Source organism: Pseudomonas sp. SYWMCR5, assembly GCF_057197165.1.
Genome location: NZ_JBXUNH010000002.1, coordinates 903565 through 961235, shown reverse-complemented (window position 1 = coordinate 961235; position 57671 = coordinate 903565). Strand labels below are relative to the sequence as shown.

Annotated in this window: 41 protein-coding genes, 2 pseudogenes and 1 riboswitch (2 of these 44 only partly in view); of the genes and pseudogenes, 20 read left to right on the top strand and 23 right to left on the bottom strand. The window is 64.8% G+C overall.

Annotated features, from left to right (window positions below):
- The 5 genes from AC2CGW_RS10130 to AC2CGW_RS10110 form a co-directional block, all read left to right on the top strand.
- Window positions 1-102, top strand: partial view of an amino acid adenylation domain-containing protein gene (locus AC2CGW_RS10130; RefSeq protein ID WP_484573984.1) — the final stretch only. 9096 nt of this gene lie to the left of the window's left edge; 102 of the gene's 9198 nt are visible here — the last part of the coding sequence; the start codon falls outside the window, past its left edge; it ends in the stop codon at window positions 100-102.
- A gap of 66 nt (window positions 103-168) precedes the next feature.
- Window positions 169-1221, top strand: a complete 1053-nt coding sequence (locus AC2CGW_RS10125; RefSeq protein WP_484573983.1) for a TauD/TfdA family dioxygenase — start codon at window positions 169-171, stop codon at window positions 1219-1221.
- A gap of 12 nt (window positions 1222-1233) precedes the next feature.
- On the top strand, window positions 1234-4230 hold the full coding sequence (locus AC2CGW_RS10120; RefSeq protein ID WP_484573982.1) for a non-ribosomal peptide synthetase: 2997 nt from the start codon (window positions 1234-1236) through the stop codon (window positions 4228-4230).
- The gene (locus AC2CGW_RS10115) at window positions 4227-15941 is read left to right on the top strand and encodes an amino acid adenylation domain-containing protein (protein WP_484573981.1); all 11715 of its coding nucleotides are present in this window, start codon (window positions 4227-4229) and stop codon (window positions 15939-15941) included. Before AC2CGW_RS10120 ends, AC2CGW_RS10115 begins: the two co-directional genes overlap by 4 nt.
- 113 nt (window positions 15942-16054) lie before the next feature.
- Window positions 16055-17020, top strand: coding sequence for an alpha/beta hydrolase (locus AC2CGW_RS10110; protein WP_484573980.1), 966 nt, complete (start codon window positions 16055-16057; stop codon window positions 17018-17020).
- A gap of 165 nt (window positions 17021-17185) precedes the next feature.
- Here the strand turns inward: AC2CGW_RS10110 and AC2CGW_RS10105 are convergent, their stop codons facing one another.
- The 6 genes from AC2CGW_RS10105 to AC2CGW_RS10080 form a co-directional block, all read right to left on the bottom strand.
- Window positions 17186-19579: a TonB-dependent siderophore receptor gene (locus AC2CGW_RS10105; RefSeq protein WP_484573979.1), complete on the bottom strand. Its 2394-nt coding sequence runs from the start codon at window positions 19577-19579 to the stop codon at window positions 17186-17188.
- A gap of 230 nt (window positions 19580-19809) precedes the next feature.
- Window positions 19810-20604, bottom strand: a complete 795-nt coding sequence (locus AC2CGW_RS10100; RefSeq protein WP_484573978.1) for a class II aldolase/adducin family protein — start codon at window positions 20602-20604, stop codon at window positions 19810-19812.
- Window positions 20605-20749: 145 nt separating this feature from the next.
- The gene (locus AC2CGW_RS10095) at window positions 20750-21649 is read right to left on the bottom strand and encodes a LysR family transcriptional regulator (RefSeq protein WP_186665387.1); all 900 of its coding nucleotides are present in this window, start codon (window positions 21647-21649) and stop codon (window positions 20750-20752) included.
- A gap of 121 nt (window positions 21650-21770) precedes the next feature.
- A complete protein-coding gene (locus tag AC2CGW_RS10090) occupies window positions 21771-22670 on the bottom strand; it encodes a hydroxymethylglutaryl-CoA lyase (protein WP_186665386.1) in 900 nt (299 codons plus the stop codon).
- A 20-nt stretch (window positions 22671-22690) separates the two neighbouring features.
- The gene (locus AC2CGW_RS10085) at window positions 22691-23083 is read right to left on the bottom strand and encodes a MerR family transcriptional regulator (RefSeq protein WP_054893249.1); all 393 of its coding nucleotides are present in this window, start codon (window positions 23081-23083) and stop codon (window positions 22691-22693) included.
- 53 nt (window positions 23084-23136) lie between these two features.
- Window positions 23137-24021, bottom strand: a complete 885-nt coding sequence (locus AC2CGW_RS10080) for a helix-turn-helix domain-containing protein (RefSeq protein ID WP_484573977.1) — start codon at window positions 24019-24021, stop codon at window positions 23137-23139.
- A gap of 165 nt (window positions 24022-24186) precedes the next feature.
- Between AC2CGW_RS10080 and pobA the strand changes: the two genes are divergently transcribed.
- A complete protein-coding gene (pobA, locus tag AC2CGW_RS10075; protein ID WP_186710417.1) occupies window positions 24187-25371 on the top strand; it encodes a 4-hydroxybenzoate 3-monooxygenase in 1185 nt (394 codons plus the stop codon).
- 140 nt (window positions 25372-25511) lie between these two features.
- On the opposite strand, the gene AC2CGW_RS10070 is transcribed toward pobA, so the two are convergent.
- The gene (locus AC2CGW_RS10070) at window positions 25512-26159 is read right to left on the bottom strand and encodes an ankyrin repeat domain-containing protein (RefSeq protein ID WP_186665380.1); all 648 of its coding nucleotides are present in this window, start codon (window positions 26157-26159) and stop codon (window positions 25512-25514) included.
- A gap of 163 nt (window positions 26160-26322) precedes the next feature.
- On the opposite strand from AC2CGW_RS10070, the gene AC2CGW_RS10065 reads away from it, so the two are divergent.
- The 5 genes from AC2CGW_RS10065 to AC2CGW_RS10045 all read left to right on the top strand — a co-directional run bounded on the left by AC2CGW_RS10065 (window position 26323) and on the right by AC2CGW_RS10045 (window position 34110).
- On the top strand, window positions 26323-27204 hold the full coding sequence (locus tag AC2CGW_RS10065) for a LysR substrate-binding domain-containing protein (RefSeq protein ID WP_484573976.1): 882 nt from the start codon (window positions 26323-26325) through the stop codon (window positions 27202-27204).
- Between the two features lie 45 nt (window positions 27205-27249).
- A riboswitch (cobalamin riboswitch) is annotated at window positions 27250-27447 on the top strand.
- Window positions 27448-27546: 99 nt separating this feature from the next.
- Window positions 27547-28614, top strand: a complete 1068-nt coding sequence (cobW, locus tag AC2CGW_RS10060; protein ID WP_054893920.1) for a cobalamin biosynthesis protein CobW — start codon at window positions 27547-27549, stop codon at window positions 28612-28614.
- A 3-nt stretch (window positions 28615-28617) separates the two neighbouring features.
- Window positions 28618-32367 carry a cobaltochelatase subunit CobN gene (gene cobN, locus AC2CGW_RS10055; protein WP_484573975.1) on the top strand — a complete coding sequence of 1250 codons (3750 nt, stop codon included), beginning with the start codon at window positions 28618-28620 and terminating at the stop codon, window positions 32365-32367.
- A 1-nt stretch (window position 32368) separates the two neighbouring features.
- Entirely contained in the window at window positions 32369-33367 is a 999-nt protein-coding gene (locus AC2CGW_RS10050) for a magnesium chelatase ATPase subunit I (RefSeq protein ID WP_484573974.1), read from the top strand.
- A gap of 53 nt (window positions 33368-33420) precedes the next feature.
- Window positions 33421-34110, top strand: a complete 690-nt coding sequence (locus AC2CGW_RS10045) for a vWA domain-containing protein (RefSeq protein ID WP_238348371.1) — start codon at window positions 33421-33423, stop codon at window positions 34108-34110.
- A gap of 27 nt (window positions 34111-34137) precedes the next feature.
- Here AC2CGW_RS10045 and AC2CGW_RS10040 read toward each other — a convergent pair.
- Window positions 34138-34481: pseudogene (locus tag AC2CGW_RS10040) on the bottom strand (transposase); the annotation flags it as partial.
- Window positions 34482-34848: 367 nt separating this feature from the next.
- Between AC2CGW_RS10040 and AC2CGW_RS10035 the strand changes: the two are divergent.
- On the top strand, window positions 34849-35847 hold the full coding sequence (locus AC2CGW_RS10035; RefSeq protein WP_186665372.1) for an alpha/beta hydrolase: 999 nt from the start codon (window positions 34849-34851) through the stop codon (window positions 35845-35847).
- Window positions 35848-36206: 359 nt separating this feature from the next.
- On the opposite strand, the gene AC2CGW_RS10030 is transcribed toward AC2CGW_RS10035, so the two are convergent.
- A complete protein-coding gene (locus AC2CGW_RS10030) occupies window positions 36207-36476 on the bottom strand; it encodes a hypothetical protein (RefSeq protein ID WP_054893924.1) in 270 nt (89 codons plus the stop codon).
- A 333-nt stretch (window positions 36477-36809) separates the two neighbouring features.
- On the opposite strand from AC2CGW_RS10030, the gene AC2CGW_RS10025 reads away from it, so the two are divergent.
- Window positions 36810-38135 (top strand): sigma-54 dependent transcriptional regulator, encoded by a 1326-nt coding sequence (locus AC2CGW_RS10025; RefSeq protein WP_186665370.1) that lies wholly within the window; start codon window positions 36810-36812, stop codon window positions 38133-38135.
- 86 nt (window positions 38136-38221) lie between these two features.
- Here the strand turns inward: AC2CGW_RS10025 and AC2CGW_RS10020 are convergent, their stop codons facing one another.
- From AC2CGW_RS10020 to AC2CGW_RS09970, 11 genes and pseudogenes are all read right to left on the bottom strand, one after another.
- A complete protein-coding gene (locus tag AC2CGW_RS10020) occupies window positions 38222-40417 on the bottom strand; it encodes an LTA synthase family protein (protein WP_484574021.1) in 2196 nt (731 codons plus the stop codon).
- A gap of 145 nt (window positions 40418-40562) precedes the next feature.
- Window positions 40563-41840 carry an autotransporter domain-containing protein gene (locus AC2CGW_RS10015; protein WP_186665368.1) on the bottom strand — a complete coding sequence of 426 codons (1278 nt, stop codon included), beginning with the start codon at window positions 41838-41840 and terminating at the stop codon, window positions 40563-40565.
- 46 nt (window positions 41841-41886) lie between these two features.
- On the bottom strand, window positions 41887-42633 hold the full coding sequence (locus AC2CGW_RS10010) for a hypothetical protein (RefSeq protein WP_186665366.1): 747 nt from the start codon (window positions 42631-42633) through the stop codon (window positions 41887-41889).
- Window positions 42634-42668: 35 nt separating this feature from the next.
- The gene (locus AC2CGW_RS10005) at window positions 42669-43349 is read right to left on the bottom strand and encodes a C39 family peptidase (RefSeq protein ID WP_186721796.1); all 681 of its coding nucleotides are present in this window, start codon (window positions 43347-43349) and stop codon (window positions 42669-42671) included.
- A gap of 60 nt (window positions 43350-43409) precedes the next feature.
- Window positions 43410-44375: a heme utilization protein gene (locus AC2CGW_RS10000; protein ID WP_186665364.1), complete on the bottom strand. Its 966-nt coding sequence runs from the start codon at window positions 44373-44375 to the stop codon at window positions 43410-43412.
- Window positions 44376-44426: 51 nt separating this feature from the next.
- A complete protein-coding gene (locus AC2CGW_RS09995) occupies window positions 44427-45008 on the bottom strand; it encodes an adhesin (protein WP_484573973.1) in 582 nt (193 codons plus the stop codon).
- 2 nt (window positions 45009-45010) lie between these two features.
- The gene (locus tag AC2CGW_RS09990; protein WP_484573972.1) at window positions 45011-45463 is read right to left on the bottom strand and encodes a hypothetical protein; all 453 of its coding nucleotides are present in this window, start codon (window positions 45461-45463) and stop codon (window positions 45011-45013) included.
- Between the two features lie 332 nt (window positions 45464-45795).
- Window positions 45796-46317, bottom strand: coding sequence for an AAA family ATPase (locus AC2CGW_RS09985; RefSeq protein ID WP_484573971.1), 522 nt, complete (start codon window positions 46315-46317; stop codon window positions 45796-45798).
- The gene (pnuC, locus tag AC2CGW_RS09980) at window positions 46314-46880 is read right to left on the bottom strand and encodes a nicotinamide riboside transporter PnuC (RefSeq protein ID WP_186665359.1); all 567 of its coding nucleotides are present in this window, start codon (window positions 46878-46880) and stop codon (window positions 46314-46316) included. Before pnuC ends, AC2CGW_RS09985 begins: the two co-directional genes overlap by 4 nt.
- A 97-nt stretch (window positions 46881-46977) precedes the next feature.
- Window positions 46978-47712, bottom strand: coding sequence for a methyl-accepting chemotaxis protein (locus tag AC2CGW_RS09975; protein WP_411384465.1), 735 nt, complete (start codon window positions 47710-47712; stop codon window positions 46978-46980).
- A gap of 138 nt (window positions 47713-47850) precedes the next feature.
- Window positions 47851-48522 (bottom strand): annotated as a pseudogene (locus tag AC2CGW_RS09970) (cache domain-containing protein); the annotation flags it as partial.
- A 399-nt stretch (window positions 48523-48921) separates the two neighbouring features.
- Here AC2CGW_RS09970 and AC2CGW_RS09965 point away from each other — a divergent pair.
- Window positions 48922-49752 carry an undecaprenyl-diphosphate phosphatase gene (locus tag AC2CGW_RS09965; protein ID WP_186665357.1) on the top strand — a complete coding sequence of 277 codons (831 nt, stop codon included), beginning with the start codon at window positions 48922-48924 and terminating at the stop codon, window positions 49750-49752.
- Window positions 49752-50186: a DUF1294 domain-containing protein gene (locus AC2CGW_RS09960; RefSeq protein ID WP_426351918.1), complete on the top strand. Its 435-nt coding sequence runs from the start codon at window positions 49752-49754 to the stop codon at window positions 50184-50186. The genes AC2CGW_RS09965 and AC2CGW_RS09960 overlap by 1 nt, the downstream gene beginning before the upstream one ends.
- A gap of 18 nt (window positions 50187-50204) precedes the next feature.
- Here AC2CGW_RS09960 and AC2CGW_RS09955 read toward each other — a convergent pair whose 3' ends face one another.
- The gene (locus tag AC2CGW_RS09955) at window positions 50205-50567 is read right to left on the bottom strand and encodes an MmcQ/YjbR family DNA-binding protein (protein ID WP_186665354.1); all 363 of its coding nucleotides are present in this window, start codon (window positions 50565-50567) and stop codon (window positions 50205-50207) included.
- Window positions 50560-51462 carry a LysR substrate-binding domain-containing protein gene (locus AC2CGW_RS09950; protein WP_186665353.1) on the bottom strand — a complete coding sequence of 301 codons (903 nt, stop codon included), beginning with the start codon at window positions 51460-51462 and terminating at the stop codon, window positions 50560-50562. Before AC2CGW_RS09950 ends, AC2CGW_RS09955 begins: the two co-directional genes overlap by 8 nt.
- Window positions 51463-51595: 133 nt before the next feature.
- On the opposite strand from AC2CGW_RS09950, the gene AC2CGW_RS09945 reads away from it, so the two are divergent.
- Both AC2CGW_RS09945 and AC2CGW_RS09940 read left to right on the top strand, forming a co-directional pair.
- Window positions 51596-52207, top strand: coding sequence for an FMN-dependent NADH-azoreductase (locus AC2CGW_RS09945; RefSeq protein ID WP_186665352.1), 612 nt, complete (start codon window positions 51596-51598; stop codon window positions 52205-52207).
- A gap of 130 nt (window positions 52208-52337) precedes the next feature.
- Window positions 52338-53393 carry an alpha/beta hydrolase family protein gene (locus tag AC2CGW_RS09940; RefSeq protein ID WP_186665351.1) on the top strand — a complete coding sequence of 352 codons (1056 nt, stop codon included), beginning with the start codon at window positions 52338-52340 and terminating at the stop codon, window positions 53391-53393.
- Here AC2CGW_RS09940 and AC2CGW_RS09935 read toward each other — a convergent pair.
- Window positions 53343-54533 carry an MFS transporter gene (locus AC2CGW_RS09935; RefSeq protein WP_484573970.1) on the bottom strand — a complete coding sequence of 397 codons (1191 nt, stop codon included), beginning with the start codon at window positions 54531-54533 and terminating at the stop codon, window positions 53343-53345. The two genes, AC2CGW_RS09940 and AC2CGW_RS09935, sit on opposite strands and share 51 nt — an antisense overlap.
- A gap of 149 nt (window positions 54534-54682) precedes the next feature.
- On the opposite strand from AC2CGW_RS09935, the gene AC2CGW_RS09930 reads away from it, so the two are divergent.
- The 3 genes from AC2CGW_RS09930 to yiaY form a co-directional block, all read left to right on the top strand.
- Entirely contained in the window at window positions 54683-55117 is a 435-nt protein-coding gene (locus AC2CGW_RS09930) for a PACE efflux transporter (RefSeq protein WP_054893942.1), read from the top strand.
- A 205-nt stretch (window positions 55118-55322) separates the two neighbouring features.
- Complete coding sequence (ilvA, locus tag AC2CGW_RS09925) at window positions 55323-56876, top strand: threonine ammonia-lyase, biosynthetic (protein WP_484574020.1); 1554 nt, start codon at window positions 55323-55325, stop codon at window positions 56874-56876.
- Between the two features lie 135 nt (window positions 56877-57011).
- A protein-coding gene (yiaY, locus tag AC2CGW_RS09920) for an L-threonine dehydrogenase (protein ID WP_484573969.1) crosses the window boundary here: on the top strand, window positions 57012-57671 show its 5' portion. Its footprint extends 489 nt past the window's final position; only the first 660 of its 1149 coding nucleotides appear in the window; it begins with the start codon at window positions 57012-57014; its stop codon lies off the right edge, out of view.

The following is a 57671-nucleotide window of genomic DNA, read 5'->3' as shown; positions in this document are numbered from 1 at the left end:
GAACAGGTCTGGCGCACCCACCAGGAACAGCAAAACAGCCAGCGGGCTGCACACCTCAAGGGGCTGCACCCAATCAAGCGGCGGCGCTCCATCGTCCAATAACACAGCCATTCATCGTTTTTCGCGGCGGCTCGGGTGAGCTGCCGTCACCCAGATCCAGGAGGGGTTATGTCCGCAACTGCAATGCCATCGCGCCCTATGCGTGGTGCCCGAAAAAGCATATCCACCGATGCGTCCAGTCTGGTCAGCTTCAAACCGCTGTTCGAGGACGGCGGCTTCCCGCTGCTGTGCACCCCGAATGTGCCGGGGGTGAACCTGATCGAGTGGGCGGGGCAAAACCGCGAGCTGATCCAACAGCAACTGCACAAGGGCGCCTCGATCCTGTTTCGCGGTTTTGACGTGGCCGATATCGACCAGTTCAACCGCTGCATCGACGCGATCTCCGGTGGCGCCCTGGAGTACCTGTTCCGTGCCTCGCCGCGCACCCAGATCACCGGGCAGTTCAATATCTACAGCTCCACTGACTATCCGTCCGGTGAGCGGATCTTCCCGCACAACGAGCACTCGTACTCGCCGGTGTTCCCGCTACACCTGTACTTCTATTGCGACACCCCGTCGCAGACCGGCGGCGAGACCCCGTTGGGTGACACCCGGCTTATCCTCTCGCGAATCGATCCGGACGTGCGCGAGGAATTCGCCCGCAAGCGCATCCTCTACGTGCGCAACTACGGCGACGGCATGGGACTGCCCTGGCAGACCGTATTCCAGAGCGATGAGCGCAGCGAGGTAGAGGCCTATTGCGCGCAGATCGGTGTGCAAGCCGAATGGAAGTCCGGCAACCGCCTGCGCACCCGCCAACGCGGCCCGGCCATGGTCCGCCACCCGCAGACCGGCGAGCGCATCTGGTTCAACCATGGCACCTTCTTCAATGCCCTGACCCTGCCGGACAGCATCCGCGAAAACCTGCTGCGCGAGTTTGGCCCGTTGGACCTGCCGCAGAACACCTTCTTCGGTGACGGTACGCCGATTGGCGATGACGTCGTGCGTCACCTGCAACAGATCTACCGTGACGTGATGGTCGAGTTCGCTTGGCAGAAGGGGGATGTGGTGCTGCTTGACAACATCCTCACCGTACATGCCCGCAACGCCTTCACCGGCCGCCGGAAAATCCTCACAGCCATGGCGATCGCGCAGAAAAGCGCCGATCTGGCCCTCGATTAAGGACAGCAAGACATGACTACTACCGGTGAAATTTTCCAGACTTCCGCCCAGCAGGCGCTGGCCCTGAGCGTTCCGGGTCAGGCCTGGGTGCTCCTGCGCGTTGCCGCGCTGCCCGATGCTGCGCAGTTGGCTCGCCACCTCGACACCCTGGGCGCCCGCCATGAAGTGCTGCGCACCCTGTACCGCCGCCTGCCGGGTATGACCTGGCCGGTGCAGGAAGTGCTGCCTGCCGCCGCCGTATCCATCGACGCCAGTGACGGCCGCGACCTAAAGCAGGCGCTGGCCTGGGCTACCGCGCAGCTCGGCAGCGAGCGCAGCCTGGCCGTGAGCGCGGTCGAAAGTGACCAGTTGCTGCTGCTGGGCAGCACCGCCAGTTTCGACCGCCGCACCTTGCAAGCCGTGGCCGCCGAACTGCGCAGCCTGTGTGCGGGCGAAACGCTGGCCGACAACGAAGAGGAGCTGCAATATGTCGACTTCGCCGCCTGGCAGCAGGCGCTGCGCGAGGAAGACCTGGGTCGCCAGGGCGCCTCTTTTTGGCAAGCGCGCATGCGCGACTATCAGCAACCTCATAAACTCCCGTTTGAAACCCCAAGCCAACCCGGGTTGAACCGCGACAGAGCCACTGTCGTGGGCAGCCTTGCCGTCGATGAGAGCACCGCAATCGCGCTGTGGGGCGCCTACCTGGCGCGAATCACCCAGCAAGACCGTCTCCTGATCGGCGTCCAGCTCGACGCCCGCAACGAAGAACTCGACAGCGCCTATGGCCGCTTCACCCGTTCCCTCCCGGTCACCTTCGACAACCGCCGCAGCGCTACCCTGAACGAAGTGGCGACCGAGGTCGCCGCCAGCCTCGAACTGTCCCGATCCTGGCTGGACTGCCTGAACGAGTTCGAGCTGGGGCTGTGCCGCTACGGCTTCGCTCGCCTGCACACCTCGCTGGACGACGGCGTACTGGCGTTGAACATTGATGCCCCGGCCGAACTCCTGCGCCTGGAACTCACCGATTCGGAAACCGCCCTGAGCGCCCGCGCCGACGCCTTCGACGAAGCCGCACTGAACGAACTGCTGGCGCAGTTCGTCGAATTCGCTGCCCAGGCTCTGGCAGCCCCAGCACAGGACCTGGGTCAGGCCTCGCTGCTTGGCGCCGGTGGCCGTGAGCGCGTGCTGCAGGGCTTCAACCCCCAGGCTGCGTCGCTGCTCTGCGCGCGCTCCCTGCAATCACTGTTCGTCGAACAGGCCGTGGCAACCCCCCAGGCGATCGCCCTGAGCGTGGCCGGTGAGCGTCTGACCTACGCCGAACTCGATCGTCTCTCCAACCAGGTCGCCAACACCCTGCGCGCCAACGGCACCGGCCCGGACAGGGTGGTCGCGGTGTACGGCCAGCGCAGCCGCGAGCTGGTAGTGGCCCTGCTAGGGATCCTCAAGGCCGGCGGCGCCTACCTGCCGCTGGATCCGAACTACCCGGTCGAACGCCTGGCCTTCATGCTTGCCGACGCCGGTGCCGACCAGGTGTTGGCCTGCCTGCCGCTGCCCGAGGGCTGGGAGCAGGGGGGCTTGCAAGTCACCTCGCTGCAGTCCGGCGCTCCGGTCTGGTCTGCCAGCGATGCCGCACCTGCGCCGACTGGTGATGCCGACCACCTGGCCTACGTGATCTACACCTCCGGCTCCACTGGCAAGCCCAAGGGCGTGATGGTCAGCCATGCCAACGCCGTGGCCTCGACCCTGGCGCGCCAGCGCTTCTACCGCGAGCCGCTACAGAACTTCCTGATGCTCTCGTCGTTCTCCTTCGACAGCTCCGTAGCCGGTACTTTCTGGGCGCTGAGCCTGGGCGCGACGCTGACCCTGCCGGACGAAGAGAGCTACAAAGATCCGCAACAGCTTGCGGCGCTGATCGCTCGCGAAGGCGTGTCGCACTACTTGACGCTGCCGTCGTTCCACGCGCAGATCCTGGAAAACCTCGACGCCCCGACACTGCGCTGCGTGATCGTCGCGGGCGAAGCCTGCGCGTCTGAGGTGCTGCAGCGCCACAGTGCACGCCTGCCTGGTGTAGCGCTGGTCAACGAATACGGCCCGAGCGAGGCCACCGTGTGGTCCACTGGCGCCTACCTGGACTCGGACGACGCGTTGGGCATCGTCATCGGCAAGCCGATCGACGGCCTGCGCGTGCACCTGCTCGATGAACAGTTCGAGCCGGTGGCGCCGGGTGTGGAAGGCGAGCTGCACGTTGCTGGCGACGGCCTGTGCCGCGGCTATCTGAACCGCCCCTCGCTGACCGCCGAACGCTTCCTGCCCGACCCCTTCGCCCGCGAGCCGGGCCAGCGCCTGTACCGCAGTGGCGATCTGGCGCGCTACCGGGTCGACGGCAACATCGACTACCTGGGCCGCCTCGATCACCAGGTCAAGATCCGCGGTTTCCGCATCGAACTGGGCGAGATCGAAAGCGCCCTGCGCGGCGGTCGTGGGGTGGACGATGCGCTGGTGATCGCTCGCGACACACCTTCAGGTAAACAATTGCTGGCCTTCGTCGTTTCTACTCAGGAAGGCCACGAGCAACTTGGCCTGGACCTGCACAGCCACCTGTCCCAGGCGCTGCCCGAGCACATGCTGCCGGCGCGCATTCGGGTTCTGGAACGCTTCCCGCAGACCCCCAACGGCAAACTCGATCGCAATGCGCTTCTGGCCCTGGACAGCCGTCGCAGCCAGTACATCGCCCCACGCACGAAACTGGAACAGACCCTCGCCGGAATCTGGGCCGAGGCCCTGCAGGTGGAGCAGGTCGGTGTGCATGACAGCTTCTTCGAGCTGGGCGGCCACTCGCTACTGGCCACCAGTATCCGGACCAAGATCCAGGAAGCCCTGGGGCTGAGCATTCCGCTGCGGGTGTTCTTCGAGGGCGAAACCCTCGAACGCCTGGCTCAGGAAATCGAAGCCTTGCGCGAGCAAGCCGGCAATCAGCAAAACACAGCGGACTCCCTGGAGGCGCTGTTCGACGAGGTTGAAGCTCTATGAATGCGGTACCGGACAGAATGCTGGCGTTGGCGCAACGTTTTTTGGGGATGTCGGCTGACGCCCGGCATGCCCTGCAAGGCAAAATGCGCGAGCAGGGCCTGACCCTCGAAGCACTGCCGATCCCGCCGCGTGCGACGGGTGTCGACGTGCTGCCGGCGTCGTACGCTCAGCAGCGGCTGTGGTTCATCTGGCAACTCGAACCGCTGGCCCATGCCTACAACCTGTCCGGTGCCTTCCGCCTGCGCGGCCGGCTCGACCGTGCTGCGCTGGAGCAGACCTTGGCAGCACTGCCGGCGCGGCACGAAGTCCTGCGCACCACCTTCCGCCTGGAAGAGGGCCGCGTGCTGCAAGTTATCAACCCGGCCATGACCTGCCCGTTGGCGCAGGTCGAGGCTGACCAAGCCGGGCTACAGACTGCGATCGCCGATGCGGCCCGAGCGCCGTTCGACCTGGAACAGGGCCCACTGCTGCGCGCGTGCCTGATCAGGCTCGACGAACAGGAGCATGTGCTGGTTCTGACGCTGCATCACATTGTCACGGACGGCGCCTCACTGCCGATCCTGATCGAGGAATTTACCCGGCATTACGCCGCATTCGCCAGCGGCCAGGCGCCGCAGCTGGCGGCGTTGCCGATCCAGTACGCTGATTTCTCGCAGTGGCAGCGCCTGTGGCTGGAAGCCGGAGAGGGCGAGCGTCAGTTGCAGTACTGGCGCGAGCAACTGGGCGAACAGCACCCGCTATTGACCCTGCCGCTGGACCGCAAGCGCCCCACGGTGCTCAGCGGGCAAGGCGACAGTGTCGTCCTGCAGGTGTCGGCGGACGTGCTCGACGGCCTGCGCCAGTTGGCCCGGGCCAACGGCTGCACCCTGTTCGTGGTGTTGATGGCTTCGCTGCATGTCTTGCTGCACCGCTACAGCGGTGAAGGCGACATTCGTGTCGGCGTGCCGGTGGCCAACCGCACCCGCCAGGACGTGCAGAACCTGCTCGGTTTCTTCATCAACACCCAGGTGCTGCGCAGCCAGCCGCAGGCCGAACAGTCCTTCGCCAGCTTGCTGGAGGCGCTGAAGGCCGCCGCCGTCGGCGCGCAAAGCCACCAGGACGTGCCATTCGAGCAGGTCGTCGACGCCCTGCAACCCGAGCGCAGCCTGAACCAGAGCCCGCTGTTTCAGGTGATGCTCAACCACCAGCATGCCGCCGCTGAAGACAACGCCCGGTGGGCGCTGCAAGGCCTGGAAGTGGAGGTGCTCGGGGTGAATGAGCGCAGCACCAAGTTCGACCTGATGCTCGACACCGTCGAGCAGCCCGACGGCCTGAGCGCCGCCTTCACCTATGCCACCGATTTGTTCGATGTCCCCACCATCGAGCGCCTGGCCCGGCACTGGCTGAACCTGCTGCAGGCCATCGTGCGTGACCCGCATGCGGCCCTTGGCGACATGCCGATGCTCGGCCACGAAGAAGTCCGCGCGGTCATCGCCGAATGGAACCCGACACCGACGACCTTCGAAGCGCACGGCTGCCTGCATCAGCGTATCGAACGGCAGGCTGCGCTGCGCCCCGACGCCACCGCCGTGACCTGTGAAGGCCAGCGCCTGAGCTACGCCGAGCTGAACCGCCGGGCGAACCAGCTGGCCTGGCGCCTGCGTGAGCAGGGTGTGGGGCCGGACGTGCTGGTGGGTATCGCGCTGCCGCGTTCGCTGGACATGCTGGTCGGCCTGCTGGCCATCCTCAAGGCAGGCGGCGCCTATGTGCCGCTGGACCCGGACACGCCACAGGACCGCCTGGCCTACCTGCTCGAAGACAGCGGCACGCGCCTGCTGGTGAGCCAGCGCGCCACGGTGATCCGCCTGCAATTGCCCGAGGGCGTGCAGTGCCTGCTGGTGGACGAATGCGAGGCATGGTTAAACGAAGCGCCGGGCGACGATCTGCCGAACCTCAACCACGTCGACAACCTGGCCTACGTCATCTACACCTCCGGCTCCACTGGCAAGCCCAAGGGTACCTTGCTGCCGCACCGCAATGTGCTGCGCCTGTTCGACGCTACCCAGCGCTGGTTCCACTTCGACGAAAACGACGTGTGGAGCCTGTTCCATTCCTACGCCTTCGACTTCTCGGTGTGGGAGATCTTCGGCGCGCTGCTCTACGGCGGTACGCTGGTGGTGGTGCCCTATGCGGTCAGCCGCTCGCCACAGGACTTCCATCGTCTGCTGCACGAGGAGGGCGTGACCGTCCTCAACCAGACCCCTTCAGCGTTCCGCCCGCTGCTCGAGGTGGCCTGTGCAGCCAAAGACCAAGGCCTGAAGGCCCTGCGCACGGTGATCTTCGGCGGTGAAGCGCTGGAGGTTGCCGACCTGCGCACTTGGTTCGATGTCTTTGGCGACCGCCAGCCACAACTGGTTAACATGTACGGCATCACCGAAACCACGGTGCACGTGAGCTACCGGCCGCTCAGCCGTGCGGACCTGGACAGTGGCAACAGCAGCCCGCTGGGCGTACCGATCGATGACCTCGACTGGTACCTGCTCGACAGTCGTCTTAACCCGGTGGCCAAGGGCTGCGTGGGCGAGCTATACGTCGGTGGCGCGGGTTCCGCCCGCGGCTACCACCAGCGCCCGGCGCTGACCGCCGAACGCTTCATCGCCGACCCGTTCTCCGGCACCCCGGGCGCGCGCCTGTACCGCACCGGCGACCTGGCGCGCTACAGCGCCGACGGCAGCCTGGAATACTGCGGGCGTATCGACCATCAGGTGAAGATCCGCGGCTTCCGCATCGAGCTGGGCGAGATCCAGCGCAGCCTGCAAAGCCACCCGCAAGTGGCCCAGGCGCTTGTACTGGTGCACGAGGCGAACGGCAGCAAGCAACTGGTCGGCTACCTGGTGGCCAAGGCCGGCGTCGAGGCTGGCAGCAGCACCTTCAAGCAACAGCTGCGTGACCACCTGCGCAACGAACTGCCGGACTACATGGTGCCGGCGCACCTGCTGGTGCTCGACGCCTGGCCGCTGACCGGCAACGGCAAGCTCGACCGCAAGGCCCTGCCTGTGCCGGGCCCCGAACTGTTCCGGGCCACCTGGCTGGCGCCGCAGAATGTGTTGCAGGCTGACCTGGTCAAGCTTTGGGAAGAAGTGCTCAAGCGCGCTCCGATCAGCATCGATGACAACTTCTTCGAACTGGGCGGCGACTCGATCATTTCCATCCAACTGGTCAGCCGCGCGCGGCAGGCCGGTATTCGTTTTACCCCGAAAGACCTGTTCCAGTTCCAGACGGTGCAGAGTCTGGCTCGGGTGGCCGAGCGCTGCGACGAACTGCAGATCAGCCAGGCGCCGGTCGAAGGGCGGGCACCGCTGACGCCGATCCAGCACTGGTTCTTCGAGCAGCCGGTAGCGAAGCGTGCGCACTGGAACCAGTCGCTGCTGCTGAGCCTGCGTAGCCGTATCGATGCGGACACCCTGCGTATCGCGCTGGCCGCCGTATTGCGCCAGCACGACGCCCTGCGCCTGCGCTTCAATGAGCAGAACGGCCAATGGCAACAGGCCCACGCGGCCGATGGCGCAGCGCAAGACGTGCTGCACATCAGCAAAGCCACCAACGCCGATGAACTGCTTGCCTTGTGCAACCAGACCCAGGCCAGCCTCGACCTGAGTCAAGGCCCGCTGCTGCGCGCGCTGCTGGTGGACATGGCCGATGGCAGCCAGCGGCTGTTGCTGGTGGTGCATCACCTGGTGGTGGATGGCGTTTCCTGGCGCGTGCTGCTGGAGGATCTGCAAGCCGCCAGCCAACAACAGGCCCTGCCGGCCCGTACCAGCGCCTACCAGCACTGGGCACAGCGGCTCGAGCAACATGCCCAGAGCCCCGCGTTGCTGGACGAGGCCGAGTACTGGTACGCGCAATATCAGGACGTTGAGCCGGGCCTGCCAAGCACGCCGGTCAGCAACCCTGTGGCCGATGAAATCCGTGCCGTGGAAACCTGCCTGGACGCCGACACCACCCGCCAGCTGCTGCAACAAGCGCCAGCGGCCTACCGCACGCAGATCAATGACCTGCTGCTCACCGCCCTGGCCCAGGTGATCTGCGCCTGGACCGGTCAAGTGTCGACCCTGGTGCAGTTGGAAGGCCACGGCCGCGAGGAGCTGTTCGACGACGTCGACCTGAGCCGCACAGTCGGCTGGTTCACCTCGATCTTCCCGGTCAAGCTGACCCCGGCCGCCGACGCCGGGGCGAGCATCAAGCGCATCAAGGAGCAGTTGCGTGCGGTGCCGCACAAGGGCATTGGCTTCGCTATCCTGCGCTATCTGGCCGATGTTGGCCTGGGCGAACTGTCGCCCCCGGCGGTCACCTTCAACTACATGGGCCAGCTCGATGCCAGCTTCGACGAGCAGGCACCGTGGCAGCCGGCGCCGGAAAGCGGCGGCGATGAACAGGCGCCGGGTTCGACCGTGCTGGACGGACTGAGCATCAACGGCCAGGTGTATGACGGGCGACTGCGCCTGAGCTGGTCGTTCGACCCACGGCGTTTCGCCCCAGCGGTGATCCAGCAACTGGCCGATGCCTATGGCCAGGCACTGCGTGCGCTGGTCGGGCACTGCCTGGCAAGCGACGGCGGCCTCACCCCAGCCGATGTTGCGCTGACGCAGTTGGATCAGGCGCAACTGGACGGGTTGAACATCCCCGCCCGTAGCATCGAGGACATTTACCCGCTGTCGCCGATGCAGCAAGGCATGCTGTTCCACAGCCTCTACGACGATGAGCCGGGCGCCTATGTGCATCAGCTGCGACTGGATGTCGAAGGCGTGCGGGTCGACGCGCTGCGCGCCGCTTGGCAAGGTGCGCTGGACGCCCACGATACATTGCGCGCTGGCTTCCTCTGGGGCGACGGTTTGCGTCAGCCGCTGCAACTGATCCGCCGTCAGGTCGAGCTGCCGTTGCAGGTACTCGACTGTCAGGGCCAGCCGCGTGAAGCGCTCAATGCCTTCGCCGAGGCCGATCGTGCACGGGGCTTCGATCTGTCGACGGCACCGCTGCTGCGGGTCAACGTGCTGGACCTGGGCCATGGCCGACAGCACCTGATCGTCACCCATCACCACATCCTGCTTGATGGCTGGAGCACCTCGCAGCTGCTCGGCGAAGTGATGCAGCGCTACGCCGGCATCGTGCCGCCGGCTGCCACAGGCCGCTACCGCGACTACATGGCGTGGCTGGCGGCGCAGGACGCGCAGCAGGCCCAGGCCTTCTGGAAAACCCAGTTGGCCGAGCTGCAGGAACCGACCCTTTTGGCCAGTTGCACCCTGGGCGATGCGGCCGCCACCGGTTTCGGCGAGCAGTTCCACGTTCTCGACCAGGCCGCCAGCGACCGCCTTGCGCAGTTCGCCCGGCAACACAAGGTCACCCTGAACAGCCTAGTCCAGGCGGCCTGGCTGGTGCTGCTGCAACGCTACAGCGGCCAGCCATGCGTGGCCTTCGGTGCCACCGTGGCTGGCCGCCCGGTGGAGCTGCCGGGCATCGAGCAGCAACTGGGCCTGTTCATCAACACCTTGCCGGTGGTCGCGAGCCCCCACCCGCAGCAGAGCGTGGCGCAGTGGGTGCAGGCCATCCAGGCGCAGAACGTGCACCTGCGCGAGTACGAGCACACGCCGCTGGCTGAAGTGCAGCGGCTGGCCGGGCAGGGTAACCTGTTCGACACCCTGCTGGTGTTCGAAAACTACCCGCTGGCCGAAGCCCTGCAGCAGGGCCCGGACACCGGCCTACGCATCCTCGATGTGGAGGGGCGCGAGCAGACCCATTTCCCGCTGACCTTGTCGGCGGACTTCGGCGCGCGCCTCTCGCTGCGTTACAACTATGTCCGTTCGGCTTTCAGCGAGCGCTTCATCGCGCAGTTGCATAGCCACCTGCAGACCCTACTGCTGGCGATGGCCGACACGCCGCAAGCGCCGCTCGGTAGCCTGGACCTGCTCAATACGCAGGAGCGCGACCAGCAACTGCTGGGTTGGAACGACACCCGCGTCGACTACCCCGCCATGCAGCCGGTGCAACGGCTGTTCGAACGTCAGGCCGAACGTACGCCGGGCGCACCAGCGCTGGTGTTCGGTGATACGAGCCTGTCGTACGCCGAACTGAACCGCCGAGCCAACCGCTTGGCCCATTTGCTGCAGGCGCAGGGTGTGGGCCCGGAAGTGCTGGTCGCCATTTCGGCACACCGTTCTCTGGAGCTGGTGATCGGCCTGCTCGGCATTCTCAAGGCCGGTGGCGCTTATGTGCCGCTGGACCCGGAGTATCCGGCCGAGCGCCTGAGCTACATGATCGCTGACAGCGGTATCCAGTTGCTGCTGACCCAGGCGGACCTGCTTGACAGCCTACCGCTGAATGGTGGGATGCAGGTGCTGTGCCTCGACGAGTTGGAGCTGGCGAACGGCCCCGACGCGAACCTGGTGCTGACGCTGGAGCCGTCTTCGCTGGCCTACATGATCTACACCTCCGGCTCCACCGGGCAGCCCAAGGGCGCCGGCAACCGCCACGATGCGTTGTACAACCGCCTAGCGTGGATGCAGGCGGCGTATCCGATCGGCGCGGGCGACACGGTGCTGCAGAAGACCCCGTTCAGCTTCGACGTGTCGGTGTGGGAGTTCTTCTGGCCGCTGATGGTCGGCGCCCGCCTGGCGGTGGCCGAGCCGGGGGCGCATCGCGACCCGGCGCTGTTGGTGGAACTGATCCGCAAGCACCGCGTCAGCACGCTGCACTTCGTACCGTCGATGCTCCAGGCGTTCGTGCGCGATGAAGGCGTGTCGACCTGCGACAGCCTCCGGCACGTGATCTGCAGCGGCGAAGCGCTGCCGGCGGACCTGGCGCGACACCTGCTGCGCAAGCTACCGCAAGCGGGTCTGTACAACCTGTACGGCCCTACCGAAGCGGCCATCGACGTCACCCACTGGACCTGCCGCGACGACGGCGGGCATAGCGTGCCGATTGGCGAACCGATCGCCAACCTGCACACCTACATCCTCGACAGCAGCCTGCAACTGCAGGCCACCGGCGCCGTCGGCGAGCTGTACCTGGGCGGTATCGGCCTGGCGCGGGGTTACCATCGCCGTCCGGGGCTGACCTCCGAGCGCTTCATCGCCTCGCCGTTCGTGGCCGGCGAGCGCCTGTACCGCACCGGTGACCTGGCGCGCTATCGCGCCGATGGGGTAATCGAGTACGTCGGTCGTATCGATCATCAGGTAAAGATCCGTGGCCTGCGCATCGAGCTGGGTGAAATCGAGGCGGCCTTGCTGGAGCAGCCGGGCGTTGCCGAAGCGGTGGTGCTGGCACTGGACATCGGCAAGAGCAAACAACTGGTGGCCTACCTGGTGCCGCAAGCCGGAGACTTTGCCGTGGACGCGCTGAAAGCCGCGCTGGTGCAGCGCCTGCCGGAACATATGCAGCCGGCGCAACTGATTGAACTGACGGCCATGCCGGTCACCCCCAACGGCAAGCTCGACCGCCGTCGCCTGCCTGCCCCGCAGGCCCGCACCGAGCAGGGCAGCGCGCCGCGCACCGCGCTGGAAGCCCGCTGGCTGGTGATCTGGCAGGCACTGTTCGAGCGGGACGATATCGGTATCAACGATGACTTCTTCGAGCTGGGCGGCGACTCGATCGTGTCGATCCAGGCCGTGAGTCTGGCGCGCAAGGCGGGGCTGGCGATCACCCCCAAAGACCTGTTCAGCCACCCGACCATCGCCGCGCTGGCGCAGGTGACCGGGCAGGCGCAACCGCAGGTTGCGCAGGTGCCGCTGCTGGCTTCGGTCCAGCTAGGCAATGTGCAATTGCAGGCTTTGCGGCTGGCTGCCGAACAGGTGGAAGACGCCTTCCCGCTCTCGCCGATGCAGCAGGGCATGCTGTTCCACTCGGTGCAGGACGGTGACGACGGACTCTACGTCAACCAGATCGAAGTGGGCGTGGTCGGGGTCGACCCGCAGCGCATGCTGGCGGCCTGGCAGGCGGTGGCCGATCGATACGCGATCCTGCGCACAGCTTTCCTCTGGGAAGGCGACAAGGAGCCGCTGCAGGTGGTGCTGCGCGAGGCTCCGGCACTGCTGACGCTGCTCGACTGGCGTGGCCGCGACAACCTGGCCGAGGCCGTACGTGAGCTGGCCGACAGCGAACGCGCCAAGGGCTTTGTGCTCGATCGTGCGCCTTTGCTGCGGGTGCTACTGGTACGCACTGAGGAGCAGCACTACCGGCTGATCTGGACCTACCACCACATCCTGATGGACGGCTGGAGCGTGTCGCAGCTGATCGGCGACGTGCTGCGCCACTACAGTGGCGAGGCACTGCTGCCGGTGGCCGAGTACCGGCACTACATCGGTTGGCTCAAGCAGCAGGATCCGGTCGCCAGCGAAGCCTTCTGGAAACGCCAGCTGGGAGAACTGGACGGCCCGACGCACCTGGCCCGCGCCCTGCCGGTCAAGGCGCCGGGCGAGGGCTACCATGCGCTCTATACCCGCCTGAGCGCTGCGCAGACCGCGCGTCTTTCGCAGTTCGCCCAAGGCCAGCGGGTCACCCTGAATACCCTGGTGCAGGCGGCATGGCTGTTACTGCTGCAGCGCTATACCGGCCAGCGCACCGTCACTTTCGGCGCCACCGTGTCCGGTCGGCCTGAAACCCTGGAAGGTTCGCAGCAGATGCTCGGCCTGTTCATCAACACCCTGCCGGTGGCTATTACCGTGCCGACCGATCAAAGCGTCGGTGACTGGCTGCGTGAAGTGCAGGCCTACAACCTGCAGGTCCGCGACCACCAGCACACCCCGCTCAGCGATATCCAGCGCTGGGCCGGGCAGGGCGGGCAGGCGCTGTTCGACAGCATCATCGTGTTCGAAAACCAGCCGGTGGATCGCACCCTGCGCGAGTGGGACGGCGAGTCGCTGCGTTTCGAGGATGTGTCCGACTTCGGCCTGACCAGTTTCGCCATGGACCTGATGGTCAGTGTCGATGGAGGTGGTCTGAGCATCGAGTATATGCATCAGCGCGACCAGTTCGACCTGGCCACCGTCGAGCAACTGCGCGGGCATATGGAAAGGCTGATGGAGCGGCTATGCGATGATCCGGCGCGGGCGGTGGGGCGTATCGGCCTGTTGGAAGGTGAGCCGAAGCAATTGCAGGAAGCCTTCGAACCGGCGGTGACTACCCCGGTGCATGAGCTGATCGCGCAGCGCGCACTGGCTCAGCCGGATCACCCGGCGCTGGTGCTTGGCGGCGACACGCTCGACTACGCCACCCTGGATCGTCGTGCCACCGCGCTGGCCCAGCAACTGCGTGCCCTGGGCGTCGGTCCGGAAACCGTGGTCGGCGTGTTCATGGAGCGTTCGCTGGAGCTGGTGGTCTCGCTGCTGGGGGTGCTCAAGAGCGGTGGCGCCTACGTGCCGCTGGACCCGGAGTACCCGGCCGAACGCCTGCACTACATGATGGGCGATGCCGGCATGGCGGTGCTGCTGACCCAGCAGCGCCTGCAGGGGCGGGTGGCGGTGGAGGGGGCGGTCACCTGCCTGGCCGTCGATACGCTTGAGCTGGATCGTGTGAGCGACGCGCCATTGCCGGCCGTCGAGGACCTAGGCCTGGCTTACCTGATCTACACCTCCGGTTCCACCGGTAAGCCGAAGAGCGTGGCGGTGGCCCATGGCCCGATCAGCATGCACGTGCAAGCCATCGCCCGGCTGTACGAAATGGACAGCAACAGCCGCGAGCTGCACTTCATGTCGTTCGCCTTCGACGGGGCGCATGAGCGCTGGATCACCACCCTGATCAGCGGCGGTACGTTGGTGATCCGTGACAACAGCCTGTGGACCGCCGACCAGACCCTGCGGGTGCTCAAGGAGCAGCGCATCAACATCGCCTGCTTCCCGCCGGCCTACCTGCTGGAGCTGGCCGAGCAGGCCGAGATTCAGGGCGAAGCGCCGCCGGTGCGTATCTATTGCTTCGGGGGTGATGCGGTGCCGGACGCTTCGTTCGAGCGGGTCAAGCGTGCGCTGGCGCCGCAGTACCTGGTCAACGGCTACGGCCCGACCGAAACCGTGGTCACCCCGCTGCTGTGGAAGACCCCTCTGGCCGGGCGCTGCGAGGCAATGTACGCGCCGATCGGCAAGGCTGTTGGCGCGCGCACGCTGTACGTGCTGGACGGAGATCTCAACCTGCTGCCGCCGGGCTTTGTCGGCGAGCTGTTCATTGGCGGTGAAGGTGTTGCCCGTGGCTACCACCATCATCGCCAGCAGACAGCCGAACGCTTCATCGCCGATCCGTTCGGCGCGGCTGGGGCGCGGCTGTATCGCACTGGCGACCTGGTGCGCATGCGTGCCGATGGCGTGGTGGATTACGTCGGCCGCGTGGACCATCAGGTGAAGGTGCGCGGCTTCCGTATCGAGCTGGGCGAGATCGAGGCACGCTTGCGTGAGCATGAGCGGGTAAAGGACGCACTCGTGGTGGTGCGTGATGGCGACCAGGGTCGGAAACTGATCGGTTATGTGGTCGCGCCGGTCACGCCAGGTCTGGACCGTAAGTTGCTGGCGGCGCTGCGTGAGCGGCTGCCGGACTACATGGTGCCGGCCCAGGTGGTGGTGATGGAGCAGTTCCCGCTGACGCCCAACGGCAAACTGGACCGCAAGGCCTTGCCAGACCCGGATATCGGCGCCCGCGAACACGTCGCCCCGCGCACCCCGTTGCAGGCTGCGCTTGCCCAGGTGTGGCAGCAGGTGCTGGGGATCGAGCAGGTGGGCATCACCGACAACTTCTTCGAGCTGGGGGGCGATTCACTGCGCACCTTGAAGGTGATCTCCCGGGTGCGGGCGATACCGGCGCTGAATTTCGAGCTGAAGTTGCGCGACATGATGGCCAAACCGACCATTGCCGGCCTGACCGCAGGTGAGGCCCAGGCACCGGAGCCGCTGTTGTTGCTGAACCAGCCGTTGGCCGAGCGGGCGCCGCTGTTCTGCCTGCATGCCGGTTTCGGTACGGTGTTCGACTACGAGCCGCTGGCGCGGCGTCTGGAAGGGCGGCGCACGGTGTATGGCGTGCAGTGCCGGATGTTGCTGGACCGTAGCTGGCAGGACACGTCGCTGGAACAGATGGCCATCGACTACACCGCCGCGATCCGCGCGAAGCAGCCGCAGGGGCCGTATCATCTGGCGGGGTGGTCGCTGGGCGGTGCGCTGGCGCTGCTGGTGACTTGCGAGCTGGAAGCCCAGGGGCAGGCGGTGCGCTGGCTGGGGCTGGTGGACAGTTATGTGCCGCTGGACCGCGGGGTACAGGCTGAGGATTGGCGCGATGACCTGCAGGCGTTCCTGTGTGCCACCCTGGGCATGGATCCAGCAGCGGTGAAGCCGGTGTTGGATGCGCAGGCGGAGCTTGCGCCTGAGCAGGTGGCCGGGTTGATCGACAGCGTGATCCAGGGCCAGGCGGACCAGACGGCGGGGTATGCCTTGCTGGGCGCGGATGAGCTGGCGCACACCTTTATCGTCAGCGAGCGGCTCAAGCAGTTGTCGCATGAGATGCCGGCGTTGCCTGTGGTGACGGCGGCGCTGCGTTGCTGGTGGGCCAGTGGCAACCCGACGGGTGAGCGGTCAGCGCTGGAAGCCATGGGGGGGCGGATTGTCGGGACGCAGGTGGTGCGGGCGAGCCATTACGACATTCTGCACAATGCCGATTGCGTGGACAGCTTGCTGGCGACGCTGGAGGGGGAAGTGGTGATCTAGCGTCTTCGCGGGCTTAGCCTTCTCCCACAGGGCGCGCAGTGACAATCAAGGTAAATCCCCACGCTCGACTTACGTTATGTGAGTCGAGCGTAGTTTTTTGTGGAGGCCGAACCATGCCGTTGCACCCCGATATCGAAGGATTCCTCGAACTGGTCGAGTTCGGTCGCCTGACCGGCAAGAACCAGCCCATGCACGAGCTGACCGCCCAGGAAGCCCGGTGCCAGTTCGACGCGGCCTCGTTGCTGCTGGATAGCCCGCCCGCCGGCAACCTGGAAATCACCGAGCTGAGCATTCCCACCCGTGACGGCCAGCAGTTGGCCGCCCGTGCGTACCAGTGTGCCCAGGGTGATGCGCAGGCGCGCCCGGTGTTGCTGTATTTCCACGGTGGCGGCTATGTGGTCGGCAGCTTGGATTCCCATGACACCCTGTGTCGGCGGCTGGCACTGGCCGGAGACTTCGTGGTGCTGTCGGCCGACTATCGGCTGGCACCGGAGCAGAAGTTCCCGACCGCGTTCAACGATGCGCAGGATGTGGCGTTGTGGGTAATCGCCGAAGGCGCTCGCTATGGCCTGGACGCCTCCCGCGTGGCCCTGGCCGGCGACAGCGTGGGCGCAAGCCTGGTGGCGGCGCTGGCGATTCAAGCGGCGTCGGCGCCGGATGAGCTGCCGTTGCAGCCGCGCCTGCAGGTGTTGCTGTACCCGGTGCTGGATGCTGCTGAGGAACGCCCGTCGATCGCGCGCTTTGCCCAAGGCTACTTGCTGGAGCAGGCGTCGCTGCGCTGGTTCTATCGCCAGTATGAGCGTGAGGAGGCAGACCGGCTAGACTGGCGCTTCTCGCCTGTTCGTGCCGAGTTGCCGGAGGCGCTGGCGCCGACGCTGCTGTGGCTGGCGGAGTTCGATCCGCTGCTGGATGAAGGGCTGGAGTATGCGCAGAAAGTGCGCGCGGCGGGGCTTGAGATCGACTGTGAAGTGAAGGCCGGGATGACCCATGACTTCGCCCGGATGGGCGAGGTGGTGGGGGAGGTGCCGGAAATGCTGGTGCAGTTGGCGGGGTTGATCGCAGAGCGTCTGCGTGGCTGATGGCCCTGTCGCCGGCAACGCCGACGGCCACCGTTTCCCGGCTGATCTTGAGAGTGCTGGAGGACCCTGAGGGCACCGGCATTGCCAGTGATGAAGGTCCGAACAGGTGACAAGACAGCCGGAGCAGGGGATACCCGCTCCGGCTTTCTTTTTCCCCGTCTGCACTCAATAGGTTGCGCGCAAGGTCAGGGTCAGGTTACGCGGATCGCCGTAGAAGTTCGAACCCCAGGCACTGTCGACACGATCATAGTACTTGCGGTCGAAGAGGTTGTTGGCAGTCAGCGTGGAGCTCAGGTGCTCGTTGAACTTGTAGCCGACCTGGGCGGTGGAGACGGCATAGCCACCTTGGACGAAGTCAACGTTGTTGCGGGTGTACAGGGTTTCGCTGACTACCCGCGTACCACCGGCCACATGGAAGCCCTTCAGTGCGCCGTCGAGGAACTCATACTTGGTCCACAGGTTGAAGTTGTGTTTCGGGGTAATGGTGCTGAAGGTGTCGCCCGACAGCAGGCCTTTGTTCGGGTCGTCTTCCAGCAACTTGGTCATGGTGAACGCATAACCCGTGACGATACTCCAGTTATCTGTCAGGTTTCCGGTCAGTTCGGCTTCCCAGCCCTGGCTACGCACCTTGCCCTGAGCCTCGCTGGCATTCAGGGTGCTGTTCCATTGCGCACGGTTTTCGTCGTAGATGCGGAACATGGCGATCGATGCATTCAGGCGACCATCGAGCAACTCTTGCTTGAGGCCGATTTCATATTGCTTGCCCTTGTGCGGGCCGATCATGCTTGTGCCCGTGACATCGACTTCCGTTTGCGGCTTGAACACCGTGGTATAGCTGACATAAGCCGACAGATCCGGCGTCAGCTTGTAGGTGATCGCGCCGTAGGGAACGACTTTGGCATTGATCTGGGTGGACGGGTTGCCGAAGTTGTTGAAGAAGGTATTGGCGTTCTTCGCGTCGGCGTCGTACCAGATGGTGCGGGCGCCAAGCATCACGTCCAGTTCGTCGGTGATGTTGAGTTTGGTACGGCCATAGACGCCGTACTGGTTGCTCTTGGAATAGTTGAAGTTGGTGTGCGGCATGTCCCGGCGCGGCAGGTCGTTGGCGCCGCCGATACCGGTTCGAAAGCTGTCGGCGTAGCCGTCACCGTCGAGGTCGACGGTGCCGTAGGTAAAGGCCTTGTCCAGATGCTGGTATTCGCCTCCCAGGGTGAACTCATGGGTACGGCCAGCGAATTCGAACGGCTTGGTGACGAAGCTGTCCAGACCCAGGGTCTTGATGCGGGTGTAGTAGGAGTACATCGATGATTCGGCCTGTTGGGTCGCCGGGTCTACACCCCAGGTCGTCCAGCTGAATTCGCGCTGCGGTGTACGCGCATCACGGTACGTCAGCGAGGTTTTCCACTGGCCGCCGTCATCGAACTGATGATCCAGTTCGGAGAAGGCTTCCCAGGTCTCCTCCTTCATCCGGTTCCATTTGGCGTCGACGTAGGTGTGACGGCTGACATCCAGCAAGGTGCCATCCGCGTACGCTGGCAAGCCGAACGCAGGGGTGGAGTTGTTCTTCTGGTACGCACCACCGAACGCCAGGGTGGTGGCAGGGTCCAGGTCGAACTCCAGGCGTCCGTAGAACATCGGCCGCTGGTTCTGCACGTAGTCGACGAATGACTTGTTGTCTTCGTAGGCCGTCACGGCGCGGCCACGGATGGTCCCGGAATTGTTCAGCGGGCCGGTCACATCGACCATGGTGCGGTAGTGGTCATAGGAACCTACGCCCAGTTCGCCGCTGAGCTGGAACTTGCCCAGTGCACGCTTGCGCACCACGTTGATGGTGCCGGAAGGCTCACCGGCGCCTGAGTACAGGCCGCCTGGGCCACGCAGCACTTCAACGCGGTCGTACATGGCCAGGTCGAAACTGGTAGCCATGTCGCCTTGGCCGGTAACTTGCGAAACCCCGTCGACCTGCACCTGGTCTACGAGAAACCCACGTATGTACACATCGTTCAGGCTCGAGCCAGTGTTGTAGGTCTTGATGGTCGCACCGGTCACCTGGCGCATCGCGTCCTGCAGGTTGTTCATGTTCTGGTCATTCATGCGCTGGCGGGTGACCACGGTCACCGACTGCGGGATGTCCTTCAGGCGCTCGGTGCCCTTGCCGATTGTCACGGCCTGGGCCACATAGGATTGCGTGCCTTCCGAAGCTGCACTGTACGCCTTGCCATCGATCTGGACGCTCCCCAGCTCCAGAGCGTCGCCACTGGCCGGAGCCAGCAGGATGACCTGGGTGCCGTCGATGTTGTAGCGAATATTGGTGCCTTGCAGCATCACGCGCAGGGCCTCACGCGGCTCGTAACGGCCATTGACCGCAGTGGAGCGCTTGCCGCCCAAGGTGTCCGGGCTGAACAGGATCTGCAGGTCAGTCTGCTGACCGAGCGCCCGCAGTGCCGAGTCCAGTGGCTGCGCAGGAATGCTCAGATTGATTTCATGAGCCTGGACGACGGCAGCGCAAGGTAGCATCAGAGCAAGGGCCAGCGGTGACAAGGTGTGGTTGACAGACATTGCGCTTCCTTTGAGTGAACTTGTTCTTGGTGAATGAGATTTGTTCGTATTCAATAGGACGCGTCATCGCTGGAAAACCGGAAAGTTTTTTACGTTTGGCACGAACAACGCGGCGGAGGGCTCAGGCGCGTTAGGTCGAAGGCTGCAAGATCGCGTCGCTGGGTGGCATTGGTGCAGGGGCGCGGAGGTAAGCGCAGCGGGCATGCCCGCTGCCGCAGGAGGGGCTGTGGTCAGCTTTGGTAATCGCGCCCCTCGCGATCCAGTTGCCGGATCAACGCATCCCAATGCCGCTGGATTCCCTCGCCAAGCCCGTCGGAAAAGCGCTTCGACTGCTCATGCACCTTGGCAATCGCTGCCGGGGAGGCGTACTGCAGTTGGTCGTTGCCACCGGCCTGGGCGGCGATCTGGATGTTGCAGGCGCGCTCCAGGCCGTGCAGCTCACGGAAGGCATGCTCGACGCTGATACCGCCGGTGAGCAGGCCATGATTGCGCAGGATCAGGATATTGCTTTGCCCCAGGTTGGCCACCAGACGCTGCTGTTCATCCAGGTCCAGCGCGACGCCCTCGTAGTCGTGATACACCACGCGGCTGTAATAGGCCAACGCATGCTGGGAGATCGGCAGCAGGCCGTCACGCTGGGCAGACACCGCCGCACCATCGCGGGTGTGGGTGTGCAGTACGGCCTTGAGGTCGGGGCGGGCGCGGTGGATGGCGCTGTGGATGACGTAGCCGGCCTGGTTGATGCCCAGGCCCAGCGGGTCGTCGATGATCGTGCCGTCGACATCCACCTTGACCAGGTTGGACGCGGTGATTTCGTCGAACAGCAGGCCGAAGGCGTTGATCAGGAAGTGCTCGTCCGGGCCGGGAACCCGTGCCGAGAAGTGCGTGTAGATGTGGTCGGTCCAGCGGAACAGGGCTGCCAGGCGATAGGCGGCGGCGAGCTTGACCCGCACCTCCCATTCCTCGGCGCTGACTCGTAGGCGCACGGCCTCCTGGCTGGGAGGTACGACGGACAGTGAACTCATGCGGTGCTCCAGTGCAAGGCAGTACGGTGTGAACAGGACCGTAGGCGTCTGGCGCAACGCTGTAAAAGTCTTTTTGGTTCTATGCTAATTATTCGTTTTAAGAATTATCTTTTTTGTTTTTATGCAAGGCGATCATTTAACCAGGTCAACTCGCTGCGTTGTTCAGCCGGGTGCCCGCCACGGCGCCGAACAGCTCCACCGGCTCCTGCAGGTTGCCCAGGTAGCGTGGGTGGAACAGCCACAGGTCGACCTGCGGCTTGAAATCGCTGACGTTGACGATATCCAGCAGGTCTCGATGGCGACTGGCAAGCAACAGCGGTTCGGGCACCAGGCCCAGGCCCTGGCCGTTGGCGACCAGCCCCAGTTGCAACTCGGTGCCGAAGGTTTCGAGGTTGATCGACAGTGACAACCCCTGTTCGCTCAATGCGCGCTGCAGCCCGGCGCGAAAGCCGCAACCATCGGGGTTGAGCACCCAGCCGCGGGTATAGCAGTCGCGCAACTTGTAGCTGCGCTTGCCGGCGCTGCCCTTGGCCGCGACCACGCGCAACGGCATGCGCGTGATGGAATGGCTGGCGATGCCTTCGGGGAAGATCTTGCCCGGTGGGAACAGCGCCGCAGCGGCATCCAGCTCGCCGTTTTCCATGCGCGCGATCAGGCTGCTGCCCCAGCCGCTGGTGACCTGGGTGCGCAGCTCGGGGTAGGCCTGGCGGATCTGCGCCAGGGCCTCGAGCAGCACGACATCGCCCAGTGTCTGCGGCACGCCCAGGCGCAGGGTGCCGGACGGTGCGCCATCGTTGGCCACCAGTTCGCGCAGGGCGTCGATTTCACGCAGGATGGCCTTGCACTGCTCGTACACGCGCAGGCCCATGGGTGTGGGCTTGAGTGGCTTGGTGTTGCGGTCGAGCAAGGTGGCGCCGAGGTCTTCCTCGAAGTTCTGCACGCGCCGGGTGATTGCCGGCTGGGTCAGTTGCAGCGCTTCGGCGGCAAGGTTGGTCGACTGGCAACGGATGACGGCCACGAAGGCGTCCATGTCATCGATTTTCATATTCGGCGCTCACATATTGCGACTGGAGGACATACCCGCAGAGCATAATCCCGCTGGCCGGGAATGTCACAGTTCGATGAGCGAGGGAAACAGGGCGGCGCTCGCCGCCCCTGGGCGTGCGTCAGCGGGCGCTGCGTGCCCGTGCTACCCGCGAGCCGTTGGCACGCCCCAGCACGTCGCTGATGCGTTGGCCGGCGGCGACCAGCTTGTCCAGGTCGATACCGGTCTCGATGCCCAGCCCCTGCAGCAGGTACAGCACATCTTCGGTGGCGATGTTGCCGGTGGCGCCCTTGGCGTAGGGGCAGCCGCCGAGCCCGGCCACCGAGCTGTCGAACACGCTGATGCCTTCGAGCAGGCTGGCATAGACATTGGCCAGGGCCTGGCCGTAGGTGTCGTGGAAGTGGCCGGCAAGCTGCTCGCGCGGCACCTGCGCCGAGACCACCTCGAACAGGCGTCGGGTATCGCCGGCGGTGCCGGTGCCGATGGTGTCGCCCAGCGACACTTCGTAGCAGCCCATGTCGTGCAGGGCGCGGGCGACCGGGGCGACCTGTTCGGCGCTGACCTTGCCTTCATAGGGGCAGCCGAGCACGCAGGATACATAGCCGCGCACCTGGATACCGTGCTCGCGGGCGGCGTCCATGATCGGTTCGAAGCGCTGCAGGCTCTCGCTGATCGAGCAGTTGATGTTGCGCTGGGAGAACGCCTCGGACGCTGCGGCGAACACCGCCACCTCCTTGACCCCGGCTGCCAGTGCATCCTCGAAACCGCGCAGGTTCGGCGCCAGGGCCGCGTAGGTCACCCCGGCACGCTGACGGATACCGGCGAACACCTCGGCCGATCCAGCCATTTGCGGCACCCACTTGGGGGAGACGAAACTGCCCACCTCGATATAGGAGAGCCCGGCGTCGGTGAGGTCGTCCACCAGCCGCACCTTGTCGGCGACGCTGATGGGTTGGGCTTCGTTCTGCAGGCCGTCGCGCGGGCCGACTTCGACCAGGCGCACGTGTGCGGGCAATGACATGGCGGGGTTCCTGTGGCGAATCAACGGTTATTGTTCAGGGTGGCGGCCAGGGCCTGCTCGCAGCGCTCCTGGGCGGTGTCCAGCTCCAGGTGCATCTGCTGGATATCGAGCATCTGCTGCTCCAGTTGCGCGCGGCGTTCGGCGATCTTGGCCAGCATGCTGGTGAGCTGCTTGAGGTTGCCGCCGCTAGGGTCGTACAGCTCGATCAGCTCGCGGCATTCGGCCAGCGAGAAGCCGATGCGCTTGCCGCGCAGGATCAGCTTGAGGGTCACCTTGTCACGCGCCGAATAGATGCGCTCCAGGCCGCGACGCTCGGGGCTCAGCAGACCCTGCTCCTCGTAGAAGCGGATGGCGCGGGTGGTGATGTCCAGCTCGCGGGACAGGTCGGAGATGCTGTAGGTCTGGCTGCTCATGCTCGGGCTCGGGGGTGGAATGTGAGTAAGCTAAAGGCAGGTTGACGTATACGTCAAGGTGATTGCGCAGTACCGCTGCGTCGATAGGCATTGGGCGTTTGGCCGCTGAGGCGTTTGAAGAAGCGTGCGAAGTAGGTGGGATCGCTGAAACCCAGGCTGTCGGACAACTGGCCGATGCTCATGCGCGTGTAGGTCAGGTTGCGCCGCGCTTCGAGCAGCAGGCGCTGGTGGATCACCTGCAGCGCGGTCTGCCCGCTCAGCGCGCGGCACAGCTGGTTGAGCTGCAGGCTGGTGATGCCCAGGCGAGCAGCAAACTCATCGACCGACAGGTGCTGGCGGTAATGCGCTTCGACCAGGCGCAGGTAGTGCCCGAGCAAGTGGCGGTCGCGCTCGTCGCGGTTGCGCGGTGCCTGGCCCAGTTGTTGGCGGCGGCTGATCCACACCATCAGGGCGGTCACCAGCGCCTGCAGCATGGCGGCGCGAGCGGGTGCGCTGCCCTGGTACTCCTGCTGCAAGGTGTCGATCAGCCCGCGCAGGCGCGTGCGGTCGCGGCCCAGCGGGTAGCATGCCGCCGATGCCAGCACCGCCAGGGGTGCACCCAGGCGCTGCTCGAGGTCGGTCACCAGCGCCGTACCGAAGGTCAGTACATGGCCCTGGATGTCGGCGCTGAAGCGAAAGCCATGCACCGTCAGCGGTGGCACCACCTGGATCGCTGCCTCGTGGATCTCGCTATGTCGGCCTTCGATTTCCACCAGCGCGTGCCCGCGCTGCACGTAGAGCAACTGGAACAGTTCGGCGTGCTGGTGCGGCTTGATCTCCCAGTGGTGCAGGCGGCTGCGTGCCGGGATCGATTCGCAGTGCAGCAGATCGCTGCCGGGCCAGGCGTGGTTCTCGCCATAGAGCTGGAACAGCGGTACGCCGGGAAGGGAGGATTTCATGGTCGGGACACCTGTGCGCTGATCGCACGGAATTTTGAAAAGTGCAGATTTTTCATCGGATATGACACCTTTTCAGCTTTTTGCGCCAGTAAAAATGCAGGGGCTAACCCGAATAACGTATGCCGGCTGCCGCCAGTACGGCATCGACAAGGCGAGACAACAACAATGAAAACCCAGGTTGCGATCATTGGCGCCGGCCCTTCTGGCCTGCTGCTTGGTCAACTGCTGCACAAGGCGGGCATCGACACGCTCATTCTCGAACGCCAGACCCCTGAGTACGTGCTTGGCCGGATCCGCGCCGGCGTGCTGGAGCAGGGCACCGTCGACCTGCTGCGCGAGGCCGGGGTATCGGCGCGCATGGACCGTGAAGGGCTGGTGCACGAAGGCGTCGAACTGCTGGTGGCAGGGCGTCGCCAGCGCCTGGACCTCAAGGCTCTGACCGGTGGCAAGACGGTGATGGTGTACGGCCAGACCGAAGTCACCCGCGACCTCATGCAGGCCCGCGAGCAGAGCGGGGCGCCGATCGTGTATGGCGCGAGCAACGTGCAGCCGCACGGGCTCAAGGATGAACGGCCCTACGTGACCTACGAGAAGGACGGCCAGTTGCACCGCGTCGAGTGCGATTACATCGCTGGCTGCGACGGTTTTCATGGCGTTTCGCGCCAGAGCATTCCGCAGGGTGTGCTCAAGCAGTACGAGCGGGTCTATCCGTTTGGTTGGCTGGGCTTGCTGGCCGATACCCCGCCGGTCAACCACGAGCTGATCTATGCGCATCATGACCGTGGTTTCGTGTTGTGCAGCCAGCGCTCCACCACCCGCAGCCGGTACTACCTGCAGGTGCCGCTGGACGAGCGGGTGGAGAACTGGCCCGATGCGCGTTTCTGGGACGAACTCAAGGCTCGTCTGCCCGAGGACGTCGCGGCGCGCCTGGTCACAGGCCCTGCGCTGGAAAAGAGCATCGCGCCGTTGCGCAGCCTGGTGGTCGAGCCGATGCAGTACGGGCACCTGTTCCTGGTGGGGGATGCGGCGCATATCGTGCCACCGACCGGGGCCAAGGGCCTGAACCTGGCAGCCTCGGACGTCAACTATCTGTATCGCATCCTGGTCAAGGTCTACCGCGAAGGTCGCAGCGACCTGCTGGAGCGCTACTCACCGCTGGCGCTGCGGCGGGTGTGGAAGGGTGAGCGTTTCAGTTGGTTCATGACCCAACTGCTGCATGATTTTGGCGAACACAAGGATGCCTGGGACCAGAAGATGCAGGAGGCGGACCGGGAGTACTTCCTGTCGTCCGATGCCGGCCTGGTGAACATTGCCGAGAATTATGTGGGTTTGCCGTACGAGGAAGTGTAGGAACAACTATCTCGCTCAAAATCTAAAGGCCCGCCCAATCCCCTTGTGGGGGCGGCGGTTCGGCGCCCCGACTTGTCCCGCGAACACGGGCGTAGCCCGTGCCATCCACCGCAGCGTACTTGGCACGGGCCAGCGGTTCATCACCGCTCCAGCAACGCCACCATCTCTGCATACCCGCGCGTGCGCGCATGCTCCAGCGCCGTCACGCCATCCTTGTCGGCAATCGCCGGGTCCGCGCCGGCCGCCAGCAGCCGTCGCACAATGTCCACATGGCGCGGACCGCCGTCGCCAAGGATCACCGCCTCGAGCAAGGCGGTCCAGTGCAGCCGGTTGAGGTGGTTCACGTCCACGCCAGCATCGATCAGCATCTGCACTGTTTCCACATGGCCACGCTCCGCCGCCGGAATCAGCGCCGTGCCGCCGTAGCGGTTGGTGCTGGCGAGGTCGGCGCCGTGCGCCAGGGTCAGGCGCAGGATCTCGTTCAGGCCGCGAGCGCCGGCATACAGGTAGGGGCTGTCGTGGATGTTGTCCTTGGCGTTCACATCGGCGCCGGCCTCGATCAGCACCTTGGCCGCGTCGATGTGGTTGCCGTGGGTCGCGGCCAGCAGAGGTGTGCGCCCTTGGCCATCGCGGCTGTCGAGCGCCACCGGTTCCTTGAGCAGGCGACGGATGGCAGGTGCATCGCCGCGCTGGGCGGCATAAAGCAGGCGGGTATCCATGGACGTGGTCTCGGCGTGGGCGGCAAGGCAGGTGAAGGCCAGCAGGCAGGCGGCGAGGGTGTGGCGCATGCGTAGGGCTCCTGAGGCAAAGCCTCATCCTAGGGAAAAAGTTGCAGGCAACTGAAACGAATTATCTGGATGAGCTGTAGTGGATTTCCGAATACATCAACGTTGCCCGCCTCGAAGGGCCATGCTAGAAGTCAGCGTCATCATTTGAAAACCGAATACCCTCATGTCCATCAGCGTAAAACCGAATAGGGCTCTGTTCGATCTCGACCTGTTGCGCGCCATCGTCGTGGTCGCCGATTGCGGCAGCTTCACCACGGCTGCAGCCCGTCTGCATTCGACCCAGTCGACCATCAGCCAGAAGGTACGACGCCTCGAGGAGATGGTCGGCCATCGCCTGCTGGTGCGTGGCAACCGCGACGTGCTGCCCACCGACGCCGGGCAGACGCTGCTTGGCTATGCCAGGCACATGCTGGCGCTGAACGACCAGATGCTCGAGGCCCTGGCCGGGGCCATGGTTGGCGTCACCGTGCGCCTTGGCGTGCCCGAAGATTTCGTCGGCGGGCGAACCACCAATACGTTGTCGGCGTTCAGCCGCCTGCACCCGCAGGTCAAGCTGGAAGTCACCAGCGGCCTGTGCCGCGACCTGAGCCAGGCCTACGACAATGGTGAACTCGATCTGGTGCTGCTCAAGCAGCGGCGCAACAGCCGCGAGGGGGTGTCCTGCTGGCCCGAGCGCCTGCAATGGATCGACAGCGTGCGCATGCCGGCCTTCGAGCTTGACCCGGTGCCCTTGGTCACCTTTCCACCGCGCGGGCTGTACCGCGAAGACATGATCCATGCCATCGAAGGCATGGGCCGGCGCTGGCGCATCAGCTTCACCAGCTCCAGCCTTTCCGGTATCCAGGCCGCGGTGGCCGATGGCATGGGCGTGAGCTTGCTGCCGCCGCGCGCGGCCACCGCCGAGCACCGAGTACTGGGGGCGGCGCAAGGTTTGCCGGAGGTGGACAGCTACGAGATCGTCATCGTCCACCGGCCAACGGCCGATGTGATGGTCAAGGCCCTGGCGCAGGTGCTGACCGAGTTGCTGGCCGGGGGTGGCATCTGAAGGCTCCGATCAGCGTCAGACGGTTGACCACCTGCGCACCACTGCGTAGCCTTGCCGCTTCGAGGTTCTCCGGCGCTGCCGGAGCTAAGACGGGAACGCGGTACAAGCCGCGGCTGCCCCCGCAACTGTAAGCACTGAACAGGGTCGACACAGCCACTGCGCCCGCGCGCGGGAAGGCGTCGTCCTGACGGCTGGAGGTCGTGCAGTGCAAGCCAGGAGACCTGCCTCGCAACGTATTCGACTTTCAACCGGGCGGGGTGATCCGGTGGCGAGCGAGCCCGGCCGGTCGGTCGTGGCTTTCGTCCCGCATGCCCGCACCATTGCTGCCAAGGGCATCGCCACATGAAAACACTGGCCAAACTTCCCGTCACCATCGTCACCGGCTTCCTCGGCTCGGGCAAGACCACCTTGCTGCGCCACATGCTCGACAACGCCCAGGGGCGACGCATCGCGGTCATCGTCAACGAGTTTGGCGAGCTGGGTATCGACGGCGAAATCCTCAAGCAGTGCAGCATCGGCTGCACCGAGGAAGAGGCCAACGGCCGCGTCTATGAGCTGGCCAACGGCTGCCTGTGCTGCACCGTGCAGGAAGAGTTCTTCCCGGTGATGCGTGAGCTGGTCGCTCGCCGTGGCGACCTGGACCACATTCTCATCGAGACCAGCGGCCTGGCCCTGCCCAAACCGCTGGTGCAAGCCTTCCAGTGGCCGGAAATCCGCAATGCCTGCACCGTCGATGCGGTAATCACCGTCGTCGACAGCCCAGCCGTGGCCGCCGGCACCTTCGCCGCCTACCCGGACCAGGTCGACGCGCAGCGCAAGCTCGACCCCAACCTGGACCACGAATCCCCGCTGCATGAGCTGTTCGCCGACCAACTGGCCAGTGCCGACCTGGTAGTGCTGAACAAGGCTGACCTGATCGACGCCGAGGGCCTGGCCAAGGTCCGCGCCGAAGTCGCCGAGGAGCTGCCGCCGGCCGTCAAGGTGATCGAGGCCAGCAGCGGTCGCCTGCCGCTGGATGTATTGCTGGGCGTGGGTGCCGAGTCCGAAGTGCACATCGATGGTCGTCGCACCCACCACGATTCGCACCACGACGGCGACGATCATGACGATCACGATCATGACGCCTTCGACTCCATCTCCATCGACCTGCCTGAAGCGGACGAAAGCCTGCTGCTCGATGCCCTGACGCAACTGGTCACCGAGTTCGGCATCCTGCGCGCCAAAGGCTTTGCCGCGATCCCCGGCAAGCCGATGCGCCTGTTGATCCAAGGTGTGGGCACGCGCTTCGACAAGCACTTCGACCGCGCCTGGCGCAGCGACGAGCCGCGCATCACCCGCCTGGTGCTGATCGGCCAGGACCTTGACGCGGCACAGTTGGAAGCGCGCCTGCGCCAGGCCCTGGGCGCCTGATCCATGCACCTGCTGCGGACCCAGCCCGGCGGCTTCGTGCCGGACGACAGCATTGCCGACCTCGGCCAGACACCCGCCGAGCTGGTGATTCTCTGCAGCGGTGACTCTCACCTGGCACTGCTCGCCGAAACCGCCGAGCAGTTGCCGGACGATTTCCCCAGCCTGCGCCTGGCCAACCCCATGCAGGTGCAGAACCACGCCTCCGTCGACCTGTACATCGATGAGGTGTTGCGCCATGCCAAGGTGATCCTGGTATCGCTGCACGGCGGTGTCGGCTACTGGCGCTATGGCGTCGAGCAGTTGGTCGAACTCGCCGCGCGTGGCGTGCAGTTGATCCTGGTGCCCGGCGATGACCGCCCCGACCCGGAGCTGACACAGTTGGGCACGGTGCCGGCCGAACAGGCCGAGCGGCTCTGGCACTACCTGCGCCAGGGCGGCAAGGCCAATGCGGCCAACCTGTTCAATTGCCTGGCCAGCCAGTGGCTGGGGCGCGACTATGCCTGGGACGAACCCCAGCCGCTGCCGCGCACCACGGTCTACCACCCCGGCAAGCCCAGTGCAGGGCTTGAAGACTGGTTCCCCGAGTGGCACCCGGAGCATCCGGTGGCGCCGATCCTGTTCTACCGCTCGCACCTGCAGGCCGCCAACACCGGGTTCATCGATGTGTTTTGCCAGCGCTTGCAGGCCGCCGGGCTGAACCCGTTGCCGATCGCAGTCGCCAGTCTCAAGGAGGCGGCCTGTCTCGAACAGGTAGAGGCCTGGCTCGACGAGGTCGGCGCCGAAGTGGTCATCAACACCACAGGCTTTGCCTTGTCCAGCCCCGAGCGGCCCAACCTGCGTCCGCTGCGCCGCGACGTGCCGGTGTTGCAGGCGATCTGCGCCCAGGACAACCAGCCCGGCTGGGAAGCCAGCGAGCAGGGCTTGGGTGCGCGCGACCTGGCCATGCACATCGCCTTGCCGGAGCTGGACGGGCGCATCATCACCCGACCGGTCAGCTTCAAGGACCTGGCCTGGCGCAGCGAGCGCAGCCAGTCCGATGTGGTCTGCTACAAGGCCCACCCCGAACGCATGGATTTCGTCGCAGAGCTGGCACGGCGCTGGGTCGAGCTGGCGCGACTGCCCAATGCCCAGAAGCGCGTGGCGCTGGTGCTGGCCAACTATCCGACCCGCGACGGGCGTATCGGCAATGGCGTGGGGCTCGACACGCCTGGCGCCGCGCTGAACATCCTGCATGCCCTGCAGGCCGAGGGTTATCCGGTTGCTGGCTTGCCGCAGACGGGCACGGCGCTGATTCACGAACTGCTCGGCGGCGTGACCAACGACCTGGATCACCTCGACCAGCGCCCCTGTGCCCAGAGCCTGTCTCTGGACGACTACCTCGCGGCCTTCGCCTGCCTGCCCGAGGCCAACCAGCGTGCGGTGCGCGAACGCTGGGGCGCGCCTGAGCAAGACCCGATGTTCCGCAGTGGCCGGATGATGATCGCCGGTCTGCGCTACGGCCTGACCTTTGTCGGTATCCAGCCGGCCCGGGGCTACCAGGTAGACCCGAGCGCGGTGTATCACGACCCGGACCTGGTGCCGCCGCATGGCTACCTGGCGTTCCATTTCTGGTTGCGCAACGGCTTTGCCGCCGATGCGCTGATCCATGTCGGCAAGCACGGCAATCTGGAGTGGCTGCCCGGCAAGGGCGTCGGGCTGTCCGCCGAGTGCTGGCCGGATGCGCTGCTCGGCCCGCTGCCGAACATCTACCCGTTCATCGTCAACGACCCCGGTGAGGGCGCCCAGGCCAAGCGCCGCACCCAGGCGGTGATCATCGACCACCTGATGCCGCCACTGACCCGCGCCGAAACCTACGGGCCGCTGCGGCATCTGGAGCAGCTGGCCGACGAATACTACGAGGCGCAACTGCTCGACCCGCGCCGTGCCCGCGAGCTGCAGCGCGACATTCTCGAACTGGTCAAGGCCAACCATATCGACCGTGACCTGCAGCTCGAAGGGCAACTGGACGATGCCGCTGTCTGGCTGCCACGCCTGGACACCTACTTGTGCGACTTGAAAGAGTCGCAGATTCGCGATGGCTTGCATGTCTTTGGCCAGTCGCCGCAAGGGCGCCTGCGCAGCGATACGCTGCTGGCGCTGCTGCGGGTCGATCGTGGTGACGGCCGTGGCGGCAATGCCAGCCTGCTGCGCGCACTGGCGCGGGCGCTGGCGTTGGGGTTCGATCCGCTGGATTGCGACCTCGGGCAAGCCTGGGAAGGGCCGCGACCTGTGCTGCTGCAGGCACTCGACCAGGCGGCGTGGCGCACCTGCGGCGACACGCGCGAGCGCCTGGAAGCGCTTGCCCTGGCCTTGATCGAAGGCCGTGAAACGGCACCGGACAGCGCGCAGTGGCAGGGCGTGCACGCCGTGCTGCAGGCGTTGAGGGAGGAGGTCGCGCCGCACCTGGATGCCTGCGGGGCCGCCGAGATCGAGGGGCTGCTGGCCGCGCTGGCCGGGCGCTTCGTGCCGGCGGGCCCCAGCGGGGCACCCAGCCGCGGACGCCTGGACGTACTGCCCACCGGGCGCAACTTCTATACCGTGGATGTGCGCAACCTGCCCACCACCACCGCCTGGCGCCTGGGCTTTGCCTCTGCCAGCCTGATCCTCGAGCGTCACCTGCAGGAGCATGGCGATCACCTGCGCCAGCTCGGGCTGTCGGTCTGGGGCACGGCGACCATGCGCACTGGCGGTGACGATATCGCCCAGGCCATGGCGCTGATGGGGGTCAGGCCGGTATGGGCCACCGGCAGCCAGCGGGTCGATGACTTCGAAATCCTGCCCCTGAGCCTGCTCGATCGCCCGCGGGTAGATGTCACCTTGCGCGTGTCGGGTTTCTTCCGCGATGCCTTCGGCAACCTGATTCGCCTGTTCGATGCGGCGGTTCAGGCCGTGGCGGCGCTGGACGAGCCGGACGACCTCAACCCGCTGGCGGCCCGCGTGCGTGCCGAGCGCCAGGCGCTGCTGGCGCAGGGTGTCGATGCCGAGCAGGCCGGGCGCCAGGCTGGCTGGCGGGTATTCGGCGCCAAGCCGGGTGCCTATGGCGCGGGTGTGCAGAACGCCATCGACGGACGCCTCTGGCAGGGGCGCGCCGACTTGGCCGAGGTCTACCTCAACCATGGCGGCTACGCCTACGGTGCCGCCGATGAAGGCACGCCGGCACGGGCCCAGTTCGCCCAGCGCCTGGGGCAGGTCCAGGCGGTGTTGCAGAACCAGGACAACCACGAGCACGACCTGCTCGACTCCAACGACTACTACCAGTTCCAGGGCGGCATGCTCGCGGCTGCCGAAACCCTGGCAGGCGCCACGGTCGCCAGCTACCACGGCGACCACAGCCAGGTCGACCGCCCGCGTATTCGCACCCTCAAGGAAGAGCTGAACCGGGTGATCCGTGCGCGTGCGTTGAACCCGAAATGGATCGACGGGGTCAAGCGTCACGGCTATAAAGGTGCCTTCGAGCTGGCGGCGACGGTCGACAACCTGTTCGCCTTCGATGCCACTACTCATCTGATCGACGATCACCATTACCAGTCGCTGGCCGATGCCTACGTGCTCGATCCGGCGACCCGAGCATTCATGCGCGAGCATAACCCGCACGCCTTGCACGATCTGACCGAACGGTTGCTGGAAGCCCAGCAGCGCGGTCTGTGGCAGGCGCCGGGCGATTACCGCGAGGCCCTCGAGCAGCAGTTGCTCGACGGCGAGGAAGAGGCCTGAAATGACCGAACCCCTGCAGTTCCCCCTGGCCGCCGTAGTAGGCGCCAAAGACCTCAAGCTGGCCCTGTGCCTGACCGCCATCGACCCGAAGATCGGCGGTGTGCTGATCGAGGGGCCGCGTGGCATGGCCAAGAGCACCTTGGCCCGGGGCCTGGCCGACCTGCTCGGCGCGGGCCCTTTCGTGACCCTGCCGCTTGGCGCGACCGAAGAGCGGCTGGTCGGTACTCTGGATCTGGACGCTGCGCTGGGGCAGGGCAAGTCACGCTTCTCGGCGGGCGTGCTGGCCCAGGCAGATGGCGGGGTGCTCTATGTGGATGAGGTCAACCTGCTGCCCGACCCGCTGGTGGATCTGCTGCTGGATGTGGCGGCCAGTGGCACCAATCGTGTCGAGCGCGACGGCATCTCGCACCGTCACCCCGCGCGTTTCGTGCTGATCGGCACCATGAATCCGGAAGAGGGCGAACTGCGTCCGCAGTTGCTCGACCGTTTCGGCTTGAACATCGCCCTCGAAGGCACGCCTGAGCCGGACGACCGTCAGCAGATCATCCGTCGCCGTCTGGCATTCGACAGCGACCCCGAGGCGTTCTGCGCGCAATGGGCAGTGGCCCAGGCGCAGTTGCGCGAACGCTGCCAGCAAGCGCGTGAGCGCCTGCCCGCCATTGCCCTGGACGACCAGGCGCTGGCCTGGATCACTGAGCGTTGTTTCGCTGCGGGTGTCGATGGCCTGCGTGCCGACCTGGTCTGGTTGCGGGCGGCACGCGCCCATGCCGCGTGGCGCGGTGCTGCGGCCATCGGCGAGGAGGATGTAGAGGCTGTGGCCGAATTTGCTTTGCGCCATCGCCGCCGTAGCGCAGAGCCGCCCGCTGGCTCGAACACGCCACCTCAGGGCGGCCAGCAGTCGCAAGACCCGAGTGGGCAAGGTGACTGGGGGGCAATGGAGGCACAACCGGTGAGCGCAGGTGCCCGGCGTGAGGTGCCGAACTGGGCAAAAAAGCCCTGAGCATCCGCGCACGAAGTGGTTCAGCGGCGGATGCCAGGCCCCGTGCCGGAAAACTGACAGGTGCCAGCCGTGGACGCCCCCGTGCAGCCGCTGGAGGTCGGGTCGCCTGGCTGCCGACCCTGCTCAAGGGGCGGCCGCGCCGTGTCGAGGACCTGTGCTGGCAGCAACGCCGTGGACAGCCGCCGGAACTGTGGTTGGTGATCGTCGATGCGTCGGCGTCAACCCGCCGCCACCAATCCCTTGCGCAAGCGAAGGGGCTGCTCGAGACCTTCTTCGACCAGGCCTACCGCCAGCGTGCGCGCCTGGCGTTGCTGACCGCCAGCGGCAGCACGCCACAGTGGCAGCGTCATGGCCTGAAGGCCTCGGCTGCGCTTCAGCCCTGGCTGCGTGCGCTCGGGGCGGGGGGCGGCACGCCGTTGCTCGCGGCCCTGGAAGAGGCGCGCCAGTGGTTGCTGCGCCGTGGCAAAGCGCACCCCGGTGAGGTCCAGCGCTGCCTGGTGCTGACCGACGGTCGCCTGCAACGCTGGAAACCTGTGCAGCCGATGCCCTGTGCCTGCGTGCTGGTCGATATCGAGACGGCGCCGGTGCGCCTGGGGCGGGCAAGGCAACTCGCTGCGCAACTGCAGGCGGATTACCAGCATATCGATCAGTCAAGGAAACTCCGAACAAGCTGCTCATCAGCCGGAAATGGGTGGTTTAGGGATACCGAAAAGCCTGACTTTCAGCCGCTGATCAATGGATAACCAAGGCAAAGCCTTGGTTATCCGCCCTCACGGGCGCACCTCTCCCGCAGCAGACAATAATTGCCGGCGCACCCTCCACCGATTCGACAGAGCAAACAGCGTGGTCAGTTGCGCCGTGTTCTTGGCCAACCCACGGAAGCGGGTTTTCACATAACCGAACTGGCGCTAGATCACGCGAAAGGGGGCTCGACTTTCGCCCGCGTCTGCGCTTTGACTTTCTCGATCTGACGTTCGGCCTTGCAGAGCAGGCTGCGTCCGCTCAAGTGCTTGTAGGTGCTGCGTCGCGCAGCGATCTGCCAGATCACTTGCCGTCTGTCGTGCTCAGGTCGATTATCTACGCCGGTATAACCCGCATCGGCACAGACAACGTTTCGGAAAAGCTCATCTGACTCATGGGATGGAGGGCTTGTAGAGGGCAGTTGGACGGAGGGCCATTTCAGCACAGGTCAGGCGGCCTGTGCTGACTTGATCGGAGAATCCCTGACGGTGTCCGGCCCGAAACTGGCGCTGTTGAGTCGCGCTGTGCTGCGTGGCTACTTCTTGCCTGATGCTGAGCAAATCCCCGCTACCTGCTTTCTCGGGGGAGGGGGCAATGGGCTATGTTATAGTCGAGCTGTCGGTCACTTTCGACCACAGCACGCCGGATGCCGGAAGTTCGTGGCGGCGTGGCTTGGAGGCGTTGCATTCCATTCCAGCACTGCCGATCCGCGATGAGGTCCCCCTAGAGAAACCGCTTCCATGAACAACAATCCAGCCAACGGCGTCCGGATTCCGGCTCGCGATATTCCCTTTCCTGAAAGCATCAGCACTGAGGCCCAGGCTACGCTGCGCCGCATGGTTAATGCTGATGGCGTACCGCTGAATGCATTGCAATCCCCCCCACATCTGGACGATATCGACGGCTGGATTCGCCTGAAAGCGAGCGTTGATGCGCAGTACGGCTCCGCTATGACGCTACTTGCTGGTCCGTTGCTCGCCAGCGTGGAAACCGAACAGATTGACGGAGCCACGGTGCACATCGCTACGCCGACAAACTTGGTTGCCGACGACGCGGTCTTTGTCGATCTGCATGGAGGAGGCCTAGTCTTTGGCGGAGGCACCGCATGCCGCGTTGGCGCGCAAATGCAGGCCGACCAGTTAGGTCTGCGCTGCTGGGGTATCGACTACCGCACGCCACCGGAGCACCCCTATCCGGCCGCATTGGACGACTGCCTGACGGTGTACCGTCGGCTGCTTCAACAGTATCCTGCGCAAAGTATCGTCATCGGCGGGCGTTCGGCAGGAGGCAATCTGGCAGCCGCAATGGTGCTGCGTGCGCGCGACGAAGGTCTGCCACTGCCCGCAGCGCTGGTACTGCTATCGCCGCAAGCGGATCTGACCGAGTCGGGCGACAGCTTCACGCTGAATCAGCTCATCGACGTGCAACTGCCCGGTTCGCTAATGTCCAACAACCTACTGTATGCCGCTGGAGCTGACCTGGCCGATCCTTTGTTGTCGCCGCTGTTCGGTGATTTCTCCCGGGGTTTCGTGCGAACCTTTATACAGAGCGGCACGCGCGATCTGTTTCTGTCGAACGCCGTACGCCTGCATCGGGCGCTGCACCGCGTCGGCGTTCCCTGCGAGTTGCATATCTTTGAAGGCATGCCCCACGGCGGTTTCATGGGCGCACCAGAGGACTGGGAACTGCGCTCGGAGGTGGGCCGATTTGTCCGCTCCTGTTTGCCTAGCGCAAGTTGAGCCGGAAGGACACCATTGCTCGATCGATTCTGCAGCCGCTTGGTTTCGGTCTTTTCCGCGCAGACGCTCGCGACATTCTGAGTGCTCGTTGATAGGCTGCTGAAGTAGCACGTATTGTTCGTGGTTCAACGGCCGTTCATGAGTCCAACACAGTCCCGGGAGGGGTTCTGCGCCGTTAAGGACTCTCCGATCAAGTCAGCACAGGTCAGGCGGCCTGTACTGACTTGATCGGGGAATCCTTGAACGTCGTTAGATAAAGTGGGCGCGCGACAATAACTCGCACAAACTGAAAGTTGCCGAAGCAGCAGGGGGAAAGTTGCACAAGTGCGCGACAAGACGCGCACCTGTGCGTCGGCAAGTTATGCCTTGGGCATGGACCAGGGTTGCAGGTCGTAGCCTTTTTCGAAGAGCTCGGCGCGGACTTCCTCGATCAGGCTCGCCCATTGTGCTGGGTCCGAATAGATGCGCGAGGATACCTGCTTGCTGCCGATGCGGGTGCTGGTCCGGTCGATCACTGCCAGGCTCAGCTCACCAGTACCGTTGGGTGCATCCCAGGCAACGCACTGGAAGGGTTCGAAGGCGTGGTCGGCAATCAGCAGTGCTTCGTTGACACGGAGCGGGGCATTCATGGTTCGGTCTCTCTTGTGGTCCCAAACAGCAAATGTGTGTCCGCGCCGGGTAAAGAAATGAACGATTGCAGCGCGGGGTTATTGGTACTGATGCTCCGGGTCGTGGGTGAAGTCACATGGCAGTCGAAAATTTTTTTATAACGGAAAAAGTGATCCGTTGTATGTGCCGCCTGTGACGCCGGTTATGGGTAAAAATTCCGAAGTCGCTTTGCGTGACGGCATTTGGCAGACAAACGGTAGTGGGCACCGTCAGGTTCGTTGCTACTGTTAATTCGGGCGCCGCAACTTACTGTTTCTAATTAAAAAACTGAAAATTGGCGCCAAGGATAGGTCATGCTTGAACCTGCATCCCAACGCCGTCTGCTGATTGTCGATCCCTGCGATGATTGCCACCGTCTACTGCCGGGCCTGCGGGGCGCCGGTTGGGATGTGCGCAGTTGTACCCTGGGCGCTGCGCTCGAGCATCCTTGTGACGTCGGCCTGTTGCGATTGCAGGCCTCGCACCTGCGTCACCAGGATGCCGTCAAGGACTTGATCAAGCGCAGCAATACCGAATGGATCGCCGTGCTCAGCGCCGAAGAGTTGCGCATGCAGAACGTCGGCGATTTCGTCTGTGAGTGGTTCTTCGACTTCCACACCCTGCCATTCGACGTTTCCCGGGTGCAGGTCACCCTCGGGCGTGCGTTCGGCATGGCGCGCTTGCGTGGCAAGGGGGCGGTGCGGGTCGATGAGCCCGAGCACGAACTGCTGGGCGAGAGCCGTCCCATCCGCGAGTTGCGCAAGCTGCTCGGTAAGCTGGCGCCTACAGAGTCGCCCGTGCTGATCCGTGGCGAGAGCGGCACCGGCAAGGAGTTGGTGGCGCGCACGCTGCATCGTCAGTCGCAGCGCCATGACAAGCCGTTCATCGCCATCAATTGCGGGGCTATTCCCGAGCATCTGATCCAGTCCGAGCTGTTCGGCCACGAGAAAGGCGCCTTTACCGGGGCGCATCAACGCAAGGTCGGGCGTATCGAGGCGGCGCACGGCGGTACGCTGTTCCTCGACGAGATTGGCGACCTGCCTCTGGAGTTGCAGGCCAATCTGTTGCGTTTTCTGCAGGAGAAGCACATAGAGCGCGTTGGCGGCAGTCAGCCGATTCCGGTGGATGCGCGGGTGCTGGCCGCGACGCACGTGGATCTGGAGCAGGCGATCGAGCGTGGCAGGTTCCGTGAAGACCTGTACTACCGGCTCAATGTCCTGCAGGTGGTGACCGCGCCTCTGCGTGACCGGCACGGTGACCTGTCGATGCTGGCCAACCATTTCTCGCATTTCTACAGCCTGGAAACGGGGCGACGGCCACGCTCGTTCAGCGACAATGCCCTGGCGGCCATGGGGCGGCACGACTGGCCGGGCAACGTACGTGAACTGGCCAACCGCGTGCGTCGCGGCTTGGTGCTGGCCGAGGGGCGACAGATCGAGACGCAGGATCTGGGGTTACAGGTGCTGGAGGAGGCCGAGGCGCCGCTGGGGACGCTGGAAGACTACAAGCACCGCGCAGAACGCCAGGCGTTGTGCGATGTGCTCAACCGCCACAGTGACAACATGAGCATCGCGGCGAAGGTGCTGGGGGTTTCCCGACCCACCTTCTACCGCTTGCTGCACAAGCATCAGATCCGCTGAATCCCGTAGGAGCGGCGGTTCGGCGCTCCGACTTGCCCGCGAAAAAGACACCGCGGTCTCTGGCACGGATCACGCGTGCTTTTGATTCAACTCGACTGGGCGATGTGGCCGTCGTCCTGGATTTCCTCGTTGACATCCTCTTCACCCGGCAGGGCGGTGATCACGCTGAAATCGCTGACCTCCACCTCACCCCCACCATAACCGAGCAGGTGGAAGGAGAAGGCCTTGCGCTCGATGGGGTTGTCGAAGCCGAACTCCAGCTCCATCGGCTGGTCGGCCGTGACCAGTATCTCCTCGGGCAATCCCAGCGGTACATCCTGCTCCTGCTGTTTGGCCTTGAGCTGGATGTGCGCCCGGTGGGCCGGGTCGAGCGAGCGTACCTTGACCCGCACCCGGGTGTGCGAGCCTTCGGGCATCTCCAGGTACTGGGCGCCGATCAGGTTGTCGGCCCAGTCGTCACGAATGCGCTTGTGCAGAGGAATGGCCGATGGCCCACCGAACTGGTAGCGCAGGTTCAGCGGGGTTTGCAGCAACGACTGGTCGAGCACGCCAGCGAGCGCGGTGATCTGGCGCCCCAGTGGCGCTTCGCCGCGGCCGAGGAAGTGCGCCTGGTCGGCGATGAATCCCTCGCTGGCATAGCGTCGGCAGCGCTGCTGGAAATCGCATTCGCTGAAGGTGCCTCGGCCATCGTGGTAACGCAGCATGCCGTTGGTGAAGGAGATCATTTCCCGGCCGCTGTCGTAGTCGCGATACAGCGAGCGGCCGGCCAGGGCGGCGGGGATCGGCAGGGCGAAATAGTCGAGCAGCGAAGTGGCCAGGTCGACATGGCCGTAGGTGCCGTGCTTGATCTTCGGCAACTGTGCCTGTTCGGGCGCAAGGGTGAGGTTGAAGCCCCAGGAAGAGGCCAGGCGCACACCGTCGATGCCGTGCGACTCGTCCGAAGTGATGACCACCAGTGTGTCCTTGAGTACGCCCTGGCGCTCCAGGGTATCGAGGAACTCGCCCAGGGCGTCGTCCAGGTAGGCGACCGCCGCCTGTTTGGCGCTGTCGTAGCGTTGCAGGTAAGCGTCCGGTGCGGAGTAGGGCTGGTGGGTGCCGACGGTGAGCAGGGTCAGCATCCACGGCTGGCGCTGTTTGCGCAGCTCACCGACATAGCCCAGCGCGCCTTCGAAGAAGGCCTTGTCGTCCTTGCCCCAGGGGAACTCGAGGTAGTTGTCGTTGCGGAACCACTCCAGGCCGTGCACCGAGTCGAAACCGATGTGCGGCATGATCCGGTCCTTGGCCATGAAGCGCAGGCCGGCGCCTTGCAGGTAGTGGGTGCTGAAGCCGGCCTGGCGCAGTTGTGCGGGCAGGCAGGCCTGGTTGCGCAGGTCCTGGGTGAGCAGCTCGACCCCCTTGGGCGTGCCGTTGGCGAGCTTGTCGTAGTCACCGCAGAGCATGGCGTACAGGCCGCGAATGGTCTGGTGGGTGTGCAGGACGTAATCGGGGGTGTTCATGCCGCGTTCGGCCCAGCGGCTGAGGTTGGGCATCAGGTCGTCATCGAAACGACTGTGCAGGGCTTGCCGGTTGGCGCGCAGATAGGCGCCGGGAATCCCCTCCAGGGTGATGACCAGCAGGTTGCGTGCACTGCCCGGGGCTTCGAGCAGCTTGCGTCCGTCGAGGTCGGTCTGGGTCAGGCCGGTGCTGGGCAGCGGTGCTACCGTCAGGTCATGGCCCAGCCAGGCCTGCGCCTTGAGTTGCAGGTCGCTGGTGCCCGCCGAGAGCAGTTGATGGGATAGGTTGTACTGGCGCCATTGATCGGCATCGGAGGGTATCAGGTGCTCGCTGCCCCAGTGCGCGGCAAGCAGCACCGCTGGTGCGGCCCAGGCCGAGCGTGGCAGCGCCGGGGCGGGTTGGCCGCGCTGGAGCCAGCGGGCCAGCAGCCAGGCCGACAGGCCGGCACCGAGGGTCCAGGGCAGCCAGGGGTGGGCTAGGGCGCCGCCGGTGGAGTTTTCCATGAACTGTGGGTCGAACAGGTAGCCCAGGTCGCTGCTGTTCGGCAGACGCCCGACCGCACTGACCAGCTCGGCCGAAGCCACCAGCAGCCCGCCCCAGGCCAGCAGCACCGGCAGTGCCAGCCACCAGGGGCTGCGCTGCAACAGCAGTACCAGCAGGATGCCGATCGCCAGGTCCGACAGGTACCCCAGTGGATCGGACCAGCCCAGCAGTGCGCGGGCGGCCAGGGGGATCACCACGACCAGCACTGCCAGGGTGGCGAGCCGAGCACGGGGATGGCCAAGCATGTTCTTCACGAAACGTCCTTCCTTGCCATGAAACAGTCACAAAAATGTGCTGCATCATAACAGGCCCCTCACAGGAAGGCCGGAAGCGACAAGGTTGGTTACCAATTGAAGCGCAGGGGCGCAAGGCGCCCCTGGAGTGGACAGATCAGAAGTAGTACGGGAATTTCAGGCTGAAGGTGAAGTCCGGTGCATCGTCGGTCAGGCCGATCGACAGATTCGGCACGATGGTCAGGTTGTCGGTGGCCGCGAGGGTCATGCCGACGTTGAAGTAGGCGGCGTTGGCATCGCTGCTCTTGACGTCGGCCCAGCTGTCGCCGGTTTCCGCAGACTTGATCCGCGAGCGCCGGGCGATCAGGTCCGAAACCGAGAACGACATCGACATCTTCTCGTTGAGGGCGAAGGCCACCCCCGCACCGATCTGGAAGCTGTCGCCGATCTTCACCTTGCCCGGTACTTTCTGGTTGATCGTCGAGCTGACGTCGCTGAACGAATCCTCGAAGGTGTGGGTGTAAGACAGGCTGCCGAACAGCACTGCCGGGTCGAAGGTCTTGACCAGCGAGATACCGGGCGTGATCGACCAGACACCGTTGCCGGTAGGCAGGTCTTCGGGGTAGCTCAGGCTGTCGTTCTCGGTGTCGCGCAGCAGCTTGATGCCGAACGGATCCTTGCCGGTCGGTGCCTTGACCCGCACGCTGAACACCGCATCCGGGGTGTTCTCCGACTCGTCGAGGAACTTGTAGGCCACGCCGAAGTTGACGTCGCCAAGGGTCGGGTCGCGGGTGATGGTGCGCTCGGAAATGCCCTGGGCGTTGCCGCCGACCCCCCCGGACTGGTAGGTCGACTCGCGGTAGATGATCGGCACGTTGACGTCGAACTGCCAACGGTTGTCGAGGTTGTAGCGGGCAGTAAGGTCGAGCGTCCAGTTGTCGGCCTTGATCCGGTCCAGGTTGATGTTGCCCAGGAAGATCGAGTCCAGTGCCAGGAAACCGTTGAGGATGAGCTGGCGGGTGTCGTAGCGGGCATAGGTGATGCCGGTCTCGACACTGAACTTGCCGCCACCGAAGAAGCCGCTGGCCTCATCGTAGAGGTTGGACACGCTCTGCGCCGGTTCCGAATCATCCTTGAGTGACTCGCCATAGGATGAGCCGCCGCCGGCGGCGGCCACGGCCTGATTGTTGCGCGGCTCGGAAGCCGGCGAGCGGGTCAGGCGTTTGGGAGGTGGGGCTGCGGGCTGTTCCTCGACCTGGCGAACGCGTTGTTCGAGCACCATCAGCGCCTGCTGCTGCGCTTCGTAGCGCTGCTTGAGCGCAGCCAGTTCGGCTTTCAGCGCGTCTACCTGGGGATCGCTGGCTGCGTAGAGCAGTGATGATGGTACCAAGGTCCCCAGGCAGACAACTGCCCCCAATGACAACGATCGATGCATAAGTTAGCCGTCCCTTCCAACTACGATGATTGAGACGAAGCGTAGATCAATATCCTGAAACACGTAGGCCCTTGAGTTGATCAAGATTGCAGTTCAGCGCGCCTGCCGAAGGCAGGTTGTCGCGCAGCACCACATTGAGCTGTGTCAGGTTGCTGACCGCGTTGCTGCCGCCCAGCAAAGTGGTGGCTTGTAGCAGACCACCTTCGGCCAGGCGCTGCATGCTTTGCCCTTGATTGTTGTTGGCCTGGATGGCCATCTGGATCCCGTTGCCACTGTTCGAAACGCTGAGCGTACCGGCGTTGTTGCTGGTGCTGAGGGTGCTGCCTGCGGCCAGGACCTGGCCTTGCGGCACACCGGCATCACCGATCTGGCCCGCCTCGCGAACATTGATGGCGACATCGTTATAGGCGCTGTTGTTGTCGCCGGCCGCGCGTACCGACTGGGTCACGCCCTGGGTGGTGTTGACCAGGCCTGCACCGCCGTTGACCAGGCCATTGCCGCGGCCAGGGGCGTTGCCCGAGCCGTTCTCGCCGGTCATCGACACGTAGAACTGCGGTTTGATCACGTTCTGCTGCACCTGCAGGGTGGTTGTGGCGCCGATGCGATCACCGGCGGCGTTCTGCCAGGTGCTGCTCATGACGATGCCGAAACTGATGATTCGCCCCGGCATCACATACTTCCCACGCAGTTGGGCAAGCTCCTGGTCCTTGACCTCGATGGGCTTGAACACCTGCGCGTGGGCGGGGAGGCTGGCAGCCAGGCATGCTGCGACCAGCCAGGTGGTAGTCTTCATCGCTGCTCCCCGGGACTTCGTGCCCCTTGTAATCGTCAGAAGAAATCGCTCTGGATGAAACCGAACTCCATCAGTTGCGCGTCTTCCACCGGGTAGAAACCGTCGACGCGGTTCTTCGCGGTCAGAGGTGCCGGCGGATCGAGCAGGGCGTTGGCCTTGTCGTAGCCGGGGCCGATGACGGCGAAGATGATGCCGTTCCAGCCTTTGAGGAAATCGTCGAATTTGTAGCGTTTGTGGCCCAGGACAGGATCGCCGATGTAGACCCAGCCCTTGTCGATGCGCTGGAGCACCACGAAGTGCTTGTAGCCACGGATGTCCATCAGCACGATCACCGGAATGCTCACCTTTTCCAGGGTGTCGGGTTCGACCCGATAGCCCCTGGCGCGCATGCCGATGCTTTCGACGTAGCGCTTCATGTCGAGCATGGAGAAGCCCTGGACCTTGACGGTGTCCTGGTCGGATTGGGCGAGCATGCCTTCGATGACCTGGTGTTCGTCCACGTCGAGCCAGTAGGCCTGCTTTAGGACGGTGGCCAGGGCGGCGGCGCCGCAGCTGAAATCGGTCTTCTGTTGCACCAGGTCGGCGAAGCGCCGCTCACGCAGGCTCTGCACTGGCTTGTAGACGAGAGTACCGCCTGGCAAGGCGGCGATCGGCATCTGTGCCGCTTCTACGAGACCGGCAAGGAACATGAGTGTGGCAAGCAGGACAATGCGCATGACCTTCTCCACCGGGTAGAGACAGGGAAAGGGGCCCCGAAGGGCCCCGATCGGCTGCTGTTACATGCAGGCTTTGCAACCTGCGGCGATGGACAGCGAGTTGGTCTGCTGGTTGCCACTGCCGGCCGAGACGTTGGCGCCAACGTTGCCCGACACGCCATTGAGCGAGTTGCTCAGGTTGGCGTTGTTGGTCACAGGGTTGCGCCAGCCGGTGGGGGTCAGGACCTGATAGGAGGCAACACCGGCCAGGCCGAAGGTGCCTTCTTCGTGGAACTTCAGCGGGTCCTTGTCGACATGGGTGTTGCCATAGCGATCGCGGCTGCTTTCGTCTTCGACGTAGCCGTAGCCATTGCCTTGGTAGTGGCCGTAGGCAGCGAAGGTGGAGGTGAGGGTTTCCTTGCTGTAGGTACGGTCGGCCTTGTTGGTGACGTTCAGGCCGCCGACGTTCTGGTTGGCTGCACCGGTGGCGGCAGCGACACGGCCGCCGGACACGGCGATGGCCATGTTGTTTTTCTGTTGGTTGAAGTCCCCGGCGGTCACGTTGATACCGATGTTGCCGGAGCTGCCGTTGGCCGAACCGGTGAGGTTGGCGTTGTTGGAGGTGGAGTAGTTCTTGACGGTGTTGCCGGCGTTGGTCTGGGTGGCCTGGGCCATGGCCACGGCACTGCCGAAGATGAAGTTCTCATCGGCGGTGGCGATTGCCGCAACGTTGTCCTGCTGGTTGCCGCTGCCTGCGGCAACGTTGGCGCCCAGGTTGCCTTGGGAACCGTTGGCCGAGTTGTCCATGCGGGCATCGTTGCGGGTGCCTTGGTTCAGCACACGGTTGCCGGAGTTGTTCTGGGTGTCCAGAACGGTGGCGGCAGAGCCGGCGTTCACCAGCAGGGACAGCAGCAGGCTTTCGTTGTTGTTGTGGCCATTGTTGTGGCCGCCGTGGTTGTCGTTTCCACGGCCGCCGGCTTGTGCAGCAACTGCCATGACCGCAGCGAGGGCGAATACCAGAGGCTTGAGTGCCATTTTCGGTTTCATGGTGTTTCTCCGCTTATATTTTCGTTGTTAAGTGTTGTGTTGCTGGTCGGGTCAATCCGCGACCCGGACGCTCAGGGTGTTGGCCATTCGGTTGCCTACCCCGGCGCTCTGATTCAACTGGATCACGCCACGGCTGCCGGTGAAGGCCTGGTCACTGGTAGTGACCTGGCGACTGCCGGGTGTGTGATCAGTTGCGTCGGAGCTGTTGGCCAGCGAGACGTTCTGCTGGCTGAGAATGCTGTCGTCGATGCTCTGTGGTATTGCGCTGATGCTGATGCGCACCGCGTTGGCCTGTTGCGTGGCGGCGCCCGCCGATTGGTTGATGCCCAGCATGCCGTTGCCGTTGCTGAAGGCATTGCCATTGATGCTGGCGTGGGCGTCGAGCGCGCTGTTGGCGCGAAAGTCGCTGCGTTGGCGGATCTGCGTGCTGGCCTGGCCTTCGGTGCCGATGGCGATGGCTTTCACGTTGGCCTGTTGCAGCGCGTCACCTGCGGCCTGGTTGATGTTGAGGTTGCCCTGGTAGGCGCGGCCACTGGCATCGAGGGTGGCGTTGTCCACCACAGGCGAGCCGGCGAAGGCGCTTGCGGTGCAGCCCAGGGCCAGGCACAGCAGGGAGAGTTTGAGGGTCTGCATGATCATTGGCCCCGGGTCAGGATCTGCAGCGGCGCCATGCCGCGCTGAACGTTCTGGTTGACCGTGCTGGAGATGCTGTTGGCGCCGGACGCCCCGGCGCCGGAACCGCCGGGCATGCCGGGCAATTGCGACTGGGCGGTGCCCATGCCGCGCAGGTTGCCGGAGTTGTCGGGCTGGAAGATGCGGCTGACGGTCGAGCCGCTGGCGACGCTGGCGAAGTCGCCATCGGTCAGTTCGTTGTTGGTCTGGGCCTGGATGCGTGCCGACTCATTGGTGTTGGCGGTGGTCGGGTAGGGGTCTGGCGTGCCGGTTCGGCGATCAGCCTGACGCGGCTGGACATCGCGATTGAGGACGATCACCCCGTTGCCGCCAGCGAAGACCGGCGGCGCAATCGATGTGGCGGCAAGGCAAGCCAGAACGAGCAGTGCAGGCAGTGTGTTGTGCTTGTTCCCCACGGCGGTGCTCCCTTTCTGTGCGCTGGCCTTTGAGCGTTGCCAGAACAGAGAGCGAAAGCCGTGCCGGTTTTGCTTTTTGCCGATTTATCAGCGGGTTGCGCGAGGAGGGTAGGCGTGCCGGTTTTCTGTTGTATCAGCGTTGATACAAGGTGTCGGGTCATCGCCCGTCAAGGGCCGAAGCACGGGCGATCTGGAGGGATGCGCAGGGAGTGTATCAGCGCTGTGACAGTTCCCCCGAAAGTGTGGGGGAGGCCCCTGCAATGGGGGTTTGGTGGCGAGTGGGTGTATCAGTGAGTTAACAACTCGGTAGTGCTGGTAGTGCCGGAGCGTGCTCACTCCAGGAGCTCGGCCACCGCCGCCATTGCGTCATCCCGGCGCTGCTGCCAATCCCCGCCAATGACCCGCAGTGGCTGCCCATGCTGCTGCAGCCAGCGCAGGCTGTCATCGAAGAATGCCTGGCGCTCCTCCAGCCGCGGCTGGCAACGTTGACCATCACCGATCCACTCCACAGCCTCGGGGCTGAGCAGCAGGTGCAGGTCGTAGTGCCTGGCCAGCAGCGCGTGTTCCAGCCACGCTGGGCAGTCGTCGAACAGCACGCGACTCCACAGCATGTTGCTCAGCAGGTGGGTATCGAGGATCAGCAGCGAAGGTGCGGCTGCCCGCGCCTGGTCTTCCCATGCCAACTGCCCGCGAGCGATGGCCGGGATATCGGCGTAGCAGGTATCGCGCTGCTCGGTGTCGATGAAATGACGTACGTACTCGCCGACGGTGATGCCACCGAAACGGTGCTGGATTTCGCCACTGAGCCAGCTCTTGCCACTGGATTCAGGGCCGCATAACACCAGGACCTTCATGCGCCGGCCAGCGCCGGATCGCGCCGCCACTCCAGCCAGCCGCGCACGGCAATAAGGGTGAACAGGGCGTACAACGCGGCGGTCAGGTACAAACCCTTGTACAGGAACAGTCCAACGAAGATCACATCGACCACGAACCACAACGCCCAGCATTGCAGGCGTTTCTGTGCCATCCACACCTGTGCGACCAGGCTGAAACCGGTCAGCGCGGCATCCAGCCAGGGTTGGGCGGCGTCGGTCCAGTGGGCCATGGCCGCACCCAGGGCGACACTGGCCAGCAGCCCCAGGCCCAGGCCGCGCAGCGTCGTGGCGGTGTCCAGGCGCGATACCTGGCGCGCGTCCTCGACCCGGTCCGGGCGCGTCCATTGCCACCAGCCATAGAGGTTGAGCACGGCATAGACCACTTGCAGGAGCATGTCCGAATACAGCTTCACGTCGTAGAAGATCCAGCTGTAGAGCAGCACCATCACCAGGCCGATCGGCCAGCACCAGATGTTCTGCCTGACCGTGAGCCAGACGGCGATGACGCCGAGCGCGGCGGCGAAGAGTTCGAGGCCGGACATCGGCGATCCTTCGGAAGGGAAAGGGCGCGATTGTAGCTTGAGGGTCGAGGAAGGTGAATCGCTGTGAAACGGGGCGCCGTAGCGCCCCTTCTTTTGCTCAGACTCTGAATTGACGCAGCAGCTGCTCGAGCTCCTCGCTCAGGCGTGCCAGGGAAACTCCGGCATCGCTGGATTGGCGCGCCGCCTCGGCGGTCTGTTGCGAAAGGCCCGCGGTGTCGAGCACATTGCGGTTGATTTCCTCGACCACATGGGACTGCTGCAGGGTGGCGCTGGCGATCGAGGTGTTCAGCGCCGCCAGGGTGTGCAGCGCCTGTTCGATGGCCGCAAGGCTGGTGCCGGCTTCGCGGGCCTGTTCGACGGTCTGGCGCGAGGCTTCGCTGCTGGTGTCGATGGCCCGGACCGCCGCATCCGACTGGCCCTGCAGGTGCTCGATCATGGTCTGGATCTCGGCAGTGGACTGCGCCGTGCGCTGGGCCAGCAGGCGGACCTCATCGGCGACCACGGCAAAGCCGCGGCCCTGTTCGCCCGCACGCGCAGCTTCGATGGCGGCGTTGAGGGCCAGCAGGTTGGTCTGCTCGGCGATCGAGCGAATCACTTCCAGTACGCCACCAATCTTGGTGCTGTGCCCGGCCAGGTCGCGGATCACCCCCTGGGCCTGGTCGATGGTCGCCGACAGCCGGTCGATCTGCTGGAGGCTGCCGTGGATAGCCTGCTGGCCCTGACCGACCTGCTGCTGCGCTGCGCGCATTTCCACGGCCGCCTGCTCGGCGTTCTTCGCCACATCCTGCACCGCGTAGGTGACCTCGTTGACCGCCGTGGCCACCTGGTCCATCTGCAGTGATTGCTGGGCACTGTGCTGCTGGGCGCTGCCCGCGTTGTCGCCGACGTGCCCGGCGGACTGGGCCAGCGCATGGGCTGTGCCCTGCAATTGGCCGACCACGCCCTGCAGCTTGCCGTTGAAACGATTGAAGTACTCACCCAAATGGGTGATTTCGTCGCGTCCGTGGGTGTCCAGGCGGCGGGTCAGGTCGCTCTCGCCACTGGCGATGTTGCCCATGGCCTGTACCGCCTCGTGCAGTGGACGGGCGATGCTGCGGGCGATCAGCCACACCACCAGCCCCATCACCAGGGCAATGAACAGCCCGACCAGCGAGGCCTCGCGGACCTGGCGAGCGAATTCGTCCTGTACGTCGTCGACATACACCCCCGAGCCGATGATCCAGCCCCAGGGCTTGAACAGCTCTATATAGGAGGTCTTGGCCACCGGCTCGCTGGCGCCGGGCTTGGGCCAGCGGTAGTTGACCGGGCCCGCGCCCTGGGCCTTGGCCAGGGTCACCATCTCGTTGAACACGGCAAAGCCGTCAGGGTCGCGGATCGCCGACAGGTCCTGGCCATCGAGCTTGGCGTTGACCGGGTGCATGATCATCTTCGGTTGCAGGTCGTTGATCCAGAAATAGTCATCCTTGTCGTAGCGCAGGCTGCGCACCACCTGCAGCGCCTGCTGCTGGGCGCTTTGCCGGTCGAGGCTGCCAGCGGCCTCCAGCCCCTGGTAGTAGGCGAGCACGCCCACGGCAGTCTCGACCACATGCTGGGTCTTCTGCGCCTTGGCCTGGTACAGGTCACCATGGATCTGGCGCAGCATCAGCAGCCCCAGGACCAACAGCATGGCGACGGCCACGAGCAGGATCAGCCACAGACGACGGCTGATCGACATCGATCTCAAGGTCTTCATCAAAAGGTCACTCCATGTCTTGTTCTTTTTATATGAGCAGCATCCAACCATGACCGGATGCCTGCAACCCAGTCGACCAACGGCTAAGTGCCGGGCTCGACAATCCATGTTGCATCCCGCGCAAGCCTTCGCGCAGGGCCTCTGATAGGATTTCGGCCGCGCAAGATGAAACCTTTAGCCGCGGCGCACTTTTTCGCTGGTGTTGGGACTAACGAACGCTGTAAAAGACGCGTCGCTGCGCGTGCGGTGAATACTTGTAATCGAAAAGAACTAGGGTGCTGCCAGGAGCAGTGTCCATTGGGGGAGTTGATGGATTTTTGGAGTGCCTTCCAGGCAATCATCCTGGGTATCGTCGAGGGCTTGACCGAGTTCCTGCCGATTTCCAGCACCGGCCACCAGATCATCGTGGCCGACCTGATCGATTTTGGCGGCGAGCGCGCAATGGCGTTCAACATCATCATTCAGCTGGGCGCGATCCTGGCGGTGGTGTGGGAGTTTCGCAGCAAGATCTTCGAAGTGGTGTTCGGCCTGTCGAGCCAGCCCAAGGCCCGGCGTTTCACCGCCAACCTGCTGATCGCCTTCATGCCGGCGGTCGTGCTTGGCGTACTGTTCGCCGACCTGATCCATGAGTACCTGTTCAATCCGATCACCGTGGCCGTGGCCTTGGTGGTGGGCGGCTTCATCATGCTCTGGGCCGAGCGCCGCGATCACCGTATCGAGGTCGACCATGTCGACGATATGCGCTGGACCCACGCCCTGAAGGTCGGCCTGGTGCAGTGCCTGGCGATGATCCCGGGGACCTCGCGCTCGGGCTCGACCATCATCGGCGGCTTGCTGTTCGGCCTGTCACGCAAGGCCGCGACCGAGTTCTCGTTCTTCCTGGCGATGCCGACCATGGTCGGCGCCGCGGTGTATTCGGGCTACAAGTACCGCGACCTGTTCCAGCCGGCCGACCTGCCGGTGTTCGCCATCGGCTTCGTGGTGTCGTTCATCTTCGCCATGATCGCCGTGCGTGCGTTGCTCAAGTTCATCGCCAACCACAGCTACGCGGTCTTTGCCTGGTACCGCATTGCCTTTGGTCTGCTGATCCTGGCGACCTGGCAGTTCGGCTGGGTTGACTGGGCCACGGCGCACGGCTGATGGCACGCGGGCAAAGTGCCGGGCGGCGCGACGCTGGCCAGGCAGGCGAGGGCGTGCGCAACCTGCGCCTGAAATTGCTGGTGCTGCTGGTCTTGTGCCTGCTACCGGGGCTGGGGGTGGCGCAGATGGCCTGGAGCGGCCAGTCCTGGCTGCCCCTGGCGCTGTATCCGGCGGCCAGCCTGGTCTGCCTGTTGTTGTACTGGCAGGACAAGCGGCAGGCCCGCACCCAGGCCTGGCGCACGCCAGAGAAAATCCTCCACGCCAGCGAGTTGCTCGGTGGTTGGCCGGGGGCCTTGCTGGCGCAGCAATTGTTCCGGCACAAGACCCGCAAGCTGTCGTACCAGATGGTGTTCTGGGCAATCGTCGCGTTGCACCAGGTGTTCTGGCTGGATCGCCTGGTGCTGGGTGGGCGCTGGCTGGGATTGATGGGCTGAGCGAGCGCCGCGCAATCCTCAATCGGCCAACAAGCCCACCTGCAAGCGCTTGGGCAAGCGTCGCACCACCAGTTGGTGCGAACGCTGCAGAAGATCGGTCAACTCTTCCCGGCCCATGGGGTAGGGAGGCAGCATGCTGATCCAGCGCGCCCTCGCCAGATAAGGCGCCGGCCGTACCCCGGGACGGTCGCAATAACCGAGAAACAGCTCGTCGGCGACCTTGAACATCAAGCCTGCTCCCGGCAGGTCAAGCACGGCGAACATCTTGTTACCGGCCACCGAGAACACCCGGATTGCGCCCCATTTGTAATCCTCCCGCGCGCCGGGCAGGCTCAGGCAGAACGCTGCCACCTGCTCGGGGCTCATGGGTCGCTCAGACATAGCGCTCTCCACAGGCCTCGAACGAGGCCGCCAGGTGATCGATCCATACCCGCACTGCAGGCAGTACGCCGCGCCGGTGCGGATACACCGCTTGCAGATAACCCCCAGGCAGCGACCACTCCGGCAGCAGGTGCACCAGTTCGCCGCGCGCCAGTTCTTCCTCGCAATAGTTGCTTGGCAGGGCGGTAAAGCCCAGGCCTGCGCAGGCCGAGGCCTTGCGCACCACGAAGTCATCGATGTTCAGGCGTGGCTCCAGGGCGATCTCCTGCTCCTGGCCGCCGGGCCCGATGAGGCGAAAATGTACCAGGCGATCGGCATCCGCGGCCCCCAGGACGGGCAGCCCCACCAGCTGCGACGGGTGCTCGAGCCCGTCGGCGAATCCAGGGGCTGCCACCAGGTACATCTGCGCCTGGCGCAGGCGGCGGGTGGCCAGGGCCGGGTCCTCGTCGCCCAGGTCGCGCACCCGCAGCGCCACATCGATACCTTCGGAGATCAGGTCGACACGGCGATTGAGCAGCACCATCTCCAGTTGCACCAGCGGGTACTGGGCGAGAAAGCGGCTGATGATGTCTGGCAGGAAGGCATGGGCCAGGGCCACCGGGGCAGACACCCGCAGGCGTCCACGCGGCTCGCTGGTCATGCTGGCGACGGCTTCGTCGGCCATCTCGGCCTCCAGCAGCATGGCCTGGCAGTGGTGCAGGTAGCGTTCGCCGACGGCGGTCAGCTTCAGTTGCCGGGTGGTGCGCTGCAGCAGGCGTGTGCCCAAGCGTTCCTCGAGTTCTGCGATACGCCGCGACAGGCGCGACTTGGGGATGCCCAACTGGCGACCGGCGGCAGCGAAGCCACCGGCCTCGACCACTCGGGCGAAGTAGAAGAGGTCGTTGAAGTCTTGCATACGGATATCTCACTGTTCCATCAGTGGAACAAACTAATGCATTTTTGCCGACTAATCAGTTATTCATCGCCTCTGTAGGATTCTCTCCATCGTGATCGCGCACAGCCGCGGTCTTCATTTACAGGAGAGTCCCATGAAACTGTTGCACATCGATTCGAGCATCCTGGGCGACAATTCCGCCTCCCGCCAGTTGAGCCGCGAAGTGGTCGATGCCTGGAAGGCTGCCGATCCTAGCGTCGAAGTCATCTACCGCGACCTCGCTGCCGATGCCATCAGCCACTTCTCGGCCGCGACCCTGGTCGCCGCCGGCACCGCCGAAGAGGCCCGTGACGCCGCCCTGGCCCACGAAGCCCGCCTGAGTGCCGAAACCCTGGCTGAATTCCTCGCCGCCGACGCGGTGGTCATCGGTGCTCCGATGTACAACTTCACCGTGCCGACCCAGCTCAAGGCCTGGATCGATCGCGTTGCCGTCGCCGGCAAGACCTTCCGCTACACTGAAGCTGGCCCGGAAGGCCTGTGCGGTGACAAGAAGGTGGTGCTGGTGTCCACTGCCGGTGGCCTGCACCAAGGTCAGCCGACCGGTGTCGGTCATGAAGATTTCCTCAAGGTGTTCCTGGGCTTCATCGGCATCACCGACCTGGAAATCGTCCGCGCCCACGGCCTGGCGTATGGTCCGGAGCACCGCAGCAAGGCCATCGACGCTGCCCAGGCGCAGATTGCCAACGAGCTGTTCGCCGCAGCCTGATAGAAACCCCGAAAAAGCCGGCTGTCGCCTTGTGCGACAGCCGGCTTTTTCATGGATGTTTCATCTGTCGTCCATCGCGTAGCTTCTATGCTTATGCTACTCGTCCGCCTCGTGGGGAGAGACGCTCGCGATGAAAACCCGTGCCCTGTTGACGTTGCTCCTGCTTGGCGGCCTGCTGGCCCGTGCCGAGGCTTCACCCTGGGTGGCCGGCCTGCATCGTCTCACGCTTGCCGATCCGGTGGACGCACAGCCCATGCAGGCCTTGGTGTTCTATCCCAGCAGCAGCCCGGCGCGGCCTACGCGCATCGAAGGCTACACCCTGCGTGTGGCCGAAGAGGCGCCGGTCGCCATGGGCCAGTTCCCGCTGCTGGTGGTCTCCCATGGCAATACCGGCACCCCGGTGGCGCTGCACGACCTGGCGACCTCATTGGCCCGCCAGGGCTTCGTGGTAGTGGCCGTCACCCACCCGGGCGACAACCTTCGTGACCACAGTCGGCTGGGCAAGCTCAGCAACCTCTATGGCCGGCCCTTGCAGGTCAGCGCCGCGATCACCGCTGCACGTGCAGATCACCTGCTCAGCCCTTACCTCAACCAGGGCAAGGTTGGCGTGATCGGCTACTCGGCAGGCGGGGAGACCGCGTTGATCCTGTCGGGCGCCCAGCCAGACCTTGAACGGCTGCGCAACTATTGCCTGGAACGGCCGATGGATGCCGATGCCTGCAAGACCCACGGCGTGCTGATCGCCGACCGCAGCGAGTTGACCCCGCAGTCCGACCCGCGTGTCGGCGCGGTGATGCTGATGGCACCGTTGAGCCTGATGTTTGGCCGCCATGCCCTGGCCGGTGTGCATGTGCCCGCACTGATCTACAGCGGCGACCAGGACCAGTTGCTGGCTGTCGACCGCAACGCCAGCGCCCTGGCGCGCAAGTTGCCGGTCACGCCCGACTACCGGCTGTTGTCCGGTGCTGGGCATTTCGTGTTCATGGCCCCCTGCGACGACGAACAGCGCCAGCGCATGGCGGTGCTGTGCAAGGATGCCGACGGCATCGACCGGCGCCAGGTGCACCGGGGCCTGCAGAGCGAGACGGCGGCGTTCTTCAGCCAGGCCCTGGGTGCCCCGGAGCCCGCCGAGCGCTCAGCCGCGGCCGGCGCGGCGGGCCAGCAGCAGGATCAGGCCCACCCCTGATAGCGCCAGCAGCGCCGCAACGCAAAAGATCGACGCATAACCCAGGTGCACGGCGACCGCGCCCATCACCGGGCCGGCCAGGCCCAATGCCAGGTCGAAGAACACCGCGTAGGCCCCAAGCCCCGCGCCCCGGCTGGCGCTGGGGACCTGCCTGATCGCCTCCACGCCCAGCGCCGGGTACACCAGTGACAGGCCAAAGCCGGTAAGCCCCGCCCCAACCAACGCCGATCCCGGTGCCGGTGCCAGCCAGAGCAGGGTCAGCCCCAGCACTTCGGTGGCCATGCACGCGATCGCCACGTTGTAGCCGCCGAAGCGGTTGACCGCGTTGACGAACAGCAGCCGCGAGACGATGAAGCACAGGCCGAAGGCGCTCAGGCACCAGGCCGCGCCGACCCAGCCTTGCTCCAGGTAGTAGAGGGTGACGAAGGTGGTCAGGGTGCCGTAGCCGATCGACGCCAGTGTCAGCCCCATGCCGCAGGGCGCAACGCGGCCGAAGGCCGACCAGAAAGGTAGGCGTTCACCGCGCACCACCACCACGTCCGGGCGGCCGCGCAGCACCCACAGGGCCAGCAGCGCCATCACCAGCAAGGCCGGGCCGAGGGCAGTGAAGCTCAGTTGGCCGACCATCACCACCCCGGCGGGCGCACCGATGGCGATGGCGCCATAGGATGCAATACCGTTCCATGAGATCACCCGGGCGGTGTGCTCGGCACCGACCTGGCCGATACCCCAGCTCAACGTGGCGACACCGATCAGGCCTTGGGCGACCCCCAGCAGCACACGCCCGGCCAGCAGTAATCCCAGGCTCAACGAGGGCAGGGCGAGGGACCAGGCCGACAGCAGGGTCAGCACGCCGCAACCGGCAATGCCATACAGCCCATAGCGAATCGCCTGCTTGCCACCCAGGCTGTCGGCCACGCGACCGGCGAAGGGCCTGCTGAGCAAGGTGGCGAGGTACTGCAAGCCGATGGTCAGGCCGGCGATCACCGCACCCATGCCCAACTGGTCGTGTACATGGCCGGGCAGCACCGCGATGGGCAGGCCGATGCACAGGAAGGCGATGAAGGTGTAGAACACGATCGAAAGGATCTGCAGGGTCAGGGCGGTGGAGCTGACGGGCGTAGGGGCTGGGGCGGTCATGGCTGTGTTCGCGGGCGGCGGTGCAGCAATCATGGCTGGCTCGAGGGGTAAAAGAAAGCAGCCTAACGATTTTTCCACACGATTCCTGTGCTTGAACCGGTGCCTGAACCGGCGTACCGTCTCCTTCCGTTTCCGCCAAGGAGTGCCCCATGCAAGGCAAGGCCCGCAAGGTCGTCCAGGCCATCCTCTACGAAGTCATCGCCGTGGCGTGCGTGGCGCCTGCGCTGTCGCTGATGTTCGACGCCGGCATGGCCCATTCGACGATACTTTCGATCCTGATGTCGGGTATCGCCATGAGCTGGAACATGGGCTACAACTGGGCGTTCGAGCGCTGGGAAGCACGCCAGGCGCAGCGTACCCGCACCTGGTTCCGACGCCTGCTGCACGCCCTGGGTTTCGAGGGCGGCCTGGTGTTGATCCTGCTGCCGCTGGTGGCGTTCTGGCTGGATATCAGCCTGTGGAGCGCGTTGCTCACCAACCTGGCACTGTTCGTGTTCTTCTTCGTCTATGCCTTCGTCTTCCAGTGGGGCTTTGACAAGGTCTTCGACGTGCCGCTGTCGGCACAGCAACAGGCGCGTTGCTGAATGTTGACTTCCTACGGTTTGGCGGGATAAGTTCCTACACCATGAATACCTGCTCGCCTGTGCGCACCTTCGGCCTGATTATTATTACCGCCATTATCGGATTGGCGGGCTAGCGCGCACTGGCACCGAAACCCGCCCTGGAGGCGGGTTTTTTCTTCTCGACTCCTGGGCATCTGCAAACCCCCAGGAGTCATCGATGAGCAATCTGAGCGTCAGCCCCCGTTCCCCCGTCACGCCCCAGCAACTGCTGTCGGAGCAGGTGCGGCGCATTCTTGCAGCGCCCGTGTACGACCTGGCCATCGAAACCCCGCTGCAGGCGGCCCCGGCGCTGTCGAGCAGCCTCGGCAACCAGGTATTGCTCAAGCGCGAAGACCTGCAGCCGACCTTCTCGTTCAAGATCCGCGGTGCCTATACCCGGCTGTCGCGCCTGTCCCAGGTCCAGCGCGAGCGTGGCGTGGTCACCGCTTCCGCCGGCAACCATGCCCAGGGCGTGGCGCTGGCTGCTTCGCACCTGGGCATGACGGCGACCATCGTCATGCCCACCACCACCCCTGAACTGAAGATCGCCGGTGTGCGCTCGCGCGGCGGCAACGTGGTGCTGCATGGCGAAAGCTTCCCCCATGCCTTGGCCCATGCGCTGCAACTGGCCGACCGCCAGGGAGCGACCTTCGTCCCGCCATTCGACGATCCGGACGTGATCGCCGGGCAGGGCACCGTGGCCATGGAGATCCTGCGCCAGCACCCGGGCGCACTGGATGCGATCTTCGTCCCGGTCGGTGGCGGAGGCTTGATCGCGGGTATCGCGGCCTATGTGAAGTACCTGCGTCCGCAGGTCAAGGTGATTGGTGTCGAGCCCGAGGACTCCAACTGTCTGCAGGCTGCGCTGGCCGCTGGTGAGCGGGTGGTACTGGCGCAGGTCGGCACCTTCGCCGACGGTGTGGCGGTGGCCCAGGTCGGTGCCCATTGCTTCGAGTTGTGCCGGCATTTCGTCGATGAAGTGATCACCGTCAGCAGCGATGAGTTGTGCGCAGCGATCAAGGATATCTACGACGACACCCGCTCGATCACCGAACCTTCCGGTGCGCTGGCCGTGGCCGGGATCAAGAAGTACGTGGCGCGTGATGGCGTTCGTGGGCAGACCCTGGTCGCCATCGACTCCGGGGCCAACATCAATTTCGACCGCCTGCGCCATGTGGCCGAGCGTGCCGAGCTCGGCGAGCAGCGTGAGGCGGTGATCGCGGTCACCATCCCCGAGCGGCCGGGGAGTTTTCGCGCGTTCTGCCAGGCCCTGGGCAAGCGTCAGGTAACCGAGTTCAACTACCGCTACCACCCGGGCAAGGAAGCCCGGCTGTTCGTCGGCGTACAGACCCATCCACAGCACGACCCGCGCGAGGGCCTGCTGGACAGCTTGCGTGCACAGGGCTACGAGGTACTCGACCTGACTGACAACGAACTGGCCAAGCTGCATGTGCGCCACACCGTCGGCGGCCATGCAGCGCCAGGCGCCGACGAGCGGGTGCTGCGTTTCGAGTTTCCTGAGCGCCCAGGCGCGTTGCTGGGCTTTCTAGAGCGTCTGGGCCAGAACTGGAACATCAGCCTGTTCCACTACCGCAACCATGGCGCTGCCGAGGCCCGGGTGTTCGCTGCGCTGGAGGTCCCGGCCGACGAACAGGCCCTCATGCCACAGACGCTGCAGGCCATGGGCTATCGCTACTGGGATGAGACGGACAATCCGGCGTATCGGCTGTTTCTGGGCTGAGCGAGTGCCGCTCATCGCGGATTGTCTGCGATGTCGACCGTTCAGTCACGGCGGCTTGTCCTGGATCAACATGCGTGCGGCAGTTCGGGCAGATCCTCGAAGGTAGACAGACAACAACCTGAGAGGATCTCGGCCATGAGCAGCACCTTCTTCATTCCACCCGTCAACATCATGGGCCTCGATTGCCTGGACGAAGCCATGGCGGCGATTGCCGGCTACGGCTTGCGCAAGGCGTTGATCGTGACTGACGAAGGCCTGTCCAGGGCCGGGGTCGCCCAGCGCATCGCCGGGTTGCTGGCCGAGCGTGATATCGACTCGACGATCTTCGACGGTGCCAAGCCCAACCCGAGCATTGCCAACGTCGAGGCGGGCCTGGCGCTGTTGCAGCGCGAACGCTGCGATTGCGTGATCTCGCTCGGTGGTGGCTCGCCCCATGACTGCGCAAAGGGTATCGCCCTGTGCGCCACCAACGGCGGGCATATTCGCGACTATGAAGGCGTGGACCGTTCGGCCAAGCCGCAACTGCCGCTGATCGCCATCAACACCACGGCCGGCACGGCCAGCGAGATGACCCGTTTCTGCATCATCACCGACGAATCGCGCCACGTGAAAATGGCCATCGTCGACCGTAATGTCACGCCGATCCTGTCGGTCAACGACCCGGCACTGATGGTCGGCATGCCAAAGGGCCTGACCGCCGCCACCGGCATGGACGCGCTGACCCACGCCATCGAGGCCTATGTCTCCACGGCCGCCAACCCGATCACCGACGCCTGTGCACTCAAGGCCATCACC

What these genes read in the sequence shown, in the direction of transcription:
- AC2CGW_RS10125 (WP_484573983.1), top strand. Translation starts at nt 169, where the DNA reads ATGTCCGCAACTGCAATGCCATCGCGCCCTATGCGTGGTGCCCGAAAA.
- AC2CGW_RS10120 (WP_484573982.1), top strand. Translation starts at nt 1,234, where the DNA reads ATGACTACTACCGGTGAAATTTTCCAGACTTCCGCCCAGCAGGCGCTG.
- AC2CGW_RS10115 (WP_484573981.1), top strand. Translation starts at nt 4,227, where the DNA reads ATGAATGCGGTACCGGACAGAATGCTGGCGTTGGCGCAACGTTTTTTG.
- AC2CGW_RS10110 (WP_484573980.1), top strand. Translation starts at nt 16,055, where the DNA reads ATGCCGTTGCACCCCGATATCGAAGGATTCCTCGAACTGGTCGAGTTC.
- AC2CGW_RS10105 (WP_484573979.1), bottom strand. Translation starts at nt 19,579, where the DNA reads ATGTCTGTCAACCACACCTTGTCACCGCTGGCCCTTGCTCTGATGCTA.
- AC2CGW_RS10100 (WP_484573978.1), bottom strand. Translation starts at nt 20,604, where the DNA reads ATGAGTTCACTGTCCGTCGTACCTCCCAGCCAGGAGGCCGTGCGCCTA.
- AC2CGW_RS10095 (WP_186665387.1), bottom strand. Translation starts at nt 21,649, where the DNA reads ATGAAAATCGATGACATGGACGCCTTCGTGGCCGTCATCCGTTGCCAG.
- AC2CGW_RS10090 (WP_186665386.1), bottom strand. Translation starts at nt 22,670, where the DNA reads ATGTCATTGCCCGCACACGTGCGCCTGGTCGAAGTCGGCCCGCGCGAC.
- AC2CGW_RS10085 (WP_054893249.1), bottom strand. Translation starts at nt 23,083, where the DNA reads ATGAGCAGCCAGACCTACAGCATCTCCGACCTGTCCCGCGAGCTGGAC.
- AC2CGW_RS10080 (WP_484573977.1), bottom strand. Translation starts at nt 24,021, where the DNA reads ATGAAATCCTCCCTTCCCGGCGTACCGCTGTTCCAGCTCTATGGCGAG.
- pobA (WP_186710417.1), top strand. Translation starts at nt 24,187, where the DNA reads ATGAAAACCCAGGTTGCGATCATTGGCGCCGGCCCTTCTGGCCTGCTG.
- AC2CGW_RS10070 (WP_186665380.1), bottom strand. Translation starts at nt 26,159, where the DNA reads ATGCGCCACACCCTCGCCGCCTGCCTGCTGGCCTTCACCTGCCTTGCC.
- AC2CGW_RS10065 (WP_484573976.1), top strand. Translation starts at nt 26,323, where the DNA reads ATGTCCATCAGCGTAAAACCGAATAGGGCTCTGTTCGATCTCGACCTG.
- cobW (WP_054893920.1), top strand. Translation starts at nt 27,547, where the DNA reads ATGAAAACACTGGCCAAACTTCCCGTCACCATCGTCACCGGCTTCCTC.
- cobN (WP_484573975.1), top strand. Translation starts at nt 28,618, where the DNA reads ATGCACCTGCTGCGGACCCAGCCCGGCGGCTTCGTGCCGGACGACAGC.
- AC2CGW_RS10050 (WP_484573974.1), top strand. Translation starts at nt 32,369, where the DNA reads ATGACCGAACCCCTGCAGTTCCCCCTGGCCGCCGTAGTAGGCGCCAAA.
- AC2CGW_RS10035 (WP_186665372.1), top strand. Translation starts at nt 34,849, where the DNA reads ATGAACAACAATCCAGCCAACGGCGTCCGGATTCCGGCTCGCGATATT.
- AC2CGW_RS10030 (WP_054893924.1), bottom strand. Translation starts at nt 36,476, where the DNA reads ATGAATGCCCCGCTCCGTGTCAACGAAGCACTGCTGATTGCCGACCAC.
- AC2CGW_RS10025 (WP_186665370.1), top strand. Translation starts at nt 36,810, where the DNA reads ATGCTTGAACCTGCATCCCAACGCCGTCTGCTGATTGTCGATCCCTGC.
- AC2CGW_RS10020 (WP_484574021.1), bottom strand. Translation starts at nt 40,417, where the DNA reads ATGCTTGGCCATCCCCGTGCTCGGCTCGCCACCCTGGCAGTGCTGGTC.
- AC2CGW_RS10015 (WP_186665368.1), bottom strand. Translation starts at nt 41,840, where the DNA reads ATGCATCGATCGTTGTCATTGGGGGCAGTTGTCTGCCTGGGGACCTTG.
- AC2CGW_RS10010 (WP_186665366.1), bottom strand. Translation starts at nt 42,633, where the DNA reads ATGAAGACTACCACCTGGCTGGTCGCAGCATGCCTGGCTGCCAGCCTC.
- AC2CGW_RS10005 (WP_186721796.1), bottom strand. Translation starts at nt 43,349, where the DNA reads ATGCGCATTGTCCTGCTTGCCACACTCATGTTCCTTGCCGGTCTCGTA.
- AC2CGW_RS10000 (WP_186665364.1), bottom strand. Translation starts at nt 44,375, where the DNA reads ATGAAACCGAAAATGGCACTCAAGCCTCTGGTATTCGCCCTCGCTGCG.
- AC2CGW_RS09995 (WP_484573973.1), bottom strand. Translation starts at nt 45,008, where the DNA reads ATGCAGACCCTCAAACTCTCCCTGCTGTGCCTGGCCCTGGGCTGCACC.
- AC2CGW_RS09985 (WP_484573971.1), bottom strand. Translation starts at nt 46,317, where the DNA reads ATGAAGGTCCTGGTGTTATGCGGCCCTGAATCCAGTGGCAAGAGCTGG.
- pnuC (WP_186665359.1), bottom strand. Translation starts at nt 46,880, where the DNA reads ATGTCCGGCCTCGAACTCTTCGCCGCCGCGCTCGGCGTCATCGCCGTC.
- AC2CGW_RS09975 (WP_411384465.1), bottom strand. Translation starts at nt 47,712, where the DNA reads ATGGACCAGGTGGCCACGGCGGTCAACGAGGTCACCTACGCGGTGCAG.
- AC2CGW_RS09965 (WP_186665357.1), top strand. Translation starts at nt 48,922, where the DNA reads ATGGATTTTTGGAGTGCCTTCCAGGCAATCATCCTGGGTATCGTCGAG.
- AC2CGW_RS09960 (WP_426351918.1), top strand. Translation starts at nt 49,752, where the DNA reads ATGGCACGCGGGCAAAGTGCCGGGCGGCGCGACGCTGGCCAGGCAGGC.
- AC2CGW_RS09955 (WP_186665354.1), bottom strand. Translation starts at nt 50,567, where the DNA reads ATGTCTGAGCGACCCATGAGCCCCGAGCAGGTGGCAGCGTTCTGCCTG.
- AC2CGW_RS09950 (WP_186665353.1), bottom strand. Translation starts at nt 51,462, where the DNA reads ATGCAAGACTTCAACGACCTCTTCTACTTCGCCCGAGTGGTCGAGGCC.
- AC2CGW_RS09945 (WP_186665352.1), top strand. Translation starts at nt 51,596, where the DNA reads ATGAAACTGTTGCACATCGATTCGAGCATCCTGGGCGACAATTCCGCC.
- AC2CGW_RS09940 (WP_186665351.1), top strand. Translation starts at nt 52,338, where the DNA reads ATGAAAACCCGTGCCCTGTTGACGTTGCTCCTGCTTGGCGGCCTGCTG.
- AC2CGW_RS09935 (WP_484573970.1), bottom strand. Translation starts at nt 54,533, where the DNA reads ATGACCGCCCCAGCCCCTACGCCCGTCAGCTCCACCGCCCTGACCCTG.
- AC2CGW_RS09930 (WP_054893942.1), top strand. Translation starts at nt 54,683, where the DNA reads ATGCAAGGCAAGGCCCGCAAGGTCGTCCAGGCCATCCTCTACGAAGTC.